The organism is Arthrobacter sp. 131MFCol6.1 (assembly GCF_000374925.1).
Lineage (GTDB): Bacteria > Actinomycetota > Actinomycetes > Actinomycetales > Micrococcaceae > Arthrobacter.
The window spans coordinates 114,661-171,150 of sequence record NZ_KB895543.1 but is presented as its reverse complement, the minus strand read 5'-3'; the positions used below and the strand labels follow the sequence as shown (position 1 = coordinate 171,150).

The 56,490-nt window shown below is 67.9% G+C and carries 51 protein-coding genes and 1 riboswitch (1 of these 52 only partly in view); of the genes, 30 read left to right on the top strand and 21 right to left on the bottom strand.

What is annotated here, in order from left to right:
- From C566_RS0109660 to C566_RS0109630, 7 genes are all read left to right on the top strand, one after another.
- Window positions 1-954: the 3' portion of a glycosyltransferase family 2 protein gene (locus tag C566_RS0109660; RefSeq protein WP_026266553.1), read on the top strand. The gene continues 45 nt to the left of window position 1, outside the view; 954 of the gene's 999 nt are visible here — the last part of the coding sequence; the start codon falls outside the window, past its left edge; its stop codon occupies window positions 952-954.
- Window positions 955-1,047: 93 nt separating this feature from the next.
- Window positions 1,048-2,148, top strand: a complete 1,101-nt coding sequence (locus tag C566_RS0109655) for a hypothetical protein (RefSeq protein ID WP_018774132.1) — start codon at window positions 1,048-1,050, stop codon at window positions 2,146-2,148.
- 11 nt (window positions 2,149-2,159) lie between these two features.
- Complete coding sequence (locus C566_RS0109650; RefSeq protein ID WP_018774131.1) at window positions 2,160-4,253, top strand: glycosyltransferase; 2,094 nt, start codon at window positions 2,160-2,162, stop codon at window positions 4,251-4,253.
- 8 nt (window positions 4,254-4,261) lie between these two features.
- The gene (locus tag C566_RS0109645; RefSeq protein WP_018774130.1) at window positions 4,262-6,145 is read left to right on the top strand and encodes a hypothetical protein; all 1,884 of its coding nucleotides are present in this window, start codon (window positions 4,262-4,264) and stop codon (window positions 6,143-6,145) included.
- Entirely contained in the window at window positions 6,135-6,512 is a 378-nt protein-coding gene (locus C566_RS0109640; protein ID WP_018774129.1) for a hypothetical protein, read from the top strand. The genes C566_RS0109645 and C566_RS0109640 overlap by 11 nt, the downstream gene beginning before the upstream one ends.
- On the top strand, window positions 6,509-6,688 hold the full coding sequence (locus C566_RS21270) for a hypothetical protein (protein WP_018774128.1): 180 nt from the start codon (window positions 6,509-6,511) through the stop codon (window positions 6,686-6,688). The genes C566_RS0109640 and C566_RS21270 overlap by 4 nt, the downstream gene beginning before the upstream one ends.
- 74 nt (window positions 6,689-6,762) lie before the next feature.
- On the top strand, window positions 6,763-7,491 hold the full coding sequence (locus C566_RS0109630) for a LamG-like jellyroll fold domain-containing protein (protein WP_026266552.1): 729 nt from the start codon (window positions 6,763-6,765) through the stop codon (window positions 7,489-7,491).
- Window positions 7,492-7,522: 31 nt separating this feature from the next.
- Here the strand turns inward: C566_RS0109630 and C566_RS0109625 are convergent, their stop codons facing one another.
- The gene (locus C566_RS0109625; RefSeq protein ID WP_018774126.1) at window positions 7,523-8,125 is read right to left on the bottom strand and encodes a phosphoribosylanthranilate isomerase; all 603 of its coding nucleotides are present in this window, start codon (window positions 8,123-8,125) and stop codon (window positions 7,523-7,525) included.
- Between the two features lie 179 nt (window positions 8,126-8,304).
- Between C566_RS0109625 and C566_RS0109620 the strand changes: the two genes are divergently transcribed.
- The gene (locus C566_RS0109620) at window positions 8,305-8,970 is read left to right on the top strand and encodes a HutD/Ves family protein (protein WP_018774125.1); all 666 of its coding nucleotides are present in this window, start codon (window positions 8,305-8,307) and stop codon (window positions 8,968-8,970) included.
- On the opposite strand, the gene C566_RS0109615 is transcribed toward C566_RS0109620, so the two are convergent.
- The 4 genes from C566_RS0109615 to C566_RS0109600 all read right to left on the bottom strand — a co-directional run bounded on the left by C566_RS0109615 (window position 8,967) and on the right by C566_RS0109600 (window position 13,153).
- A complete protein-coding gene (locus C566_RS0109615; protein WP_018774124.1) occupies window positions 8,967-9,794 on the bottom strand; it encodes an ABC transporter permease in 828 nt (275 codons plus the stop codon). The genes C566_RS0109620 and C566_RS0109615 overlap by 4 nt on opposite strands.
- Window positions 9,795-9,807: 13 nt before the next feature.
- The gene (locus C566_RS0109610; RefSeq protein WP_018774123.1) at window positions 9,808-10,737 is read right to left on the bottom strand and encodes an ABC transporter permease; all 930 of its coding nucleotides are present in this window, start codon (window positions 10,735-10,737) and stop codon (window positions 9,808-9,810) included.
- Window positions 10,738-10,805: 68 nt separating this feature from the next.
- The gene (locus C566_RS0109605; RefSeq protein ID WP_043466550.1) at window positions 10,806-11,990 is read right to left on the bottom strand and encodes an ABC transporter substrate-binding protein; all 1,185 of its coding nucleotides are present in this window, start codon (window positions 11,988-11,990) and stop codon (window positions 10,806-10,808) included.
- 89 nt (window positions 11,991-12,079) lie between these two features.
- Window positions 12,080-13,153 (bottom strand): ABC transporter ATP-binding protein, encoded by a 1,074-nt coding sequence (locus C566_RS0109600; protein WP_018774121.1) that lies wholly within the window; start codon window positions 13,151-13,153, stop codon window positions 12,080-12,082.
- A gap of 235 nt (window positions 13,154-13,388) precedes the next feature.
- On the opposite strand from C566_RS0109600, the gene C566_RS21265 reads away from it, so the two are divergent.
- The 6 genes from C566_RS21265 to C566_RS0109570 all read left to right on the top strand — a co-directional run bounded on the left by C566_RS21265 (window position 13,389) and on the right by C566_RS0109570 (window position 17,638).
- Window positions 13,389-14,129 (top strand): FadR/GntR family transcriptional regulator, encoded by a 741-nt coding sequence (locus C566_RS21265; protein ID WP_018774120.1) that lies wholly within the window; start codon window positions 13,389-13,391, stop codon window positions 14,127-14,129.
- A gap of 50 nt (window positions 14,130-14,179) precedes the next feature.
- Window positions 14,180-14,941, top strand: coding sequence for a cache domain-containing protein (locus C566_RS21260; RefSeq protein ID WP_018774119.1), 762 nt, complete (start codon window positions 14,180-14,182; stop codon window positions 14,939-14,941).
- A 22-nt stretch (window positions 14,942-14,963) separates the two neighbouring features.
- Window positions 14,964-15,031, top strand: a riboswitch (guanidine-III (ykkC-III) riboswitch).
- A 9-nt stretch (window positions 15,032-15,040) separates the two neighbouring features.
- Complete coding sequence (locus C566_RS0109585) at window positions 15,041-15,364, top strand: DMT family transporter (RefSeq protein WP_018774118.1); 324 nt, start codon at window positions 15,041-15,043, stop codon at window positions 15,362-15,364.
- Window positions 15,365-15,369: 5 nt separating this feature from the next.
- Entirely contained in the window at window positions 15,370-15,771 is a 402-nt protein-coding gene (locus C566_RS0109580; RefSeq protein WP_043466620.1) for a DMT family transporter, read from the top strand.
- Between the two features lie 184 nt (window positions 15,772-15,955).
- The gene (locus C566_RS0109575; RefSeq protein WP_155846836.1) at window positions 15,956-16,966 is read left to right on the top strand and encodes an aldo/keto reductase; all 1,011 of its coding nucleotides are present in this window, start codon (window positions 15,956-15,958) and stop codon (window positions 16,964-16,966) included.
- A 21-nt stretch (window positions 16,967-16,987) separates the two neighbouring features.
- Complete coding sequence (locus tag C566_RS0109570; protein WP_018774115.1) at window positions 16,988-17,638, top strand: MBL fold metallo-hydrolase; 651 nt, start codon at window positions 16,988-16,990, stop codon at window positions 17,636-17,638.
- Between the two features lie 122 nt (window positions 17,639-17,760).
- On the opposite strand, the gene C566_RS0109565 is transcribed toward C566_RS0109570, so the two are convergent.
- Together C566_RS0109565 and C566_RS23170 are read right to left on the bottom strand one after the other, a co-directional pair.
- Window positions 17,761-19,665 (bottom strand): DEAD/DEAH box helicase, encoded by a 1,905-nt coding sequence (locus C566_RS0109565; protein ID WP_018774114.1) that lies wholly within the window; start codon window positions 19,663-19,665, stop codon window positions 17,761-17,763.
- A gap of 344 nt (window positions 19,666-20,009) precedes the next feature.
- A complete protein-coding gene (locus C566_RS23170; protein WP_231386306.1) occupies window positions 20,010-20,315 on the bottom strand; it encodes a hypothetical protein in 306 nt (101 codons plus the stop codon).
- A gap of 257 nt (window positions 20,316-20,572) precedes the next feature.
- Here C566_RS23170 and C566_RS22110 point away from each other — a divergent pair, with 257 nt between their 5' ends.
- The 3 genes from C566_RS22110 to C566_RS0109545 all read left to right on the top strand — a co-directional run bounded on the left by C566_RS22110 (window position 20,573) and on the right by C566_RS0109545 (window position 24,224).
- Window positions 20,573-21,556: a class I SAM-dependent methyltransferase gene (locus C566_RS22110; RefSeq protein ID WP_196802358.1), complete on the top strand. Its 984-nt coding sequence runs from the start codon at window positions 20,573-20,575 to the stop codon at window positions 21,554-21,556.
- Window positions 21,553-22,245: an SAM-dependent methyltransferase gene (locus C566_RS0109550; RefSeq protein ID WP_018774112.1), complete on the top strand. Its 693-nt coding sequence runs from the start codon at window positions 21,553-21,555 to the stop codon at window positions 22,243-22,245. Before C566_RS22110 ends, C566_RS0109550 begins: the two co-directional genes overlap by 4 nt.
- Window positions 22,246-22,703: 458 nt before the next feature.
- Entirely contained in the window at window positions 22,704-24,224 is a 1,521-nt protein-coding gene (locus C566_RS0109545) for an amino acid permease (RefSeq protein ID WP_018774111.1), read from the top strand.
- A 95-nt stretch (window positions 24,225-24,319) separates the two neighbouring features.
- On the opposite strand, the gene C566_RS0109540 is transcribed toward C566_RS0109545, so the two are convergent.
- Together C566_RS0109540 and C566_RS0109535 are read right to left on the bottom strand one after the other, a co-directional pair.
- On the bottom strand, window positions 24,320-25,771 hold the full coding sequence (locus C566_RS0109540; RefSeq protein WP_018774110.1) for an MFS transporter: 1,452 nt from the start codon (window positions 25,769-25,771) through the stop codon (window positions 24,320-24,322).
- Window positions 25,772-25,843: 72 nt separating this feature from the next.
- A complete protein-coding gene (locus C566_RS0109535; RefSeq protein ID WP_231386305.1) occupies window positions 25,844-26,878 on the bottom strand; it encodes an Lrp/AsnC family transcriptional regulator in 1,035 nt (344 codons plus the stop codon).
- 186 nt (window positions 26,879-27,064) lie between these two features.
- On the opposite strand from C566_RS0109535, the gene C566_RS0109530 reads away from it, so the two are divergent.
- Window positions 27,065-28,333, top strand: a complete 1,269-nt coding sequence (locus C566_RS0109530) for a M20 metallopeptidase family protein (RefSeq protein WP_018774108.1) — start codon at window positions 27,065-27,067, stop codon at window positions 28,331-28,333.
- A gap of 24 nt (window positions 28,334-28,357) precedes the next feature.
- The gene (locus tag C566_RS0109525) at window positions 28,358-29,647 is read left to right on the top strand and encodes an MFS transporter (RefSeq protein WP_018774107.1); all 1,290 of its coding nucleotides are present in this window, start codon (window positions 28,358-28,360) and stop codon (window positions 29,645-29,647) included.
- Between the two features lie 87 nt (window positions 29,648-29,734).
- Here C566_RS0109525 and C566_RS0109520 read toward each other — a convergent pair whose 3' ends face one another.
- Window positions 29,735-31,003 (bottom strand): MFS transporter, encoded by a 1,269-nt coding sequence (locus C566_RS0109520; protein ID WP_043466544.1) that lies wholly within the window; start codon window positions 31,001-31,003, stop codon window positions 29,735-29,737.
- A 103-nt stretch (window positions 31,004-31,106) separates the two neighbouring features.
- On the opposite strand from C566_RS0109520, the gene trmB reads away from it, so the two are divergent.
- Complete coding sequence (gene trmB, locus C566_RS0109515; RefSeq protein ID WP_018774105.1) at window positions 31,107-32,063, top strand: tRNA (guanosine(46)-N7)-methyltransferase TrmB; 957 nt, start codon at window positions 31,107-31,109, stop codon at window positions 32,061-32,063.
- Window positions 32,064-32,166: 103 nt separating this feature from the next.
- Window positions 32,167-32,973 (top strand): DUF1206 domain-containing protein, encoded by an 807-nt coding sequence (locus C566_RS0109510; protein WP_018774104.1) that lies wholly within the window; start codon window positions 32,167-32,169, stop codon window positions 32,971-32,973.
- Between the two features lie 76 nt (window positions 32,974-33,049).
- On the opposite strand, the gene C566_RS0109505 is transcribed toward C566_RS0109510, so the two are convergent.
- Complete coding sequence (locus C566_RS0109505; protein WP_018774103.1) at window positions 33,050-33,733, bottom strand: anti-sigma factor family protein; 684 nt, start codon at window positions 33,731-33,733, stop codon at window positions 33,050-33,052.
- Window positions 33,730-34,239, bottom strand: a complete 510-nt coding sequence (locus tag C566_RS0109500; protein WP_018774102.1) for a sigma-70 family RNA polymerase sigma factor — start codon at window positions 34,237-34,239, stop codon at window positions 33,730-33,732. The genes C566_RS0109505 and C566_RS0109500 overlap by 4 nt, the downstream gene beginning before the upstream one ends.
- Before the next feature lie 184 nt (window positions 34,240-34,423).
- On the opposite strand from C566_RS0109500, the gene C566_RS0109495 reads away from it, so the two are divergent.
- A complete protein-coding gene (locus C566_RS0109495) occupies window positions 34,424-34,957 on the top strand; it encodes a COG4315 family predicted lipoprotein (RefSeq protein ID WP_018774101.1) in 534 nt (177 codons plus the stop codon).
- Between the two features lie 163 nt (window positions 34,958-35,120).
- Here the strand turns inward: C566_RS0109495 and C566_RS0109490 are convergent, their stop codons facing one another.
- The gene (locus C566_RS0109490; protein ID WP_018774100.1) at window positions 35,121-36,050 is read right to left on the bottom strand and encodes a DMP19 family protein; all 930 of its coding nucleotides are present in this window, start codon (window positions 36,048-36,050) and stop codon (window positions 35,121-35,123) included.
- A gap of 196 nt (window positions 36,051-36,246) precedes the next feature.
- Between C566_RS0109490 and C566_RS0109485 the strand changes: the two genes are divergently transcribed.
- A complete protein-coding gene (locus tag C566_RS0109485; RefSeq protein ID WP_018774099.1) occupies window positions 36,247-39,639 on the top strand; it encodes a DEAD/DEAH box helicase in 3,393 nt (1,130 codons plus the stop codon).
- 24 nt (window positions 39,640-39,663) lie between these two features.
- On the opposite strand, the gene C566_RS0109480 is transcribed toward C566_RS0109485, so the two are convergent.
- Window positions 39,664-40,116 (bottom strand): hypothetical protein, encoded by a 453-nt coding sequence (locus tag C566_RS0109480; RefSeq protein ID WP_018774098.1) that lies wholly within the window; start codon window positions 40,114-40,116, stop codon window positions 39,664-39,666.
- Window positions 40,117-40,125: 9 nt separating this feature from the next.
- Window positions 40,126-42,084 (bottom strand): primary-amine oxidase, encoded by a 1,959-nt coding sequence (locus tag C566_RS0109475; protein WP_018774097.1) that lies wholly within the window; start codon window positions 42,082-42,084, stop codon window positions 40,126-40,128.
- Window positions 42,085-42,204: 120 nt separating this feature from the next.
- Between C566_RS0109475 and C566_RS0109470 the strand changes: the two genes are divergently transcribed.
- Together C566_RS0109470 and C566_RS0109465 are read left to right on the top strand one after the other, a co-directional pair.
- Window positions 42,205-42,795, top strand: a complete 591-nt coding sequence (locus C566_RS0109470) for a TetR/AcrR family transcriptional regulator (RefSeq protein ID WP_018774096.1) — start codon at window positions 42,205-42,207, stop codon at window positions 42,793-42,795.
- 132 nt (window positions 42,796-42,927) lie between these two features.
- Window positions 42,928-43,899, top strand: coding sequence for a helix-turn-helix domain-containing protein (locus C566_RS0109465; protein ID WP_018774095.1), 972 nt, complete (start codon window positions 42,928-42,930; stop codon window positions 43,897-43,899).
- A gap of 148 nt (window positions 43,900-44,047) precedes the next feature.
- On the opposite strand, the gene C566_RS0109460 is transcribed toward C566_RS0109465, so the two are convergent.
- Together C566_RS0109460 and C566_RS0109455 are read right to left on the bottom strand one after the other, a co-directional pair.
- Complete coding sequence (locus tag C566_RS0109460; protein WP_026266545.1) at window positions 44,048-45,061, bottom strand: isopenicillin N synthase family dioxygenase; 1,014 nt, start codon at window positions 45,059-45,061, stop codon at window positions 44,048-44,050.
- 150 nt (window positions 45,062-45,211) lie between these two features.
- Window positions 45,212-46,681 carry an APC family permease gene (locus C566_RS0109455; protein WP_018774093.1) on the bottom strand — a complete coding sequence of 490 codons (1,470 nt, stop codon included), beginning with the start codon at window positions 46,679-46,681 and terminating at the stop codon, window positions 45,212-45,214.
- 326 nt (window positions 46,682-47,007) lie between these two features.
- Here C566_RS0109455 and C566_RS0109450 point away from each other — a divergent pair, with 326 nt between their 5' ends.
- Window positions 47,008-48,417 (top strand): aldehyde dehydrogenase family protein, encoded by a 1,410-nt coding sequence (locus tag C566_RS0109450; RefSeq protein ID WP_018774092.1) that lies wholly within the window; start codon window positions 47,008-47,010, stop codon window positions 48,415-48,417.
- A gap of 21 nt (window positions 48,418-48,438) precedes the next feature.
- Here C566_RS0109450 and C566_RS0109445 read toward each other — a convergent pair whose 3' ends face one another.
- Entirely contained in the window at window positions 48,439-50,601 is a 2,163-nt protein-coding gene (locus tag C566_RS0109445) for an elongation factor G-like protein EF-G2 (protein ID WP_018774091.1), read from the bottom strand.
- Window positions 50,602-50,692: 91 nt separating this feature from the next.
- The gene (locus C566_RS0109440; RefSeq protein ID WP_018774090.1) at window positions 50,693-51,091 is read right to left on the bottom strand and encodes a hypothetical protein; all 399 of its coding nucleotides are present in this window, start codon (window positions 51,089-51,091) and stop codon (window positions 50,693-50,695) included.
- Window positions 51,092-51,752: 661 nt separating this feature from the next.
- Here C566_RS0109440 and C566_RS0109435 point away from each other — a divergent pair.
- The 4 genes from C566_RS0109435 to C566_RS0109420 all read left to right on the top strand — a co-directional run bounded on the left by C566_RS0109435 (window position 51,753) and on the right by C566_RS0109420 (window position 54,970).
- Window positions 51,753-52,205 (top strand): hypothetical protein, encoded by a 453-nt coding sequence (locus C566_RS0109435; RefSeq protein ID WP_018774089.1) that lies wholly within the window; start codon window positions 51,753-51,755, stop codon window positions 52,203-52,205.
- Window positions 52,206-52,330: 125 nt separating this feature from the next.
- Window positions 52,331-53,164, top strand: coding sequence for a COG1470 family protein (locus C566_RS0109430; RefSeq protein ID WP_018774088.1), 834 nt, complete (start codon window positions 52,331-52,333; stop codon window positions 53,162-53,164).
- A 1-nt stretch (window position 53,165) separates the two neighbouring features.
- Window positions 53,166-53,675, top strand: a complete 510-nt coding sequence (locus C566_RS0109425) for a hypothetical protein (RefSeq protein ID WP_155846835.1) — start codon at window positions 53,166-53,168, stop codon at window positions 53,673-53,675.
- Window positions 53,672-54,970: a hypothetical protein gene (locus C566_RS0109420; protein ID WP_018774086.1), complete on the top strand. Its 1,299-nt coding sequence runs from the start codon at window positions 53,672-53,674 to the stop codon at window positions 54,968-54,970. The genes C566_RS0109425 and C566_RS0109420 overlap by 4 nt, the downstream gene beginning before the upstream one ends.
- Window positions 54,971-55,030: 60 nt before the next feature.
- Here C566_RS0109420 and C566_RS0109415 read toward each other — a convergent pair whose 3' ends face one another.
- Both C566_RS0109415 and C566_RS0109410 read right to left on the bottom strand, forming a co-directional pair.
- Window positions 55,031-55,453: a heat shock protein transcriptional repressor HspR gene (locus C566_RS0109415; RefSeq protein WP_018774085.1), complete on the bottom strand. Its 423-nt coding sequence runs from the start codon at window positions 55,451-55,453 to the stop codon at window positions 55,031-55,033.
- Window positions 55,454-55,468: 15 nt separating this feature from the next.
- Window positions 55,469-56,452 (bottom strand): DnaJ C-terminal domain-containing protein, encoded by a 984-nt coding sequence (locus tag C566_RS0109410; protein WP_018774084.1) that lies wholly within the window; start codon window positions 56,450-56,452, stop codon window positions 55,469-55,471.
- Window positions 56,453-56,490 lie beyond the last annotated feature (38 nt).

Below are 56,490 nucleotides of genomic sequence, written 5' to 3'. Positions count from 1 at the left end.
TCCTACTCGGAGGACCGGTGGGACCGACTGATCGGCGCCCTGGACTCGGTCCGCACCCAGACCTTCCCACCCATGCAGACGATCGTCGTCGTCGACTACAACGTGGACTTGTACAAGCGGCTGATCTTTACCGTCCCGGATGCCGTAATTGTCGAGAACACCGGGCCCAAGGGTCTCTCCGGCGCCCGCAACACCGGAGCGGGCATCGCCAAGGCAGAGATCGTGGCCTTCCTCGATGACGATGCCGAAGCCGAACCGGACTGGCTCGAACGGCTCGCGGCGATGTACGACGATCCCGACGTTCTGGCGGTCGGCGGCCGGGTGGAACCGCTCTGGGAAGCCGGACGGCCGGGCCACTTCGCCAACGAGCTCGACTGGATTGTCGGCTGCACCTACCGGGGAATGCCCAAAGTCGCTGCCGAGGTCCGAAACGTCATTGGCGCGAACATGTCCTTCCGCGCCAATGTCCTGGAACGGGTCGGCGGTTTCAACACAGCCTTGGGCCGCCAGGACGCCGTCCCGCTTGGCTGCGAAGAGACCGAACTGTGCATCCGCGCGGTGATCGGAGCTCCCGGATCCCGGGTGGTCTATGAGCCCGCGGCCCTGGTGCACCACCACGTCCCGGCCGTGCGCGGCACCCTGCGCTACATGCTTGCCCGTTCCTGGGGCGAAGGGATTTCCAAGGCGCAGGTCAGCAGGGTGGTCGGCCACAAACGGGCGCTTGGCCCCGAACGGCGCTATGTCCGGCAGGTCCTGCCACGTGCGGTGTTTGCCGGAATCCGCGGTTGGCTCGGCGGCGGGGACCGCGCCGGGCTCGGCCGGGCAGCGGCCATCATCGCCGTGCTCGCGGCCACCGCGACCGGCTACGTGCGCGGCCGCCGCCTGCCTGCGGCGCCGTCGCCGGCCAAAGCGGCCGCGGTATCGCCGGAAGAGCCGTGGCGGGAAGTCAAATGAACCGCGCAATGCCCTTCCCCGTACACCGCCCGGTGCAGGCCCTGCACCCGGAACCACCCGACCGCAGAAACCCGACCCCAGAAAGCTTGGATCATGAGCCAACCTGAGCGCGACGTGAAACAGCCCATTGGCGCCTCTGCCGGAGCCTCCTTCGATGTCCACGGGATCGTGGGCATCGACGTGGAGGCGGGAACGCCCGGGGAACCGCAACTGAGAGACATGCTCGCCCCGTTCCTGGGGACCTCCACCGCGCCGCGGCGGATCACCATCGGCGCCAGGATATCGCCGATTTCCAGCCAGTCGCACGCGGAGGACGCCTACCGGTTCACCGGGGAGTCCCTCTATATTCCGGCAGACCGCGTCCAGATCATCGAAACGAAGGACGGGTACCGGATCGAAGGCGCCGGCGAGCTCCTGACCTCCGTGATTCCGCTGCTGGACCGATTGTGTGTCCAGGAGGAGACGGCCATGATCCATGCCGCCGTGGTGGACTTCCGCGGCTCCGGGGTTCTCCTGCCGGCCTGGGGTGGGGTTGGAAAGACCAGTACGGTGGCGAAGCTGGTGGCCATGCCCGACGTGCGGTTCATGGCCGACGACTGGGCCTTCATGGGCGCCGGCGGAATGCTCATGGGCTACGCCAAACCGATGTTCATCAAGCCCCACCACCGTGCCATCTACCCGGACATGTTCCGGGGAACGCGCAAGCCCCTGGCCCCAGGATGGCTGACGACGCCGGTCGCCCATCTGGCCACGGCGGTCCATCCGGTCATTGTCCGCTATCCGAAAACAGCCGCGTTCACCCGGCGCTGGTCCCCCGAACACCGCATGGTGCAGCCGGAGCACGTTTTCGGGGCGCAGCGGATCTCGTCCGCGGCGCCGGCCCAGCTGGCCATCTTCCTCGAGCGCTTCGACGGCGCGGACGCGCGGCTGGAAGCACGCAGCGCCGAATGGATGACGTCCCGGGTAGTCGGCAACTTCCATTCGGAACTGCCCATGGTCTCGCGGCGCCTCGTCGAGGCCCTCGGCGCCACCAGCCTCGTCCCCCTGGAGGAACACTTTGGCCAGAAGGCGGCCGTGGTGCGCCGGGCCCTGGAGGACGTTCCCTGCTGGCTGCTCCGGCTGCCCGCCGCTTGGTCAGCGGACCAGGCCTCTGACTTCATCGCGAATCTGGTTCGTTCAAAACTGGATGAGTGAGGCGAGGCCACGTGAGCGATCTGAAGGTGTCGGTTGTTGTTCCGGCGCGCAATGCCGCAGCGTGGCTGGGCGAGTGCCTGGAATCGATCCGCAGCCAACACCCGTACGAAATGATCGTGGTCGATGGCTGCTCGACGGATGACACTGCAGAAATCGCCCGCGACTGCGGCGCGACTGTCATCTCCGATGAAGGGCGCGGCCTGCCTGCCGCACGGATGCTCGGCGCCCGGAGCGCCACCGGTGACGTTGTCGCCCTGATCGACGCCGACGTCGTCCTTCCGCCGAAGAGCCTGCCCCGGCTGCTGGCCGAATTCGAGGCCGGCGGTTACGACGGCCTGCAATTCGGGCTGGCCAGCGAAGCCGACGGCCCCGGCTATTGGGGGGCTGCGCTGGCCTGGCACCACAATCACAGCCGGGTGCGCAAGTGGTTTGGCGTCAGCGCCACGCTGATGCGCCGCGACGTGCTGCTCGACGTCGGGTTCGACGACGACTTCCGCTCCGGGGAAGATGTGGAGCTTAGGATCCGGCTGGAGCAGGCAGGGTACCGGCTCGGCGTCTCCGACTCCGTCGTGGTCAGGCACCGGTTCGACGACACGTTCGACTACGCCCGCGACCAATGGCTTCAGGATGGGGCCGGGACGGCCCGGACCGTCCGCAAGCACACGCGCCGCGCCGGCTGGCTGGTGATGCTGCCGCTGCTGGCCACCGTGCGCGGCGTCGGCATGTCCCTGGTCCGTGCACCCCGCTTCCTGCCGTACTGGATGGGTTTCCTGCTCTACAACTACCGCGCCATGGCCGGCGAGCTCCTGCGGCCGGCCCACAAACCGATCTCGGTCGGCGGGAACGCGGCCTGGCTGGCCGCCGCGAGGATCGCCCCCATGGTGACGGGCTTCCTGTTCTGGGCACTCGCGGCCCTCGTGCTTCCGCCGGAGGAAATAGGTCTTGGGTCTGCGGTGGTCGCCGCCGCGCTCCTGACCGTGCAGCTGGGGATGTTCGGCGTCGGGCCCGCCACGCTGACGCTCCTGCCCGCGGAATCGGACGGCGGCCGGCGCCTCATCGCCACCGGTCTGCTTACCGTTGCAACGTTCTCCCTGCTGGGGGCGGTCCTGTTGGTTGCCGTCACGTCCTGGCTCGGCACAGGCGTGGGCGAGGCCTGGGTGGAACCCCTGGTCATGGTTCTTTTCCTGGCCACGGCATTACTCGCCGCCAGCGCCTACCAGCTCGACCACGTGGGCGTAGCCCAGGAACGGGCCGACCGTACGCTGGTCAGGAGCCTCGCGCAGTCCCTCGTCCAGCTCCTCTTCCTGGCCGCCGCGTTGGCCGTCGGACTCCGTGATCTGGCGGTGATTGTGGGCGCCGTTGCCGCCGGCGCGCTGGCCAGCGTCCTCGTCGGGCTACGCCAGCTGGCCCGGGCTCACATGTCCCCCGACTGGAAGCACGGCTTCCGGCCTCGTCCGGCCCTGAATCTCCTGAAGCCGGGGCTTCCCAACCATGCCCTCACGCTCGCCGACCGCGCACCCGGCTACCTGCTCCCGCTCATCGTTGCAGCTACTCTGGGCCCGGCGTCGACTGCCGCGTGGTACGTGGTGTGGATGATGGCCTCGGCGGTGTTCTTCGTGCCGCAGTCGGCCGGGTTTACCCTGCAGACAGCCCTCGCGGGAACGCGGGCGCGGCCGGGCCTGGTGGCGTCCGCGCTCCGGGCCAGCTTCATGCTGACTCTCGTGGCCGGGCTGATACTGATGCTGGCCGGCCCCCTGCTTCTGGGCTTCCTCGGGCCGCAGTACGCGTCCGCGTGGATCCTCATTCCCATACTCGTCCCGGCGCTCCTCCTAAGTTGCGTGACCCAGGTCTACTACGGGCTGTGCCGGGCCCAAGGGCGGCTTTTCGAATCCACGATTGTCGCCACCCTGGCCGCCATCCTGGTCGTGGCACCCGCCGCGGCCGTGGCCCAGCAATATGGCCTCACCGGCGTCTCAGTCCTCTGGGCCGTTGCCCAAGCGGTTGCCTCGCTGATTGCCACTTGGCGTCTGATCACCCTGACCCGGATGAAGCCCGCCGCCACCGCAGGCGAGATTCCTTCAGCGGCGCGCCACCAGCCGACCTGAATCGAGAAATGATGACACACGAATCGACAACGAGCCTCCCGGTGCGCACCGCCCACCGGCATGAGGCGCATGCGCACCTAGGCGGTGCCAAGCCGCCCACCCACCGCAACCTCGGTCTCACGCCGTCGTGGCACATCGGTGCCCTGGCAGCCGCCGCCGCGGCCGCGCTCGCCCTCGGCGTGTGGAGCATGAACCAGGTCAATCCCTTCCAGATCGGCGGGACCGGGCTGATCGACGCCCTCCCGCCTGCCTATTTCGTTGCCCTCGCGCTCAGCCTCGCCGGATTTGTCGCCTCGCTGAGCCTCCGCCGCCTGGTGCCGGCTCTTCTGACCTGGCAGCTCCTGGTCACAGTGGTTCTCCTCCATGGCGCTGACTCCATCATCCATGGCCTGCCCCGGCTCGAGGCCAGCTTCCGGCATCTGGGCATTGCCGACACCATCAGCCAATCGGGCCAGCTGGATCCGACCCTGGACGCCTACTTCAACTGGCCAGGATTCTTCAACGTTCTGGGAACGCTCTCCGGGGCGACGGGCGCCAAGGACCTTTTCGGCATCGCAACCTGGGCGCCGGTGGGGATCAACATCCTCCTGCTCGCACCGGTGCTGGCCCTGGCCCGGCGGTTGACGGCAAATCCGCGCCAGGCGTGGGCGGCTGTCTGGATCTTCTACCTGGCCAGCTGGATTGGACAGGACTACCTGTCACCGCAGGCCTATTCGTTCTTCCTCCTGCTCACACTGGTTGCCTGCCTGCTCAGCGTCTTCGGCGGTTGGGCCTGGCCCACGGAGCGCACCAGGTTCTCCCGGTGGCTTGCCCGCAACGTCAGCAAACTCGACAGCTCGGTCCCGCGGTATGGCGCCGCGGAACCGCAGCGGGCCGACACCGCGATTCTCGTGGTCGTCTGCGCGCTGATCCTGCTTGCCATGACGACTTCACATCAGCTCAGCCCCTTCGCCGTGATCCCCATCCTGGCCGCGCTTCTGCTGACCGGACGTCTCCGGCTGCGCTTCCTGCCGGTCCTGGCCGTGGTCCTGCCGGTCGGCTGGCTGCTCTTTGCGGCTTCCACGTTCGTGGAGGGGCATTTCGGCCAGCTGCTCGGCTCGCTCGGTGACATCGGCGCGAACAGCCTCGGCGCGCTGAGCACCAGGGTCTCAGGCAGCGACGCCCACATGTTCGTGGTCTACACCCGCATGGCCGAGGTCGCACTGGTCTGGGTGCTCGCCGTTGCCGGCGCCATAGTGGGCTACCGGCGGAAGGCACCCTGGCTCGCGGCCGCCGCTGCGGCGCTGGCGCCGCTGGTCCTCGTTCCCCTCCAGCCCTATGGCGGTGAACTGCTCCTGCGCCTGTATCTCTTCAGCCTTCCTTTCGCAGTCTGCCTGGCGGTGCTGCCACTGATGTCAGACAGTGCCGCCGGACTGAGCCTGCGCCGAGCCCTTGCCCTGCTGCTGATGGGGGCGGTACTAGCTACAGCCACTGTCGTCACCCGTTACGGAAATGACGGCATGGAAAGCTTCAACGACGACGAAATCGCCTTAGTGAACCGCCTCTATGCGACTGCGCCCACCGGTGCAGTCCTCATTGAGGCAGTTCGCAACACCCCGTGGAGATACCAGCACTACGCGGACTACGACTACCGGGCGCTCGTTGCTGCCGAGCCCATTCCCAACGCCGCGCCGCTCAGCTGCGACGCGGCCAACCAGATCGCCCACAAAGCGGGCGCGTACCTCATCGTTACTGAAAGCCAGCAGGAGGCAGCCGAACTTCGCGGTTCGACTCCCACCGGCGACCTTCAACGTTTTACCGCCACATGCGCCACGAGTCCTGGCTGGACGAAGGTTTTTGAAAACGCAGGCGGCGTGATTTTTCACATCGAAGGAGTTAGTAATGGCAACTGAACGCAGCTACGTGAGCTATGCGACGGCAGCAGTCGCCGTAGCAGCCATACCGCTCTCGTTTGTCGGCCCTGAGGGCCTGCGCCTGGCGGTGATAGGCCTGCTGATGCTGGCCGGACCTGGAACAGCGCTGGTGCTGCTCCTCCGCTTCGACCCGCCGCGCTCAGCCCAGGCCACTGGAGCGCTTCCCCTCAGCATCGCCATCGCAATCGCCTTCAGCCTAGCGATGTCCACCCTCGTGGCGACGGCGATGATCTATGCACGTCTCTGGTCACCGCCGGCGGCCGTATGCCTGCTGTCGGCCCTGACCCTCGTCTTCCTGGGCCTTGAGCTCAAGAGGCCAAAGCGGGTTCTGGTGCACGCAAAATGATGATCTTCCTGACGGGACTGGCCACCATGACGGCCCTCGTGAGCTGCGATGTGCTCCGCGTGTTGCAGCCGGACAAGGCACTCCCGCGCGCCGTGGTGATCACCACCGCAGCCCTGCTGGCCATAGTCGGTGTCGCGGTGGTCATGCAATTGGTGCATCTGGCGCAGCTGGCATGACAGAAATCGCCCGCCCGGTGCCGCAGCACCGGGCGGGCATCAATAAGTCGAACCAATCACGGAAAGTATCTTCAATGAGAAAACTCAGAACACTCAGCATGGTTGGGACGCTCGGAATGCTCGTAGCCGGTTCCCTTGTCTTCGGTCCGGCCCAGGCCGCCACCGCCGCAACCTGCAGCCCGGCACCGACCAACTCCTATCCCGGCACCGTTGTGCTCGCCACCAGTTTTGAGGCGGGCGGCTTTTGCGGCCTCATCCCCAAGGTGTCCGGCACCGGCACCGCAACGATTTCCAGCTCGCGGGCACATACCGGCACGCATTCAACCAAGCTGCACGTGACCACGGATTCCGGCTCGCTGGCCAACCTCTCCTCCCCGACGTTTCCCTCGGGGACCAAGACCTCGTACGCAGACGGCTGGTTCAATATCACCGTTGCCGGCGTTTCCGGCAATGACGTCCCGTACTTCCGCTTCTTCTCCGGCTCCACCCGCGTCGCGGACATCTACCGCTACAACAGCAACGGGCAGTTGTGGCTCCGTGTCACCTCGCCGAGTGGCACCTTTGTCTATACGAAGCTGGTCGCCGGCAACATCCCCCTGAATGTTTGGCACCACGTGTCCATGCGGGTGACCGCCAACGGCAGCTCGTCAACAATCAAGGTATGGTTCAACGGCGTGGAGCGATACAGCAGCACGAGCGTCAAGATGCTCGGTACCAGCCTGAGCAAAGTTCAGCTCGGGGCCGAGCACAACCGGCAAAAGGGTGACGAATACATCGATGACGTCGTCATCAAACGCTCGTAGCTCCCTCTGATGGCCCGCGGGCGGCCCAGCCTCATTGAGGCGCCTTGGCCGCCCGCACGAAATTCCCGATCTTGGCCAAGTCCTTGATGCCGCGCGCCGACTCGACGCCGGAGGACACATCGACACCCCACGCCCCGGCCTCCGCCGCTGCCCGGGCAACGTTGGCGGGATCCAGACCGCCGGCGAGCAGCCACTTGCGCCCGGCAAGAGCTTTGGCCCGGACCGAACCGTAGTCCCAGGCCTCGCCGGAGCCTGGCACAGCGGCGTCAATCAGGAGCAGCTCCTCGCCCCAGTTTTCGAAGGCTTCCGCGGCGGCGGCCATGGTGACGGCCCTGATCAGCTTCATCCCGGCGTCGTGCACTGTCCGGACGTCGGCGGGTGAGCGGTCGCCGTGCAGCTGGACCCAGACCAGGCCCGCCTCACGGGCGACGGCGACGGCGTCGCCGGCCGGTTCGTGCCGGAACACTCCCACCGCGGGCAACCCGCTCGGGACGTGGTCGAGGAGGTTCCTGACCTGTTCCGGCGTGACCTCCCGGGGGCTGCGGGTCAGGACGAAGCCGACGGCGTCCGCGCCGGCGCCGGCCGCGATGCGGACCGCATCCGGGGTGCTCAGGCCGCACACTTTGACAAACATTCGGGCTCCTTCTGCGTGCTTCCTGCCTCCGACGTTAGCAAGGCCGGGCCTCCGCCGCCGACTTTGCGTCGGCGCCGGCACGAGCGTGCACAGTCCGGTCGGCGCCGGCAAGAACGTGCGCCGCCCGGCCGGGGCCCGGGAAGCCCGGCGTTCCGGAAACGGGCCGATAGGCTGAGGCCATGGAGATCATCCGCTACGCCGAGCTCAAAGCCCACCCCTGGCGCAACGGCGGCGGGGTGACCCGCGAAGTGGCGCGCCACCCACGGACCCGGTCCGTGGAAACCGCCCTGCAGACCGCCCCGCAAGATACTGCGCAGGACAACGCCTGGGACTGGCGCGTCAGCATAGCCGAAGTCTCCAAAGCCGGCCCCTTCTCCGCCTACGCCGGGATGGACCGCGTACTGACCGTGATTGACGGCGACTTGCTGCTCCTGAGCGTTGACGGGGCCGAGCACCCGCTGGAGAAGTACCGGCCGTTCCGGTTCTCCGGCGACGCGGACTCGGCGGGGGCACTGCCCACCGGCGACATCCGGGACCTGAACGTCATCACCCGCAACGGCGCCTTCAAGGGCTACACCTCCATCATCGAGCTGTCCAAGAAGCGCGCCCATCCGGTGTTCGCAGGCCAATTCGGCATCCTCCTGCAGGGGCAGGGGACCGTCAGCCCCGGGACTGCCGGCGGCCCTCCCACCGAGCCGACGGCCGCCGTCGCCCCGGAGCCGGAGCGCGTCGAGCTGAACCGTTATGACGCCGTCGTCGGCTCTGATACCGAGACGCCGGAAATCGTGGGCCGCGGATTCCTGGCTGTCATCTCGATCGACCCTGCGGAACCCGGCACCGTTTAGCGCCCGTCCGCCTTCACGCGGGCGCCGCTGACACGCACCGAGTCCCCGGACAATCGCTGCGCGAGCCAGATAGGTACGATCGAGACCACGATCAGCACGACCGCCACGACATTGACTACAGGTGCCTGGTTCGGACGGAAGAGGTTCTGCAGGATCCAGATCGGCAGCGTGGTCTCCCCGGCCCCGATCGTGAACGTGGTGACGATGATCTCGTCGAAGCTCAGCGCGAAGGCCAGCAGGCCGCCGGCCAGCAGGGCCGAGCGCAACTGGGGGAACGTCACCAGGCCGAAAGTGGTGAAGACACCGGCGCCGAGGTCGGCAGAGGCTTCCTCAAGGCCGGCGCTGGTGCGGCGGAGGCGTGCAATGGCGTTATTGAACACTGTCACCATGCAGAAGGTGGCGTGGGCGATCACCACCGTCCACAGGCTCAGCGGGACGCCCAGGATGGTGGTGAACATATTGTTCAGGGCGATGCCCGTGACAACCCCGGGCAACGCTATGGGCAAGATGACCAGGAGATTGATGACGTCGCGGCCGAAGAACTCATAGCGTTGCAATGAGATCGCCAGGAGCGTCCCCAGCACCAACGAGATGATGGTCGATACGACTGCCACCCACAGGGAGGACACGACGGCCTCCCGAACGCCGGGCGAGTCAAAGGCCTTGACCCACCAGTCCAGCGTGAAGCCCTTCGGCGGCCAGCCGAAAGTCCGGTCCGCGTTGAACGAGTTCACCACCACCAGCAGCAGCGGCGTGTAGATGAAGAGCAGCACCAGCGCCGTGATGATGCCCAGGACCACCTTGGCGCTGCGGGAAAGTCTCATGATGCTCCTCGCACTACAGGTTGTTCAGGGCGCCGGTGCGGCGGACGACGAAGAGGTAGAACATGATGATGGCGATCGGCACCAGCGATACCGCGGCGGCGAACGGCAGGTTGTTGGCCGCTCCGACGTTGGCGTAAATCACGGTGCCCAGCATCTGGGTGGTCCCGCCGACGATCTGCGCAGTGATGTAGTCGCCCAGGGACAGGGAGAACGTGAAGATCGTGCCCGCGATGATGGAGGGGACCAGCAGCGGAAGCATGACAAGACGCATGGTGGTCAGCGGCTTCGCACCCAGGTCCCCGGAGGCCTCCAGCAGGGAGTCGGGCACCCGGTCAAAGCCTGCGTAGATCGGCAGGATCATGTACGGCAGCCAGATGTAGGACAGGGTCAGGATGACGGCGGTTTCGCCGTAGCCCGGCGAGGACAGGCCGATCGGGGCCCCCAGCCACTCCAGCAGGCCACCCTCGGACAGGACATTCCGCCAGGCGTAGGCCTTAACCAGGTAGCTTGCCCACAGCGGCATCAGCACGGCCACCACGAGCAGTTTCTCCCAGCGGGCGGGAGCAACCTTGGCGATGAAGAACGCCATGGGCAGGGCCAGGATCATGTCAATCACGGTGACCGCCACGGCGATCCACAATGTCCGCAAAGTGATCCGCTGATACACCGGATCGGTCAGGACCGTGACAATGTTTTCCGTGGTCCAGACCGTGGATACCTCCCCGGTGAAGGTATCCACGGTCCAGAACGCGGTGATGAGCAGTGCCGCCAGGGCGGCGATGTAGACAAGCACCAGCCAGCCCGCCGGGGCGGTGAGCAGCGCTGCCAGCCTCAGCCGGGGCGAGCGGTGCAGCAACGCCGAGAAGGCGTTGGTTTTCGCCCGGGGCACAGCCCCGGCATCACGGGGCGGGCCGGGCGGCAGCTGTTGCGTTTGAAGTGCCATCTCGCCTTAGTCTCTGCCGGCCGCCGGGGCCGGCTTGTGCTTGCGGTTTTGGTGCGGCGGAGCCGGAATCAGCCCTTGATTTCCGTCCAGGCCTTGGTCCATTCCGAATAGTCGGTGCACTTGACGTCCTTGCGGCCGTCGAGGCACTCGGCCACCGGCGTGGTCCAGAACCAGATCTTGTCGGCGTAGGCCGCATCGCCTGAGTGGTACGTCTCGCAGTGCTTGGGATCCTTGGTCAGCTCGCAGGACTTCGCGTTGGCCGGGGATTCACCAAAGTACTCCGCCACCTGGGCGTTGGCATTGGGGCTGGCGATGTAATCGAGCCACTTGTAGGCGCAGTTCGGGTTCTTGGTCTTGGCGCCGATCATCCAGGTGTCCGACCAGCCGGTGGCACCCTCTTCAGGGACGAGGGTCGCGACCTTGGCGCCGTCGGTCGTCGCGATGTTGGCCCCCACCTGCCAGGTGGTGCCGACCACGGTGCTCCCGGACGTAAAGGCCTGGACTTCCTTGACGACGTCGCTCCAGTACTCGCCGATGTGCGCGCGCTGCTGCTTGAGCAGGTCGACGGCCGCGGCCAGCTGGTCCTTGTCGAGGGCATAGGGGTTCTTGATGCCCAGGTCCGGCTTATGGGCCATGAGGTACATGGCGGCATCGGCGATGTAGATGGGCGAATCGTAGGCCGTGACCTTGCCGGTGTGCTTGGCGGCGTCGTCAAACACCGCGCTCCACGAGGCGGGCGCCGGGGTGACCTTGTCGGTGGAGTACATCAGCAGGTTGGCGCCCCAGCCGTGGGGCATTCCGTAGTTGACGCCGTTGACGGTGTTCCAGGCTTTGTCCTTCAGGAACGGGTAGATGTCCGGGTAGTTCTTCAGCAGGCTCATGTTGACCGGTTGCACGTCCTGGCCGGCGATCAGGCGCAGCGACGCGTCCCCCGAGGCCGAGATAACGTCGTACTGTCCGGTGCGCATGAGTGTCACGGCCTCGTCCGAGGTGCCGAACGGCTTGAAGCTGACCTTGCACTGGGTCTCTTGTTCGAACGGGTGCACCCAGTCGACGGCCGGGTCGTTGCTGCCGTCCTCGACGTAGCCGGGCCATCCGAGGATGGACACCTGGCCTTCACCGGTGCCGATCTCGGTCTTGACCGGCTGCGCCGACTGTGAACCCGATCCGCCGCTGGTTCCGCAGGCCGACAGCGCGAGGGCTGCGGCCGCAACCACCCCGACTACGAGGGAGGCCTTTGTTCTTGGTGCCATGATCCGTACCTTTCGCTGTGGAGAAAAACTTTGGACTGGGGACGCTGCGCCGCGGCACGGACGGGAACCCCGCCCGGCCTGGCCCGGCGTCAGGTGCCGGGTGCCGGAAGCCAAACGACGGCGTCGTCGTCCCAGCTGACCGTGACGGGCCCGTTCACCAGATCGGCGTCGCTGCCGGGCAGCTTTTCCGGAACGAGCGCGACGACGGCGGGTCCGCCGTCGAGCTGCACCCGCACCTGGGTGGCGTGCCCGACGTAGACGAACGACGTCACCGTCCCGGGCCGGGAGGTGGTGCCGGAACGGCGCTCCGGCTCGCCGGTCCAGGCGACGCGCAGCCGCTCGGGACGGATGCACAGGGGATCTGGCCGGCCATAGATCGCCTGGGCCTGGCCGGCGTCGAAAATGTTGGAGGTGCCGACGAAGTTGGCCACGAAGATGCCTCCGGGGCGCTCGTAGATTTCGTGCGCGGTACCGATCTGTTCGATGCCGCCGTTGTTGAACACGCCGATCCTGTCGCTCATGGTCAGGGCCTCCTCCTGGTCGTGGGTGACGAAGATGAAGGTGATACCCAGCGAGCGCTGCAGCTCCTTGAGCTCGACCTGCATCTGCTGCCGGAGCTTGAGGTCCAGGGCACCGAGCGGCTCGTCCAGCAGGAGGACCTTGGGCTCGACCACGAGCGCCCGGGCCAAGGCAACCCGCTGCCGCTGGCCGCCGGAGAGCTGGGCGGGTTTGCGACCGAGGAACTTCCCGAGCTGGACGCGGTCCAAGGCCTCCCGGGCCCGCTCCCGCCGCTGTTTCCCGGGCATGCCGCGCACCCGCAGCCCGTAGGCGACGTTGTCCACGAGGGACATGTGCGGGAACAGCGCGTAGTCCTGAAACACGGTGTTGACGTCCCGCTGGAACGGCGCCATGGCCGTGACGTCCTTGCCCTCGAGTTCGATACTTCCGGACGTCGGCAGCTCGAAGCCGGCGATGAGGCGCAGGACCGTGGTCTTGCCGGAGCCGGACGGGCCAAGCATGGAGAAGAATTCCCCGTGGCGGATGTCCAGGTCCACGCCATTTACCGCGACAGTGTCCCCGAAGACCTTGGTGAGCTTGCGCAGGCGGATCGCCGGAACCGCTTCGCTTCCGGTCGAGGTGCCGGCGGCCAGTGTTTCGGTCATGGGGTGCGCCTTACTCCGTTGCCGGATCGTCCACAGGAGAGCCACGCAGCGGAATGTGATCCAGTCCACACTCGGCTGCTGGCCCAAATGCTATTACTCCATAGGTTTTGTGTATAGACCCTCCGGCAAAGCCCGGATTAGGATGTCATCAGCCCTGGGCGACGCGGGGCGGCGCCGCGGAAGCTGCAGGGATGCGCGGCCAGGGCGGGTACCACCGGAGGGAAGGGAGGCCCTGATGCTGTTGACGCCCAAGGGCGCCTCCCGCAGCCTCGCGGCCGTGTTCACGCCGATCAAATCACGCGGGCTTGTGGATGAAGTGTGCGCCCGGATCGAACAGGCGGTGGAGACGGGACTGCTGACCAGCGGCCAGCGCCTGCCGAACGAAACCGAGCTGGCCGCAGCCCTCGGAGTGTCCGCGGTAACCGCGCGGGAGGCCCTTTCCCAGCTGCGCGCCTCGGGAATTATCCGGACCGCGCGCGGCCGCAGCGGCGGAAGCTTCATCGCCGACGACGTGCTGCCCTCCCGGGAACGGGCCCTGGCGCAACTGCATGAGCTGAGCCGGCTGCAGATCAGGGACCTCGCGCTGCATTACCAGGCGATCGCCGCGGCCTGCGCGGGCGTGGCGGCACGCCGTTCCGACGCCGCAGACGTCGCCACGTTGCGTTCGTTCATCCCCGCAGCGGACGACGACTCCCTCAGCTGGCGCCTTGCCCTCTCAGAGTTCCTGCTGGAAGTCGCGGCCATTGCCCGCTCCGCCCGGCTCGCCCGGGAGCTCATCCGGCTGCAGGCAGATCTCGGCACCCTCACGCTGCTGCCCTGCGCCGACACCGGCTACCGCGGGCGCACCGCCGTGATCCTCGGGGACGTGGCAGCCGCCATCGAGGCCCACGATCCAGGGGCCGCCGAAACGGGGGTCAAGGCCCTCATCTCCGCAACCACCGACTGGCTGCTGACCGAGCAGGCCAAAAGCTATTGACCGCACCCGCGACCGCAAATGTCCGGCACCTTCGAGCTAAGGCAGCAACGATGTCCGATACCGCCTCCACCACTGGCCCCGCCACAGCGTCCGTGGCAGCGCCGGCCGAACCCGGCCCAGTTGAGAAGGCTGCCGGGCTGGCCGCCGCCGAACTCGACGCCACCATCGCTGCCATCGAGCACCGCCTGACGGCGTGGGCCGCTGACGCCGGGGCCGCGCTGGCCGCCCTGTCCGGCAAAGTCACGGGCACGGCCGTGGACAAACTCATCCGTCCGGTGGTCGAGGAACTGGTGCAGCTGCCCGGCGGCTACGCGGCCGGCGCCGGGTTCATCGCCAACGCCGGGCTGCTCGGCCCCGAGCGCAGCTATATCGCCTGGTGGCAGGGCCCGGACCTGGAACACGTCGACGCGCTGGCCAACTTCAGTCCCAACTCCATCAGCCGCTACGTCAAGGCCGAGTGGTTCCGGATCCCCGTGGAAACGGGCCGGGCCCACGTCACCGGGCCCTACGTGGATTTCCTCTGCACCGACGAGTACGTCCTGACCTTCACACACCCGGTGTTCACCCGCCCGGACGGCCCGGTCGCGGGAATCGTGGGCATCGACGTCACAGTTCAGCGCCTGGAACGCGGAGCCATGGCGGCCCTGCGGCGGATCGGCGGCCGGGCCACCCTGGCCAATGCCGACGGCCGGGCCGTGGTGTCGGCGGCGTCCGATATCGACGCCGGCGACCTTACGGCACCGAACGAGCCGTGCGCGCATTACCCCGTGGGGCGCACGTTCATTCTCTGGAGCGACGCCGTCGGGCGCTGACGCGGATTTGCTAGAATTGGAGGCCAAGGCCCCCTCTTCCGGGCCTCCGGACGACGGTTCAGTACCCGGCACGCGACAAGACTGGCCACAGGAGCTGTCATGTCGTGGCTAATACTCGTTCTTTCCGGGGCGCTGGAGGCCGTCTGGGCCGCGGCCCTGCACCGGACCGCCCAGGCCAGGGGCCGCCGCCGGCTGGTCCCGGCCCTCGTCTTCCTCGTTTCCGTCCTCGCCAGTACCGGCGGCCTGGCCGTCGCCATGCAGTCCATCCCTACCGGAACGGCGTACGCCGTGTGGGTGGGGGTCGGCGTCGTCCTGACGTCCGGCTACGCGATTGCCGCCAAAGTTGAGCGCCCGACCGCGGCACGGATCCTGCTTCTTGGCGGGATTGCCGCGAGCGTCGTCGGCCTGAAGCTGGCGGCGTGACCGTGATGAAATCAGCAGCAATGTCATGGCTCATCCTGCTCGCTTCCGCTGTGCTCGAGGCGGTTTGGGCCACAGCACTGGGCCTGTCCGACGGGTTCTCCCGCCCGCTGCCGACCCTCGTGTTCGCCGTGACGGCCACCCTCAGCATGGTGGGGCTCGGCCTGGCCGTGAAACGCATTCCGCTCGGCACCGCCTACGCCGTCTGGGTGGGGATCGGCGCCGCCCTGACGGTCGGCTGGGCGATGGCCACCGGCGTCGAACCTGCCAGTCCGCTCAAGCTGCTGTTCATCGCCGGAATCGTCGGCTGCGCGGCGGGCCTGAAGCTCCTCCCGCCAACGGCGGACTCAGATCCACCGGCAACGCACGCCGTCCAGCCGGCCTCCCCCGCGGAAACTCCCCACGTTTAGGGCGGTACGACGGCGTCGCCCTACCTTTGACTGCTGCGCCGTCGCGCCGGCCGCGCAGCAGTCAAAGGTGGGGAGAATCGTCGGCCCGGCCGATACCAGGGGCCGGAATAGCCGCGCGCAATCTGGGGTTCTTGGCAGGGACGGAAGTCCTACGAAACCACTCAGTGTGCGAATGGAGACCCAGATGACGGCAGCAACAGTCCAGCTCGGCGACGGCCTCAGGGTCAGCCCCCTGGGGTTCGGCGGCATGGCCCTGACCCCTGTATACGGCGAGGTGGACCCGGCCGAAGCCCTGCGGACCCTGCATCACGCGGTGGACGCCGGCGTCAGCTTCATCGACACGGCGGACATCTACGGCGGGGGCAGCAACGAGGAGCTGATTGGGCGGCTGCTCAGGGAACGCCGCGGCGAAGTCCAGCTGGCCACCAAGTTCGGCCTCGTGGGCACACCGTCGGCCGGCTACACGGACATCCGCGGCGACGCAGCCTACGTGCGGCAGGCGGTGGACCGCAGCCTGCAACGGCTGGGCACCGACACCATTGACCTGTACTACCTGCACCGCCGTGACCTCCGCGTTCCGATAGTGGAAACCGTGGAGGCCATGGCGGGGCTGGTACAGGCCGGCAAGGTGCGGCATCTGGGCCTGTCAGAGGTGACGGCCGAGGAGCTGCGCGAAGCCAGCCGCATCCACCCGATCGCCGCGGTCCAGAGCGAATGGTCCATCTGGAGCCGCGATGTGGAACGCAACGTGGTGCCCGCCGCCGCCGAACTCGGGGTGGGCTTTGTGCCGTATTCGCCGCTGGGCCGGGGATTCCTCACCGGCACCGTGGACGCCTCGACGCTGGGCAGCAACGACTTCCGCCGCAACATCCCGCGTTTCGCCGCGGACGCTGCCAGCGCCAACCAGGGTGTGGTGGCGGCCGTGCAGGCGGTCGCTGCGGAACTGAGAGTCGCCGGGCAGGCTGCAACTCCCGCCCAGGTGGCGCTGGCCTGGCTGCTCGCGCAGGGCCGCAAGCTGGGACTGCCCGTGGTCCCCATTCCCGGCACGCGCAAGGCGGACCGGATCGACGAAAACCTGGGCGCCCTGGCCCTCGACTTCACCGCCGCGCAACTGAAGAAGCTCGACGCCGCTGCGGACGCCGTCGTCGGCTCCCGCTCCGCAGACCCCAACTGGGTGTCCCAGGGCCGTGAATAGCGGCTCCGTAGACTGAAGCCCATGGACTCGCTCATTCACTCTTTACGTGACATCACCATCCGCCGGATTTCGGTCGGCGAGATGGACAACAATGTTTACCTGCTCACGGCCAAGGCCTCCGGCGCGCAGCTCCTGATCGATGCGGCCGATGATCTGGCCGCCATCCAAGGGCTGCTCGCGGACGCCGCCGCGGATACTTCCGCGACGCCGAAGCTGGCGCTGGTTGCCACCACCCACCAGCACTGGGACCATGTCCGGGCGCTGCCGGGCCTGGTGGAAGCCACCGGTGTGAAGACGGCGGCCGGGACGGAGGATGCCCCGGAGCTGCCGGTGCCGGTGGATGTACTGCTGGATCACGGGGACGTCGGCAACTTCGACGGCTTCGACGTGACGGCTGTACACCTGCGCGGCCACACACCGGGTTCGATCGCCCTTGTGTACCAGGACCCCGAGGGGCCGGCCCACATCTTTTCCGGCGATTCGCTGTTCCCCGGCGGGGTAGGCAACACGCAGAAGGATCCGGCGCGGTTTGCCCAGCTGATCACCGATGTCAGCGAGCGGCTGTTCGACGTGTATCCGGATGACACGGTGGTGCACCCGGGCCACGGCCAGCCCACGACCCTCGGTGCGGAACGCCCGCACCTGGAAGAGTGGCGCGCCCGCGGCTGGTAGGTTCAGCTTTTCGCGGCGTTTTTGGACAACCGCTACGCTTTCGGACGGCCGCTACGGGGATTCCCGTAGCGGCCGTCCGTTTGCGTAGCGTCAGCTATTTTGCGTAGCTGAAAACCGGAACCTTAGCGGCTGCGGCGTTCGTTCGAGGCCGGAGCCGACGCGCGGCGCGGGCCGGCCCCGCGGGCCGGACGTCCTTCACCGGAACGGCCGTTGCCGCCGCCGGCGTAGGATCCACCCGAAGTGCCACCGGTGTTGGAGGACCAGACAGCAGCGCTGCCTCCGGATTTGCTGCCGGCAGACTTGGCGCCGGCAGCAGCACGCTGGCCGGTTGCCGGACGTCCGCTGCGCTGGCCGCCTGCCGAAGCGCCGGTGCGGGGAGCGCCACCCGTGCGGGGTGCTCCGCTGCGGGGAGCCGAAGCGCCCCGGGCGTCGCTGCGTCCGTCTGCGGCGCGTCCGTCCGACCCGCGGCCGGCCGCGGCACGGCCGCCGGCGGCCGGAACATCGTTGTGGTGCGCATAGGCGGTGGTGCGGCCGCGGCCACGCGCATTCCGGCGCTCGGCGCGCTCGGCATCGGCGCGGTCCTGGTTCTGCTCGGCGACACGGTCGGCGGCGTTGCGGGCCGCAGCCTTGCCTTCGTAGGCGACGGCGCGGCGCTCGGCGCGCGGCAGGTCGGTCCGCGGCGCCTCAGCAGCGACCCGTCCACGTCCGCCACGGCCACCACGGCCACCCGCGGTGGGTGCAGCTTGGGTGGTGCGGCGGGCGCGCTTGCGCTCGGCGTTAGCGCCCGTGGAGGTGCCGCCACCGTGTTGCGCGGCCTTGGCTGCCAGCAGGGCGGCCCGGGTACGCGGATCGATCTTGTCGGCCATTTCGCCGACCAGTTCAGCAACCAGCGGGGAGTTGGCGGTGACGCGCTCGAAGTTGACCTCGACGCCGGCAGCCTTCATCAGCTTCTTGACGTCGGACTGCTGCTCGGGCAGGGTCAGCGTGACCACGGTGCCGTCGGAACCGGCGCGGGCCGTACGGCCTGAGCGGTGCAGGTACGCCTTGTGCTCCGTGGGCGGGTCCACGTGGATGACCAGTTCGACGTCGTCGACGTGGACGCCGCGGGCCGCGACGTCGGTGGCCACCAGGACGCGGACATCGCCGGAGGAGAACTCGGCCAGGTTGCGGTCACGGGCGTTCTGCGAGAGGTTGCCGTGCAGATCGACGGCGGGGATGCCGGCGTCGGTCAGGGTCTTGGCCAGCTTGCGGGCGTGGTGCTTGGTGCGCATGAAGAGCACGCGGCGGCCGGCGCCGGAGGCGAGCTCGACGATCAGCTGCTTCTTGACTGTCTGGTCGTTGACCACCAGCACATGGTGTTCCATGGTGGTCACCGCGGCCTGCGGGTCGTCCACGGAGTGGGTCAGCGGGTTGGACAGGTAGCGCTGGACGATCTTGTCCACGCCGTTGTCCAGGGTGGCGGAGAACAGCAGGCGCTGGCCCTGGGTGGGGGTCATGTCCATGAGCTTCTTGACCACCGGGAGGAAGCCAAGGTCGGCCATGTGGTCGGCCTCGTCCAGGACGGTGATCTCGACTGCTTCGAGGGTCAGGATGCGCTGGCGGATCAGGTCCTCCAGGCGGCCGGGGCAGGCGATGACGATGTCAACGCCGGCGCGCAGGGCCTTTTCCTGGCGGGCCTGGGAGATGCCGCCGTAGATCACGGTGGTGGTCAGGCCCATGGCCTTGGCCATCGGCTCGATGGTCGCGTTGATCTGCGTGGCCAGCTCGCGGGTGGGAGCCAGGACCAGGCCCATCGGGCGGCCGGGCTTGCGGAAGTGCTTGGCTTCCCGCTCGGCGAGTCGTGCCACCAGCGGGATGGCGAATGCGATGGTCTTGCCGGAGCCGGTGCGGCCGCGGCCCAGGACGTCGCGTCCGGACAGCGTGTCGGGGAGGGTCTTGACCTGGATCGGGAAGGGCTCCACGATCCCCTGTGCGGTCAGGGTGTCGGCAAGTGCTTTGGGCGTGCCGAGGGCAGCAAATGTAGTCATGTGTTTCAAAGTCTTTCAGGCGGTATCCGTGCGGATATCGGCCCCCGATGCCGGTTGGCTCAAGGGTTCGCCGAAGAAAAGTCAGGTGATCAACCGGGCTGTTGCCAAACTTCAGCAAGCGGCCGCCGGGACCAAATGGAACGCGTTCATCGACGCAGGATGTGCCTCTCACATGAAAAAATCCCACTGCCTGCGTGCGGATTCCCGAAGGAATCCGGCAGGGACCCGGCTGGCGGACCGAAGCCGGTCAACTGAATCAAAAGTGGGCATCACTGCACATCAAGTTCCACTAGCCTACCATCCGGCAGGGCCTGGTCCCGTACCCGAGGCCGCCGGCCCGGCCCCTAGCCCACCAGGACGGGGGCTTGGAACAGGGGCATGTGGGACGGCTGGGTGGATGTGTGGACGGGCGCTGGCGACGGCGTGTTGGCCGGCCCCGGCGCGGCCGGCCGCAGGATCACGAGCGCCTCGGCGTCGATGAGGCGGCGGGTTCCCGTCCGGGCATCCAGGATCCAGAACAGGTCCACGCCTGTGACGGTCTGGGTCACCGGGCCCCGGTGGAAGAGCTTACCGTTGTGCCACGCCTCGATCTCGTCGCCCACGTTCAACTCGGCCGAGCTGCGGATCTGCCGTGCTTCGTCAACGTCCATGGTCATTGCCCTTCCCCAGCGTTCAATGTCTTGTGCCCAGCATTCACGACACACGTTTCGGATTCGTTTCCGGAGCGTGATTTCCACGTGTCCGTCCGCCTGCGCGGCGTTTGAGGGGAAGCCCAGGCGGTGTATTGACCCTCGTTGCGTCCGGGAGGACCATGGTGGGCGGGAAGGGCCATACGACGGCGGGGCCATGAGGGGAGTCGGACGCAATGCCGGGAATAGTCTCCGCTGGCTTGTTTCGGGTCATCCAAGTGGCGTTGTTTCCCTTGAGCGCGGCCGGCTACTTCATGTCCGTCCCCGGGATGCTCGCCTACAGCCGGCGCACCGGCACGTCGGCCACGCTGCTCGCATCCCTCTACACACGGTGGATGCAGCACCGCCTGGGAACACGGCCGGACGTCCCCGCGGCCCGGCTCATGGCCGTTCTGCCGAACGTGTCCTCGACTGGCATCCAGATGGAGACCGCCCCCACGCTCGCTGCCCACCTGCTCACGGGGTACGTGCCCAGGGTCTACCGCTATCCATACCCGGGGCGGGCGCCGATGCGCCACCAGCCGACAGCCCGGACCAGCCTCTATGACGCGGCCGTTCAACGGCATCGCGGCGGCATCGACCAGCTCGTGATCCTCGGGGCGGGATTCGACACCCGGGCGTTCCGGCTTGTGCCCGAGGACCACGTGCGCTGCTTTGAACTCGACCTGCCCCGGACCCAGGCTTTCAAACTCACGATGCTCGAGAAGGCAGGCCTCTCCACCCGCCTGGCCAAGTACGTGCCCGCGGATTTCGAGACCGAGGACTGGATGGAGAAGCTGGTGGCGGCCGGTTTCGACCCGAGCCGGCCCGCACTGTTCCTCTGGGAAGCGGTGACCATGTACCTGGACCGCGCCTCGGTCGAGGCGACACTGCGCAGGATCGCCGGCACCGCCCCGGGCAGCATCGTGGCCTTTGACTATTTCTCCAGGGAAACCATCGCCTCGCGGTCTCCCTACATGCGATATGCCCGGGCTGCAGCGAGATTCGTCGGCGAGCCCCTGACCTTTGGCATCGACAACACTCCCCCGGCGAGGAAGAGCGCCGCGGACTTTGTTGGATGCTTCGGACTGGCCCTTGAGGAGCACAGGAATTTCGGCAGGGAGACCCGACGGCGGTCGGCGCCGGGCGGTTTCGCCACCGCCGTCGTTCCTGAAAACGGACAGCGAAACCCGGCGAACCGCCGGGATGAGGGGAAACCATGACACAACGCAGCCACAGCCACGAGCATGACGCCGCCGAACATGCGGCCGTCGAGGAGGCGGCGCCCGGTACCGCCGCCCGGATGTGGGATGAAAAGTACAGCAGCCGGTCCAGGATGTGGAGCGGGGAGCCGAATCCGCAACTCGTCGCCGAGGTGGCGGACCTTCCTGCTGGCGAGGCCCTGGACCTGGGGTGCGGCGAGGGCGCGGACGCGATTTGGCTCGCGGCCCGCGGTTGGAGCGTGACGGGCCTGGACGTTTCCGCCGTCGCCTTGGAGCGTGCGGCCGCCCACGCCCGGGAACGGGGCCAGGACGCCGCCATCGAGTGGGTGCAGCAGGATCTTGCCACCTGGGTCCCGGACCGGTTGTTCGACCTCGTCACGGCCCAGTTCCTGCATTCCACCCAGATGCCGTGGCAGCAGGCGTTGCAGCTCGCCGCGGCCGCGGTGCGGACCGGCGGGACGCTGCTGATCGTCGGCCATCACCCCGACGGGCTGCCTCCGTGGGGCGCGCACCATACGCCGGAGAAGTTCTTCACGGCCGAGGACCTTGCCCGGGAACTCCGGATCGAGGAGCCGCTGTGGCGCGCCGAGGTCCTGGACAGCCGGCGTCGCAGCGCCGTCGGACCCGACGGCGAGGCAGTGCCCCTCACGGATGCCGTGCTGCGGGCCACGCGCCTGGCCGCCCAGTAGGCGGCCCAGATTGGGCTCAACCTGAACGATTCGGGCGAGTGCGTCGCCCCCCGCCGGGTAAAAATGTGACAAAAGACAGCGGACGACAACTGAAGCTAAGATGATCGACAGTTGTCGAACCTGCCCGCGGGTGGGCGATCCGCGGAAAGGCCATTACGGCGGCCGCGCCGGGCGGCCGCGCCGGCGTCGCGTTCTCCCCCGGAGTCCGCGAAGAATGCGGGTTCCGGGGCCGCTCCGGCACCGCGCGGGGGGCGCCGGCGCCGCCGGCGAACGCGGCCCGCGACCGACCAGACGGTCCACCCACGCGGACCGACGCGACAACAGGGGCCGCGAAATACCGGCCTTAATCTTGATCTACCCGCCAAAACTGTTACCTCCGTCACATCCTGACGGAACTGTGCGGCCCGCATCGCGGAACCCCCGCCCGTTGCGGCCGCCCGTGACAAGGAAGAAGCCTCATGTCTGAACGCACCACCACGGCCGCTCCGGCCACTGCAGAATCTGACATTGCCCAATCTGGAACCGCCGCCTCCGCCAACAGTGGTTCCGGCGCCGGGAACCGCGAGCCGCACCTCGCCCGGGCCCTCGGCAACCGCCACATCCAGCTGCTCGCCATCGGCGGCGCCATTGGCACCGGCCTGTTCATGGGGTCCGGAAAGACCATCTCGCTCGCCGGCCCGTCCGTCATCTTCGTCTACATGATCATCGGCTTCATGCTGTTCTTCGTGATGCGTGCCATGGGCGAGATCCTGCTCTCAAACCTAAACTACAAATCCTTCAGCGACTTCGCCGGGGACCTCCTGGGCCCGTGGGCCAGCTTCTTCACCGGCTGGTCCTACTGGTTCTTCTGGGTGGTCACCGGGGTGGCGGACATCGTCGCCATTTCCGGTTACGTTGACAAGCTCGCTCCCGGCACGCCCCTGTGGATCCCGGCGCTGCTCACGCCGGTGGTCCTGATCCTCCTGAACCTGCCCACCGTGAAGGCGTTCGGTGAAGCGGAGTTCTGGTTCGCCATCATCAAGGTAGTGGCCATCGTGGCCCTGATCGTCACCGGCGCGGTCATGATCGCCACCCACTTCACGTCCCCCAACGGCGCTGAAGCCAACCTCGCCAACATGTGGAATGACGGCGGCATGTTCCCGCACGGCATGTTCGGCTTCGTCCTCGGCTTCCAGATCGCCATCTTCGCCTTCGCCGGGATCGAACTGGTAGGCACCGCCGCCGCCGAAACCAAGGACCCGGAGAAGAACCTGCCGCGCGCCATCAACTCCATCCCGGTCCGTGTCCTCCTCTTCTACGTGGGCGCCCTGGTGGTCATCATGGCCGTCAATCCTTGGCGGACCATCGACCCCGCCAGCAGCCCGTTCATCGGCATGTTCACCCTTGCCGGGCTGGGGATCGCCGCTGTGGTCATCAACCTTGTGGTCCTGACCTCCGCCGCCTCCAGCGCCAACTCCGGAATCTACTCAACCTCCCGGATGGTCTACGGCCTCGCCCAGGACGGGAACGCCCCCAAGGCGTTTGGAAAGCTCAGCATCCGCAAAGTACCGCAGAACGCACTGCTGTTCTCCTGCATCTTCCTGCTGGCCGGCCTGGTCCTGCTCTATTCCGGCGACTCCGTGATCGGCGCGTTCACGGTGGTCACGTCCGTGGCGTCCGTGCTGACCATGTTTGTGTGGTCCATGATCCTGGTCAGCTACATCGTCTTCCGCCGCCGCCGGCCGGCCCTGCACGCGGCCTCGTCCTTCAAGATGCCCGGCTCCGCCTTCATGCCGTACGTGGTGCTCGCGTTCTTCGTGTTTATGCTGGTGGCGCTGGGGCAGGCCGACGACACCCGCCTGGCACTCTTCGTGGCGCCGGTGTGGTTCCTGCTGCTCGGCGCGGCCTGGCACTTCAACCGCAAGTCCCCGCTGCAGCAGGCCCGGATTGTGGAATGGAAGGCCGTCCGCTCACAGGAGGAAGCCCGCGCGGCTGCCTGATCCGTAGATTGTGATGCACAGGAGCCCCGGCCGGATCATCCGGCCGGGGCTCCTGTGCTCTGCCATCATGTGCTCTGCCGTCATGTGCTGTGCCGTTACGCGCGTTTGCTGACGGCGGCCGGGACGACGGCGACGCGCGGCGCGACGGCCACGGCGGCGGTCCCGATCACCGCCGTCAGCGCGAACACTCCAGCAAACGACGCCGACGGAGCCGCCGTCGCGAATGCGGCGAACACGATTCCGGTGCCGGCGAGGGCCAGCGCGCCGCCCAAGGAATCCGAAATGGACATCGCCGAACTGTTGAAGCCCTCGGTCTCCTTGGTGGAGAGGGCCAGGGTCATGACGCTCAGCCGCGGATACATCAGACCCATGCCGCCCCCGGCGAAGATCCATCCCGCGATCGCGACGGCGGCCGGCCAGGCCAGCACCGTGGTCACGAGGGCCAGGACGACTGCGCCAAGGACGAGGGCCGAGCCGATCCGCACGGCTTTCCGGTGCTCCAGCCGGGTCCCCAGCCGGCCCTGGATGGCCGACGCCGCCGCCCAGGCGATGGCGCCGCCGGTGAGCGTGAGGCCCGCAAACGTCGGGGCGAAGGCGTAGCGTTCCACGAGCAGGTACGGCAGGTAGACCTCGGCGCCGAAGAATGCCGCGGACGCGAGCCCGCGGGTGAGGATCACGCTCGGCAGGCCGCGCCGGGCGGTCAGAGTTCCGCGCGGCATGAGGGGACGGACAGCCAGGAGTGCGACGGCGACGGCGGCGGCCGCCAGCACCCCGCCGGCGACCGGTACCGCGGCGGACAGGTTCAGGCCCAGCACGGCGAGCGCCGCCAGCGCCGCCAGCGCCAGCTTGGCAAGGCCGCCCGGCGGACGGCCGCCGGGCGCAGGCTCCGCGGCCGGGGAATCTCCGGCGGCGCCCGGGCTGCCGTTCAGGCCGCGCAGGGCCGGGGCCGTAAGGAGCAGGGCCGGAACCACGAGTCCGACCACGCCGAGAAAGACCCACTGCCAGCCGGCCAGTTGGGCCACGGCGCCGGCCGCGAACGGCCCCACGAGGGAGGGGATGACCCAGGCCGCGGAGAAGGCGGCGAAGATTTTCGGATGCAGGACCGGCGGATAGACCCGGGCAATGACCACATACAGGGCCACGGTAAGCCCGCCCCCGCCGAGTCCCTGCACCAGCCGGCCGGAGACGAGGACCGGCATGGTTCCGGCAGTACCGGCGATGAGAAGGCCGAGCACGAACATGCCCACCGCGGCCAGGAGCGGCGCCACCGGCCCCTTGCGGTCCGACCAGCTGCCCGCGGCCACCATGCCGATCACCCCGGTGGCGAGCGGCCCGGCGAAGGCCAAGGCGTAGAGTCCCGCACCGTCCAGTTCCCGGCTGACGAGCGGCATGATGGTGGTCACTGCCAGGGACTCGAAGGCCGCCAGGAACACCAGCGCGCAGGCGCCGAGTGTCACCAGCAGGTAGCTGCGGTGGAAGATGCCGGCCGATTCCGGGACGGACTTCGGACGGGATTCCTGATGAGGAGGCGGGTCGGTCTGTGGCACGTGCCACAGCTTACAACCGGGCGCGCCGCGCCCCGCCTGCCGGTTGGCTTGTCAGCTGCCGGCCGGCCGCCGTCAGTCCGCCTCGTCGAACCCCTGGGCAGGAACCACGACGGCGCCACTGGCCCTGGAGTCCGGGTTCAGCAGCCAGCCCACACGCTTGACCGTGCTCAGCATGACGACGCTTTCCACGAGCTCGATCCCGGGCACCTTTTGCTGCAGCGCCACCTCGATGTTCATGACGTCCGCCAGGGACTGCAGCCACATGATGATCACGAAATTCGTGGGCCCCGTGGTGGAGGCGCTGAGCCGGACGTTCCGCATGGTCCTCAGCTCGGCGGCGGCTGCCTCGTGCCGCCCGGCGGGGACGTTGACGAACCATTGGCAGGTCACGGGGAAAGCGGAGAGCTTCTGGGCCACCTCGCACCGGAATGACAGGATGCCGCTGGCGAGCACACGGTTGAGCTGGCGCTGGACGGTGGCAGGGTGCCTGCCCAGGCCGCGGGCAATGTCCGCCGCCGTGGCCCGCCCGTCCCTGGCCAGGAACGGCAGGAGCGCCAGGTGGCTCTCCGGCAACGCCTCACGGGCGGCGGCCTGGGCAACCCCGGTGGCCTCGGGGCCGGCCAGCGCCCGCACGGCGGCCTGCTGCGCCCGGCTCAACACGTTCAGCCGCCAGGAGCCGCCGCTCGCGTGCAGCCTGGTGCAGAGGGCGGTCTGATATTTGAGGAGACCGTCAATCTCCTTCAGCCGCGAGATGACTTTCAGACTGAAATCGTCCAGGGAGGGCGTAATGACGGTCAGCATAAGGTCCCGGTGGCTGGCCGCCTCCTCCACCGTGACGATCTCCGGCATCTCGGCGAGCCTGGCGGTGACTTCCTCGCGCCGGTGCATTTCACAATCCACGGCCACGAACGCCAGGCACATCTGCTGGGGATCGCCGATCAGGTGCGCGGTGATCCAGGACACCCCAGAGTCCAGCAACCGCTGCCACCGGGCGGCGAGGGTGGTGGCATGCACGCCCAGCACCTGGGCCGCATCCGCCCAGCTCAGGCGCGGGGCAATCTGCAGGACGTTGATCAGGGCAAGATCGTCCTCGCTGAGTTCCACCATTTTTCCCTTCATTAATGCACGAAACCTGCGGCAACAGTGTATTCCTGCATTTTTTCTGGCCTTTGCATGGGTGTGAACCATGTCACTTGAGAATAGACGCAGGACGTCCTCGCCGGACGCGAAGCAAGCCAATTCGCCAACCAGGCCACTCGCCAACCAGGCGATTTCGACAAACAAGGAGAACACGTGCCGATCACCGCAGACGCCCGGGAAATGCAGACGGACCTTGCCCGGCTCCGCCATGAACTGCACCAGGAACCCGAGATCGGCCTTGCGCTGCCCCGCACCCAGGAGAAGGTGCTCAAGGCCCTGGACGGGCTTCCCTACGAGATCACCCTGGGCCAGGACACGACGTCGGTCACCGCAGTACTGCGGGGCCAGGGGTCCGGGACCGAAGCGGGCTCCCGCCCGGCCGTGCTGCTGCGCGCGGATATGGACGGCCTGCCAGTGCAGGAGAAGACGGGCGTGGACTACACGTCCAGGACCGACGGCGCCATGCACGCCTGCGGTCACGACCTGCACACTGCCATGCTGGCAGGAGCCGCCACGCTCCTGGCCGAACGCCGGCACCAGCTGGCCGGCGACGTCGTCCTGATGTTCCAGCCGGGCGAGGAAGGCTTCGACGGCGCCAGCCACATGATCCGCGAAGGCGTGCTGGATGCCGCCGGCCGGCGTGTGGACGCCGCCTATGGCATGCACGTGTTTTCCGCCCTGGAACCGCACGGCACGTTCTGCACCAAGCCCGGCGTCATGCTGAGTTCCTCCGACGGCCTGGTGGTCACCGTGCTCGGCGCCGGCGGCCACGGGTCGGCCCCGCACTCCGCCAAGGACCCCGTGACGGCGGCCGCCGAGATGGTCACCGCCCTCCAGGTCATGATCACGCGCCAGTTCAACATGTTCGACCCCGTAGTCCTCTCCGTGGGGGTCCTCCAGGCCGGCACCAAACGCAACATCATCCCGGAAACCGCACGCATCGAGGCCACCATCAGGACCTTCTCCGAGGAAGCCCGGCAGAAAATGATGGACGCCGTGCCGCGCCTGCTGAAGGGAATCGCAGCGGCGCACGGCCTCGAGGTCGACGTCGACTACCAGCAGGAGTATCCGCTGACCATCACGGACGAGGACGAAACGCACACCGCGGAGAACGTCATTGCGGGCCTGTTCGGCGACACCCGGCTCTCCCGCTGGGCCACCCCGCTGAGCGGCTCCGAAGACTTCTCGAGGGTGCTGGCCGAGGTCCCCGGCACGTTCATCGGGCTGAGCGCCGTCCCCCGGGGCGCCGACCACGCCACCTCCGCGTTCAACCACTCCCCGTACGCCACGTTCGACGACGGCGTGCTGGCTGACGGCGCCGCACTCTACGCCGAGCTCGCCATCTCAAGGCTGGCCGCACTCGCGGCCGCCGACGCTCCCGCCGCGGCCAACGCTGTTGCCGCTGCCTCCGCCCTTTCCTAGCCCGCACCCCCGAGGGAGAAGACCATGACTGCAGCCACGATCACGCCGGCGGCAACCCGAACATCCACCCGCAAGACGCTCGTCGGCACCGGCATCGGCAATGCCGTCGAATGGTACGACTGGGCCATCTACGCCACGTTCACGCCGTTCATCGCCAGCCAGCTTTTCAGCAAGTCGGATCCTGCGTCCGCGGTGCTGTCCACGCTGGCGATTTTCGCCGTCGGCTTCGTCGCCCGGCCTTTCGGCGGCTTCCTCTTCGGTTGGATCGGTGACCGGATCGGCCGGAAGGCTTCGATGACCCTGGCCGTGGGGCTGGCGTCGGTGGGCAGCCTGATGATCGGCATCGCGCCGACGTTCGCGGCCGTCGGCGTCTGGGCATCGCTCACGCTCCTGGTGGCGCGCCTGATCCAGGGCCTGGCCCACGGCGGCGAGCTGCCGTCGTCGCAGACGTACCTGTCCGAAATGGCGCCGAAGGAACACCGCGGCTTCTGGGCCACCCTGATCTACACCTCCGGCACCGTGGGCATCCTGTTCGGAACCCTGCTCGGTGCCGTGCTGAACATGAGCCTGAGCACCGAAGTCATGAACGCGTGGGGCTGGCGCATCCCGTTCCTGATCGGCGCGGCCATGGGTCTGTACGCGCTGATCATGCGGTCCCGGCTGCACGAAACGGACGTCTTCGAAGGAGAGGCCTCAGCGGAGAAGCGCGCACCGATCTGGCCGCAGATCGTCCGCCACCGCAAGCAGGCCCTCCAGGTGATCGGCCTGACGGTCGGCCTGACCGTCATCTACTACATCTGGGGTGTCGTCGCTCCCAGCTACGCCACCACCGCCCTGAAGATCGACCGGGGCGAGGCCCTGTGGGCCGGCGTGATCGGCAACATCGTGTTCATCGCGGCGCTGCCCTTCTGGGGCAAGCTGGCGGACCGGATTGGGCGCAAGAAAGTGCTGTGGGCCGGTGCGATCGGCGCAGGCATCATGCACTTCCCGATGACCGCCCTGCTCAAGGATTCCGCCTGGCAGCTGGCCGGCAGCATGTCCGTCATGCTGATCTTCATCGCCGCCAGCGCGGCGATCGTCCCGGCCGTCTACGCCGAGCTGTTCCCCACGAGCATCCGCACCGTGGGCGTCGGAGTGCCCTACTCGATCTGTGTGGCCGTGTTCGGCGGAACCGCGCCTTATCTGCAGCAGTGGCTCGGCACCACCGTGCAGATGCCGCAGCTGTTCAATGTGTACGCCGTGCTGCTGCTCGCCATCTCCGCGGCCTTCGTCTTCACCATCCCGGAAACGAAAGGCAAGGACCTCACCCTCTGATCCGGTCCGGCCCGGTTGAGCTATCAGTTGTGGCTGTTCTGGAGGGTTCAGGACAGCCACAACTGATAGCTCATCGCATCTATAACCTCAGCCGATGAAGCGGTCCCGCCCTGCCCGGTACCCGAACACCGCGGCGAGCGAGCCCACCAGCATGAACAGCACACCCGCCGCGGCAAAGGACCCGGTGGACTGGTGCAGCTGGCCGACCAGGAGCGTGCCGCTGGAGCCAACCCCGTAGCCCACGCCCTGCATCATCCCGGAGAGGTGGGCCGCGGTGTGCCCGTCCCGGGTGCGGACCATGATCAGCGTCAGCGCGGCGGCGGTCAGGCTCCCCTGCCCCAGGCCGAGCAGCCCGGTCCACAGCCAAAGGAATTCCACAGGCCCGAAGATGCTCAGCGCGAAGCCTCCGCCGGTCATGAGCGCCACCGCCGTGTTGAGGGCGCGCTGGTCCCGGAACCGGGTGGCCAGCGCCGGCGCGAAAAGCGAGCCGAGCATCTGCAGCACAATCGAGGCCGAGACGATCAGGCCGGCCGTGCCGCCATCCACGCCGCGTTCGCGCAGGATCGGTGCCAGCCACGCGAAGACGCTGAAGGACATCATGGCCTGCAGGACCATGAACCCGGTCACCTGCCAGGCCACGGCGGAACGCCAGACGTTGACGCCGCCGGCCGGCCGCGCCGCCCCGCCGGGACGGGCCCGGAGCGCCGGCGGCAGGAACAGCAGAAGGACGACGCCGGCCGGCAGCGCCCAGAACCAGAGCGCCGCCGTCCACTCCCCGCTCGCGCGGAAGACCGGGAACGTGAAGCCGGCACCGAGCGCGGCCGAGGCGCAGATCGCCGTGGTGTAGAGGCCGCCCATGAGGCCCAGGCGATGTGGGAAGTCACGCTTGACCACGCCCGGCAGCAGCACGTTGCAGAGTGAAATTGCGGCGCCGCACGCGGCGGTTCCGGCGAGCAGAGCCGGAAGGTGGCCGGCCGTCGGCAGCTCCACGGGCCGCAGCAGCAGCCCGGCAGTGAGAACCGCCATGGCACCGAGCAGCACCCGTTCGGCACCGAACCGGCGTGCCAGCCCAGGAGCCAGCGGGGCGAACACGCCGAGCAGGGTCACCGGGACGGTGGTGAGCACCATGACCGCCCAGGCCGGCAGCCCGGCGTCGGCGGTCACCTCCGGCAGTACCGCAGCGAAGCTCGAAAAGACTGTGCGCAGGTTCAGCCCGATCAGGACCAGGCAGATCCCCAGATACGCGAGCTGCCGGCGGCCGGCGGCGTGCGGCGACCCGGCGGGGCCGTCCCGGAGGACGGCGCCGGCCGAATGGGCCAACTCGTCAGTTTTCCCAGCTGAGGTCACCCGCCCCATTCTTGCAGCCCCGCTTCTTTACCCCTATCCCGTCACCCCTCCTCCGCGGCCTACGGGATCCCCCGGGCGGCCCGGGCCGGCGAACTCAACTATTCTGGAAGGGATGAGCGAATCCCCAGAATCCCCCGGCATGCCGGCAAACCCGGAGTCCGGCGCCCCGGACGAGACCCAGCTGCCGCGCCCCGTGACCCCCGGCAGCCAAGCCTCGTTCGGCACGTACGGAGGCCGTCCGGTGAGCTTCGTGCGCCGCGGCACGCGCCTGCAGGGCCGCCGCCAGGCGGCCTGGGAGGAACACGCGGACCGTTGGGCGGTTGAGGTCCCCCGCCATGTCGCCAACACCTCCGTCCACCCTGACTATGTGTTCGACGCGGAGGCCGAATTCGGCCGCACGGCTCCGCTGGTGGTCGAGATCGGCTCCGGACTGGGCGATGCCGTGTGCCACGCCGCGGAGCAGAACCCGGACACCGACTTCCTGGCCGTGGAGGTGTACACCCCCGGCCTGGCCAACACTTTGATCAAAATCAACAGTCGCGGGCTGAGCAACGTGAGGGTGGTCGAGGCGAACGCGCCCGAGGTGCTGGCAACCATGCTCCCGGCCGGCTCTGTCACGGAACTCTGGGTGTTCTTCCCGGATCCGTGGCACAAGTCCCGGCACCACAAGCGCCGCCTCATTCAACCGGCCTTCGCTGATCTCGCCGCCCGGGCCATCAAACCTGGCGGCACCTTCCGGATCGCGACCGACTGGTCCAACTACGCCGTTCATGTCCGCGAGGTCATGGCGGGCTCGGCAGAGTTCGAGAACCTGCACGAGGGCGAGCGCGCCGGTGCGGACAGCCCCCTGACCCAGGTGTGGGAATCCGGCGTCGAGTCCCGCGTGGGCGGAGCCCCCGTCAAGGAAGGCCGGGCGCCCGTCAGCACCGAGCACACCGGGCCCAACGAGGGCGTCGACGGGACCGGCGGGTGGGCGCCGCGGTTTGAGGGCCGCATTCTGACCAGCTTCGAAAACAAGGCGCACGAAGCCGGCCGCCTGATCTTCGACCTCAGCTACCGCCGAATTTAGGCACGCCCGGTTCACGGGTATCTGTCGCTGAGCGGCTTCGCGTGGCACGATTACGGAACGAATCACGCTGGGTAGTACTAAGGAAACGATCATCAAACGAGAAATGAAGGACGCTGCTGACGTCGCCGAGGACGTCACCAATTCGAAGCCCCTCGAAATCGCAGCACGGGCCGGGTTCGCCGTGTCGGGGTTGCTGCACTTCCTCATCGGGCTGGTCGCGATCCGGCTCGCCATGGGCGGCCAGGGCCAGGCCGATGTCAGCGGCGCGGTGGAGGAGCTCGCCGGGCAGCCGGCGGGGCCGTTGCTGCTCTGGACTTCTTTTGCCGCCTGCGTTGCGCTGGCCATCTGGCAGACATCCGACGCCATTTTCGATTTCGGGCACCTGCCGACCAAGAAGAAGATCGGCAAGAAACTCAAAGCAGCCCTGCAGGCCGTGGTGTACGCCGCGTTTGCCCTGACGCTCGCGTCGGTCGCCACCGGGGCCGGCTCCGACAACCGCGAGTCGACTTCCGATATGACCGTAAACCTCATGAAGGCACCGGGCGGCGTTGCGCTCCTGGTGGTCATCGGCGCCGCGGTCGCCGTCACCGGGATCGTCTACGCGATCCGCGGCTTCAAGAAGTCCTTCATCAAGTACCTGCGCATGCCGTCCCAGCCGCAGGCCCGCACCGCGGTGACGGTGATCGGCATGGTGGGCTACGTTGCCAAGGGCTTTGCGCTGCTGCTGGTGGGCCTGCTCATCATCATCGCCACGGTGAAGGCACACCCCGAAGAGTCAACCGGGCTCGACGGCAGCCTGAAGGCCCTGCGGGAGCAGCCGTTCGGCGTGTACTTGCTGGCCGCAGTGGGTGTGGGGCTGATCTGCTACGGCATCTACATGGCGGTGCGGGCCAAGCTCGCGAAGATGTAGGCTCGCGCCGACTTCCGGATCCCGCGCCGACTTCCGGATCCCGGACCGGACCGGCCGCCGTGCCGCCAGGGGTGGGCTACCCCTGCGGCACGGCGATGACAGCCACGGTCTGCTGCTGCTCGTCGCGCATCTCGACACTGGCGATCCTGGCCAGCTGCACCGGCGTCGCCCCGGTGATCCGGACCCTGCCGGTGGGCGTGGCCGTCCACGCGCAGGCACGGTCCACGCCGCCGTCGCGGTCCTTCACCCAGAGCGAGAGGGTCCCGGCGACGGGCAGGCTGCGGCCGTCCACCGCCAGTTCGGTGCCCCAGGTTTTCTTGACGAGCCCCACCGTGACCTCCAGCCCGCTGCTGGCCGCAACGGAATAGCTCGCGTCCGGCTTGGCGGCCTGGTTCAGCAGCGGACCGGCCATGATCCCCAGCCCCAGGCAGGCGGCGGCCGCCGCGGCCACCGCCGACGTCCACCGGCGCCGCACCTTCCGGCGTCGGGCGGCGAGCTCGTCCAGGAGCCGGCGCGGGACAGGTTCGGGTTCCGGCGGAACCAGCGCGCGTTCCCGGGCGGCCGCAGCCGCGGCGGTGAGCGCGACGGCGTCGGAGACCGGGATCGCGTCCAGCAGCGCGGGGAGGCTGGCAAGGTCGTCCAGCTCCTGGCGGCAGTCCGCGCACCCGGCAAGATGCTGCTCGAAGGCCGCGGCTTCGGCCGGCTCCAGCCCGCCGAGCAGGTACGCGCCGAGGAGGTGATGCAGCTCGGTCCCGTTCATCGCTGCACCCCCATTTCGTCGAGGATCGTCCGCAGGGCCCGCACGGCGTAGAACGCCCGGGACTTCACCGTGCCGCTGGGGATCTTCAATTGGGCGGATGCCTCCTGGACTGTGTAGCGGCGGTAGTGGAGCGCGACAAGGACCTCGCGGTGTTCCGCGCTGAGCCGCAGCAACGCCTCTTCCATCAGCACCTTGTTGAGCAGCTCATCGATGCGCCCGGCGCCGACGCCGCCTTCCGGGAGGGCCTGGACATCGCGGTCGCCGGCTTCCTGCGGCCGCCGCTGGGCCTTGCGGTAGTTGTCGATCATGATGTTGCGGGCCGTCCGGAACAGGTAGCTGCGCAGGCTGCCGGTGATCTGCGGCGCCTGCTGCCAGACCCGCAGCACCGTCTCCTGGACGACGTCGTCGGCGAGCTGAGGATCCCGGGAGACGCTGAGGACAAAGCGCTTCAGGGCCGTTCCGTGGTCGCGGTAGATCGCAGCCACCACGTCTTCGTCCAGCGGCATTGCCCACCTCCCGGGAACCTTGTTCTGCCCCTGTAAGACGTACGGGCAGGCCCAATAGTTCAGTGTGCCCCAGGACGGCCCGACACGAACATGTCGGTTCCGCCTGAACCATTCCGCGCTCCATGGCGTCGTATCCGGTAGCGCCGGCCTCCGAGTTGGGCTGGCTCAAGTCTAGGAGCAGCAAATGAAGAAGCACCTCAGCATTGGCTTGTCCGCGTTCGCTCTGGCCGTGCTGCTGTCCGGCTGCGGCGGCGGAACGACCACGACGCCGACGTCGGCGGCACCGGCCACGTCCGCTCCCGCAGAGACCGCCACCAGCGCGCCGGCCAGTTCCGCTCCGGCGTCCACGTCTGCCGCGGAGCTCTCGGTGGCCGAGTCCAAGGCGGGCCAGATCGTGGTGGGCGCCCAGGGACTGAGCGTCTATTACTTCACCAAGAACACGAAGGATTCCGGGAACAGCGTCTGCACCGGCGCGTGCCTGACGTCGTGGCCCCCTGTCACGTCGACGACAGCCACTCCCACCGTCAACGGCGTCACCGGCAAGGTCGGAACCATCCCAACGGCTGACGGAAAGATGCAGGTGACCATCAACGGGATGCCGATCTACTACTACTCCAAAGACCAGACCGCGGGCGACATCACCGGCCAGGGCGTCGGCGGCGTCTGGTACCTCGTGTCACCCTCCGGGGAAATGATCACCGCACCGCCGGCCGGGTAGGCTCGCCCGCCGCGGATCCGCCCGGTCCGGTTCGCCGGGCAGGAAAACTAAGCGCGGCGGGGCCGGGCCAGGGACACTACCGTCACTAAGCACGGTACGGCCGGCGCCTGCATTTGGGGGGCAGACGCCGGCCGTACCGGAAAAAACTGTCGGGTAGGGCCGCCTACGCGCGGGCCTCTGCGAACTCCGCTGACCCTTCGAAGTCCTCGGCCTCCTCGAACTCCACAGCCGCGAGGATTTCCTGGGTCCGCGGATTGAGCATGAAGGCCTCGTCGTCGTCCTCCAGCATGAGGAATTCGCCCTGTTCCGTGGTGAAGTGCCAGGCCAGGGTGGTCTCCCCGTTGTGCTCGTAGTTGGGATCGCCCATGGTGATCCGCTCCAGGCTGTGGCCGGCAATCTCGCACAGCTCCCGGATGATCTGTTCGAACTCCGGCGCGTCCAGGAGCGCTTCCTCGGCGGCTGCCGCCTGGCGCTCGGCGAGGTCGGAAAGCCGGGCCACCCGCCCGGCAATGTGGGCGTCGAGGTCGTCGTCGGAAAGGACCAGCAAGTCCTCCTGGCCGCGCAGCCAGGCGGCGTTCAGCGCCGCGATGTCCTCCGTTGCGAGGATCGACTCGAATTCCCCGTCCAGTTCTTCAATGTGCCGAACGGCGTCGGAGACTCCGTCCCCGGGTTCACCTTCCTCTGTGCCGGCTCCGGCGGCCCAGCCGCTGCCGCCGTCGAGGTAGGCGTCGACGTCGGTGTCGGTCAGGGCGCCGAAGGCGGCCACCGTGCGGTTGAAGAGGTCCAGGTGCGCGCCGGCGCCCATGGCCGCCAGGCCTTCCCGGACATAGGGGTCGACTTCCTCGCGTTCGGGCGCGGTGAACACGTACTGCGCGAAGCCGCCGGCCAGCGCCTGCGTCAGGTAGAAGTCCACGTAGTAACTGCGCAGCGCGGCCGGGGAGATCTCTTCCGTGTCCAGCAACTCCTCGAACATGGCGTTGACCACGTTGACGTTCGCGTCGACGACGTCGTCGTTTCCGCCTTTGAGGCTTTCCGTGGTCAGTACGGTGGGATAGCTGTGGGCGGACTGGATGGTGGGCTCGCCGTTGGTCATGCGGGATCCTTACTGCTGGCACTGCTGGTTCTCCGGACCCCTCCACGGTAGGTCCGTCTTCACGGCGGGCGGCCGAGCCCCAGTTGAACGTCAGGCGAAGTTTGAGTGGCGGTTGCGCGGGCGGAGGCGAAGTTCCTGGGGCCCGGCAGGCTCGGTAAGATGGATCAGATGACCACCTGCCGAAAGTAGCGCGCACATGCCATCCCATCCGGACGAGAGTGCGGCACTGGCAATACAGACTCCCGCGATCAACGACCGCTCCCTCGCGGCCGGGCTCGCTTACGCCATGGGGAGCCGCGTTTCCGGGATCTCCTTCGACGCGGCCACAGGCCTGCTGCTGGGCAAGGTGCGGGGCGGTTCCGACGTGCCGTATTCCACGACGGCGAAGCTGGTCCGGAAGGCGGGCGGCTGGAGCTGCACGGTCGGCGTCTGCAGCTGCCCGGTCCGCAAGGACTGCAAGCACGTGGCGGCCCTGCTCTTCGCGGCCGAGGACAACCCGGCCACCCGGATGCAGCTGCTGGCCCCCGCCGAGGGCACCCGGCTCTCCCGCCAGAGCGCGCCGCCGGAAATGGCCGACTGGGAGCAGGCCCTCAGCCCCCTGATCGCCCATCCGGGGATCACGCCGTCCGCCAACGGCACCCCGCTGGCGCTCCAGTTCGACGTCGAGGACCCCGCCCCGCACTTTTCCTACACGGGCCGCCGTGATCCGCTCCGCAGCGTCCGCCAGCTCAAGGCACGCCCCGTCATCATGGGGGCCAAGGGCAAGTGGATCCGCGGCGACGTCTCCTGGAGCACGCTGAGCTACCTGAACTACCGGCGCGAATGCAACGAGGCGCATGTCGAGTGGATGCAGGAATTCCTCGCCTCGCACACCGCCGTGGCGAACCGCCAGCACTCCGGCACCGGGCTGTGGCTGGGACTGAACACTTACGCCGGCAAGAACCTGTGGAGCCTGCTGTCCCAGGCCCAGAAAATCGGCGTCGCCCTGGTGCACAGCCGCGGCACGGAGCCGGTGCGGCTGGTCGAGCAGCCTGCCGCCGTCGGGCTGAACCTGGCGCGGTTCGGCACCGGCGGAGACGACGGCGGTCTCGAGCTCGCGCCGACCATCACGGTCGAAGGCGAGGTGGTGGATCCGGCGTCGGTCGGGACCATCGGCCGCCCGGCGCACGGAATCTTCCTGGCTTCCGACGGCGACGCCCTGCCCGGTCTCGCCCCCACCGACCCCGTCATCACCCTTGCCCCGCTGGAGAGCGGTCTCAGCGAGGAACTGCTGACCTTCGTCACGGGCGGGACCACCCTGCACATCCCCGCCCGGGACGAAAGCCGGTTCCTGACCGGCTTTTACCCGAAGCTCAAGCAAACCGCCCGGGTTACCGCCTCCGACGAATCGGTGGAACTGCCCACGCTGGCCGTCCCCACCCTGTCCCTGCTGGCCAACTATGGGGCGGACCACCGGGTCCGGCTGCATTGGGAATGGCACTACACCTCCGGGAACCTCGTCACGGCGCAGCCGCTGTGGCGGCACCCGGGCGATCACGGCTATCGGGACGACCCTGCCGAGGCCCGCATCCTTGAGGCGGTCGGGCAGCCCTGGGACGTCGTGCCGGCTCTGGGCGAGTCTGCGACCGGAGGCTGGGGCACGCCGCGCCTGGCAGCCACGGCAGAACTGTCCGGGCTGGACACCCTCGCCTTCACCGAGGACGTGCTCCCCCGGCTCCGCGATCTCCGCGACGTCTCCGTGGATACCTCCGGCGAGATTGCGGACTACCGCGAAGCCGAAGAAGCCCCGGTGGTGGCGATCTCCACAAAGGCGACGGACAGCCGCGACTGGTTCGATCTGGGCATCGTCATCACCCTGGAGGGGCAGCCGGTTTCCTTCGCGGCACTGTTTTCCGCCCTCGCCGCCGGCCAGACCCGCATGCTGCTCCCCAGCGGGGCGTACTTCGCGCTGGACCTGCCGGAGCTGCACCAGCTGCGGGCGTTGATCGACGAGGCCCGCTCCCTGCAGGACAACCCCGGCGACAAAGATGCCCCGCTGCAGATCAGCCGCTTCCAGGCCGGGCTGTGGGACGAGCTCGCGCACCTGGGCATCGTGGATGAACAGGCCGCGGCGTGGCGCGAGTCCGTTGGCGGCCTGCTCGAAGGCGGCATCAAGGGCCTGCCCCTGCCCGGGTCGCTGAACGCCGAGCTGCGCCCGTACCAGCTGGAGGGCTTCAACTGGCTGAGCTTCCTGTACCGCCACGGCCTCGGCGGGGTGCTGGCCGACGACATGGGCCTGGGCAAGACCGTGCAGGCCCTGGCGCTGATCTGTGCCGCGAAGGACGCCGCCGCAGGCGATGAAGCCGGGACCGCCCCGTTCCTCGTCGTCGCCCCCACTTCAGTGGTGGGCAACTGGGAGGCGGAGACGGCACGGTTCGCGCCCGGGCTCAGCGTGCGCGCCATCGGCGAGACCTTCGCCAAGAGCGGCTCGCACCCGGCCGAGGCGATGGCCGGTGCGGACATCATCATCACCTCCTACGCCCTGTTCCGGATCGACTACGAGGCCTACGCCTCCCAGGCCTGGGCAGGGCTGGTCCTGGACGAGGCGCAGTTCGTCAAGAACCACCAGTCCAAGGCCTACCAGTGCGCCCGCAAACTGCCCGCCGCCTTCAAGCTCGCCATCACCGGCACGCCGCTGGAGAACAACCTGATGGAATTCTGGGCACTGACCTCGATCGTGGCGCCCGGGCTCTTTTCCAGCCCCAAACGGTTCGCCGAGTATTACCAGAAGCCGGTGGAGAAGAACGGCGACAAGGGGCAGCTGGACAAGCTCCGGCGGCGCGTCCGGCCGCTCATGATGCGGCGCACCAAGGAACAGGTCATCAGTGACCTGCCGCCCAAGCAGGAGCAGATCCTGGAAGTCGTGCTGAACCCGCGGCACCAGAAGGTCTACCAGACCCACCTGCAGCGGGAGCGCCAGAAAATCCTTGGCCTGATTGAGGACGTCAACAAGAACCGGTTCACCATCTTCCAGTCGCTGACCCTGCTCCGGCAGCTGAGCCTGGATCCCTCGCTGATCGATCCCTCCCTGTCCGGGGTGCGTTCCAGCAAGCTCGATGTCCTGTTCGAGCAGCTCGCGGACCTGGTGGCCGAAGGGCACCGGGCCCTGATCTTCAGCCAGTTCACCGGTTTCCTGGGCAAGGTCCGGGAGCGGCTGGTCGAGGAGAACATCGAGTTCTGCTACCTCGACGGCGGCACACGCAACCGCACCGACGTCGTGAACGAGTTCAAGAACGGCGCCGCGCCGGTGTTCCTCATCAGCCTCAAGGCCGGCGGCTTCGGCCTGAACCTGACCGAGGCCGACTACGTGTTCCTGCTGGACCCGTGGTGGAACCCGGCGTCGGAGGCCCAGGCCGTGGACCGGACCCACCGGATCGGCCAGGCCCGGAACGTCATGGTCTACCGGCTGGTCGCCAAGGACACGATCGAGGAGAAGGTAATGGCACTCAAGGCGAAGAAGTCCCAGCTTTTCGCCGACGTCATGGAGGGCGACGCGCTCTCCGGCGGCGCCCTGACGGCGGAGGACCTGGCGGGGCTGTTCAACGACTGACATTGTCCCGGCCGGACTGATGCGTCAGCCGCGGGGCTGCGCGCGGAGCCGGGCCAGGAGCGTCGCGGCGAGCAGCGCCGTCGTCATTTCCAGCGCCATGACCGCCAGCAGCGCCAAGGAGCCCGACGGCGACGTGCCGGCCGAAGCGGCGGCAGCGGTTCCATGGTGGCTGTGGCCCGCGCCGCCGGCCCCGGCTCCGAGAAGCAGGACCGCGTGCACGCCGGTCATCGCCAGTGCCGCGGCCATCACCTGGCGAAGGGCGCTGATGCGGCCGTGGCGCAGGACGTGCACGGCGCACGGCAGGCATACCGCCACCATGGCGAGCATGAGCAGGTTCAGCCACGTCCCGTGCTGGTTCCCGGCGACCAGCCACAGATGCGCGAGGCACGACGCCGCCGTCACGGCGGCGCAGGTCCGGGAATGGAAGACGATGCCGGTGATGCCGGCCCGGCGGCCCAAGCTGGCGGCGGCACTCACGGCGTCGGCCTAGCTGTGGCAGTGTGCGCCGGGGTCGCCATCGCCATGGCAACCAGAGGACTGTTGAGCGTTGGCCGGCACATCCAGCACGGGGCTGCGGTCGAAGAAGCCCTCGGGACGGAGCTTGAAGCCGACCGTGTCCACCGGCATGATGGGCCAGTCCTCGATCCGGGGGAAGTGCGTCAGCCCGAAGGTGTGCCACACCACGATGTCCTGGCCGTCGATGTCGCGGTCCTGGGCAACATAGGCCGGCAGGCCTGCTCCCCCGGCGTGCTGGTTGACGAAGTCCCCGGTGGGGTACCGCTCCTCCTCCGCGAACCGGGTGACCCACAGGTCCTTCGTGGCAAAGGCCGCGCGCCGGGCGATGGAGGACTCCGGGTCTGCCAACAGAGTGGGCTGGCCCTGGGCATGCAGCTTGTAGCCCACGGGTTCGCCCAAGCGGTTGCGTGATTCCGGATTGGAAATGATCCAGGTCCGGCCGCTGCGCGCGTCGGCTTCCCGGACGGCTTCCGACTCGCGCGCCAGGACAGTCCGCTTCCGCGAGAAGGCGTTGCCGCGTTCGTTGCCCTCGCCCATTCCCTGGCGGACCACGTCCTCCTCCTCCACCCGGTTGGTGAGGCCGTCGATCGCCATGTCCAGGCGGGCGCTGAACAGGTGCTGATGGAACGGAGCGCCCAGGCCCGGGGCGAGCTGGGAGATGTTGGCCGAGCCGCCCTCCGGGTAGGCGGAGGTGAAAACGACGCCGGTGGCCTTGGCCTCGAACTCGATGGTGCCGTCGAGGTAGAGGTACCAGTAGAAGCCGTAGTCGTAGTTGCCGATCGTGGTGAAGAAGGAGATCACCAGGCGGCGGTTGCGGCGGGTGTAGTTGATGCCCGTCCAGAGGTCGCTGTGCTTGGCCAGGATGCCCCAGTCTTCCTCGTGCATGCAGATGCCGTTGCGGATCTCCCGGGGGTTGCCGAAGGCATCGCTGATGACGGGGCTGAGGTAGGTGATCTCGCCGAGGCAGTCGCAGCCCAGTTCCAGGGAGTTGGCGTACTGGCCCACGAGGTATTCGCCGGTGTCGAAGTAGTTCTGCCACGACCGGATCGGCGACGGGTCCCCGTACGGGACCACCATTTCGGCGATGGATGCCCGGTTGATGATGGGACGCAAGCGGTCGCCGTCCTGGAAGGCAAGGTTGTGCAGCACCACCCCCTCGCGGACGTCGAAGCCGACGTCGACGCTCCACTTTTCCCATTCGACGTGGTTGCCGCCGGTGACCGTGAAGCTGGGTCCCTCGGGCTGGGTGATGGTGATGGGCTTCTGCGTGGTCCGCAGCGGGCCGGTGAGCTCCGGGTCGGTGTAGTTGCCGTGCTCCGCGGGAATCGGGACGACGCCGGTGTCCAGCACCTGCGTGACTTCCTTGCTGACGACGTCGACGTACGCCACGAGGCCGTCCACGGGGTGCGCCCAGGCGCTGTCCTCGGGGAAATTCTGCACGAAGGCCAGGCCGCGGAGGATCCGGCGGCCCTTTTCCTCCGGGTACTCGAACACCCCGGCAGACAGCGGGGCAACGCGGACCTTGCTCACGTCCAGGTCACGGTTGGCCAGCGCCTTAAGCCACCGCTCGTCCGTGGCCAGGAGCTCCTCGACGACCTCGAACTCCTCTTCCAGGACAGGAAGCTCGCCGGTCACCGCCGTGTCCAGTTCGACGACGGAAATCACCGTGCCGCTGGACACGGAGACGGTCACGTCGGCCGGTTTCCCCCCGGAGGCGTCGTGCACGAAGACCCGGAACCGGCGGTCCTCGGTTCCCGCCGGCGCGTTCCTGGCAGGGTCCACCAGGCCCAGGTACGCGATGCGCCTGGTCTCGCCCAGCAGGCCGGCCGCGCGCAGGATGCCCTGGACTGCGGTGATTTCGGCGTCCGCGGCCAGACTGTACGGGCTGTACGGACTCAACGAGGTGCGGGTCTCAGTGTGTGCGGTCATCAGACGGCCTTCGTTCGGGGACCCTGGCGGGTCAGAACTTTATTTTCTATAGTTGTAGAGAATACGGAAATGTAAGCTGTGCCACAAGAGTCCGACGCAAAATATTTGGGGAGCTGCCCGGTGCCAAAGATTGTCGACCACGACCAGCGGCGGCTTGAACTCGTCGACGCCACGTGGCGGATCATCGCCCGGCTCGGGATTGAAAGTGCCACCATGCGGGAAATCGCCCTCGAGGCAGGCTTTGCGAACGGCGCCCTCAAGCCCTACTTCCCCACCAAGGATGACCTGCTGACGTTCGCGTTCGGGCACGTCTTCAACCGCACCAACGAGCGCATCGCGGAAGTCACCGCCGGGCAGTCCGGCCTCGCGGCCCTGCGGTCATTTTGCGTCGAGGTGCTGCCGCTGGATGAGGAGCGGATCAACGAGGCCCGGATTGTCATCCCGTTCTGGCAGAAAGCCATCAACGACCCCGGCAAGGCCCGGATCCACCGGGATTCGATGGAGCAGTGGCTCGCGGCGATGCGGCAGTACCTTGCCGAGGCGCGGCGGGCCGGCGCCGTCACCACCGCCGTCGACGATGCCGCCCTGTCCGGGCAACTGCTCAATCTTCTCCTTGGCGCGCAGATCGCGGCGGCACTCGCCCCGGAGGGCCAGGTGGAACTCGGGCTGAACGAGCAGCTGGAGGGGTTCCTGACCCTGCTGGCCTGCTAGGCCCGCTGGGCTTCGGGCAATCTTTTTTCGCCGAGTGTCGAAAAAAGATGACATCGGCGGGCTGCGGCGCTACCCTGAGAGGACTGTGTCCCATGACACATTCCCAGAAGTACGACGGCGTCAGGATCTTCTATGACCGCAGTTGCAGCCCGCCCATCGCCCAGTCCCGCCGGACAGGATGTCCTCACCAGCACGGCAGAATCCTTCGACCACTGGCGGCACCTCGTCGCGGAGTCCTTCGTTCCCCTGGCCGCCTCGAGCGCCGATGCGGACAACTTCCGCGGCCGCATGCGGGCCCGCAGGCTGGACCGTGTGGCACTCGTCGAGGTCTCCTCAACGAGCCATGAGGTCCACCGCACGCCGGCGCTGATTGCACAGTCCAACCAGCGTTATTTCAAGCTCAATCTCCAGCTTCAGGGCACCGGGCTCCTCATCCAGGACAACCGCGAGGCAGTCCTGCATCCGGGTGATCTCTCCATCTATGACACCAGCCGCCCGTACACGCTTGCCTTCGAGGGCGACGCCCGGCTCATGGTGATGATGTTTCCATGGGACGCGCTGTCCCTGCCGCCGGACTGCATCGCGCAGCTTTCGGCCGTGCGGATGGCCTCCGACGGCGGCCTCGCCGCGATTGTCGGGCCGTTCATCGCCCACCTTGCGGAGAACCTGGATGCGCTGAGCGGCCCCAGTGGGTCCCGCCTCGCCACAAATGCCCTCGATCTCGTCTCCACGATGCTGCATTCGGAACTGGACATGTCCCCCGACCGCATGAGGCCGCAGGCCCTGCTGGCGGCCTCCGTCCGCGAGTATATCGACGCCCATCTGGCCGATCCGCTGCTCTCACCGGCGTCCATCGCGGCGGCCCATTTCATTTCCACACGGCACCTGCACAACGTCTTCCATGAATCCGGAACCACCGTGGCGAGCTGGATCCGGACCCAGCGGCTGGAGGGGGCGCGCCGCGAACTGCGGGATCCGCTCCTGGCCGGAATGCCGGTGGGAACCGTGGCCGCGCGCTGGGGCTTCCTGGATGCGGCCCATTTCAGCCGTACCTTCCGTGATGCCTTCGGCGAATCCCCCAGCGACTGGCGGCGCGGCGCTTGAAGATGACTTTGATCCGCGGCTGGAAGGCCCTGCTGTTGCCAGCACCTTCGATGGTTGCTCGCAGCAGCCCGGCAGGTTGCCGGGCTGCTGCGCTGGCTAGTTTCGCCGGCGGGACTCCGGGCTTCAGATTGCGGCTCCCGCGGGGACGTCAGTTCGTGATGAGATCCGCGTGGTGGGCTGCGGCGACGTTCGGGTGGGCCCGGAGCCGGTAGCGAAGGGCGTTGTCCCCGTAGGTCTCCAGGATCGGGCTGTTGGTCGGGTCAACCGACAGTCCGCGGGCCTTGGACTGAAACTCCTGGCTCACCGCGAGCTGGGGCATCGTCGCGTCCAGCGCCGGGTTGTAGAAGAAGGGAAGCGAGATCCTGTCAGTGCCGCGAAGGGGCGAGATCACGCGGTGCAGAGTCGCCTTGAGGTAGCCGTTCGTGGCCAGCTCGAGCATCTCGCCGATGTTGACCACGAATGTTCCGGGAACCTGGGGTGCGTCGATCCACCTCCCCTGGTACTCGACCTGGAGTCCGCCCTTTCCGGGTTCGACCAGGAGGAGCGTCAGGACGCCGCCGTCGCGGTGGGACCCGACACCCTGCTTCGGCTCCGGATTGGACTCCCCTGGATAACGCACAATCTTGAGCAGTGGGAAAGCCCGTGCGGCAAACGCCGCGTCGAAGGTGTCCTCTGGCGCTCCGAGGGACACGGCAAGCGCCCGCAGGAGAGCGAGGGAAATGGCGCTCAGCCGCTCGGTCCACTCAGAGACAATCGCCCGCATTTCGGGCAGTGCATCCGGCCACAGGTTGGTCCCCTCCAGGCGCCAGTAGTCAGCGACGCCGGCGCCCGGCTCCACAGCGTCACGCTCGACGCCAATGTCGATCTGCTCGCGCCAGTCGACCGCGCCGTCCGTGAGTTCGCCGCCGACGCGGGTGTAGCCGCGGAACTGCGGGCTGTGAACGTTCTCGACGGCGAGTTTCTGCTCGTCGGGCAATTCGAAGAAGCGGCGTGAGACGTCGAGCATGGCGTCTATGAGCTCCTGCGGGATGCCGTGGCCTGCCAGATAAAGGAACCCGACTTCATGCATGGCGTTACGCAGTTCGTCCCGAAACTGGGAGGCCTCCTCCGGCCCTGCAGTCAATCGAGAGAAGTCCAGGACGGGCAATGATTCGAGTGACAATGCGTCTAGTCCTTTACAGCGAATTTGGCAAGCCGAAGCCTCTATTGGCTCCAATGTTACGGACGGAACTGCCGCGATGAAGATAAACGTGTCGAAATAAGACATCCGGAGCAGGGCAGCGCCCTCAGGCAGGCCCCCGTCGCCCGACCGTCAGGCCGTGGCCCCTGCGCGCGCGGCCCTGCGTTCCACGGCAATTTCCACCAGCACACCGGCGGCAAACACAATGGGTACGGTCAGCAGCAGGCCCACGGCCGTTTCGGCACTGCCGCCTATCAGTGCGGTGAAGTTGCTGATGACGAGGGACAGGACCCAGCCGAGCAGCAGGGTGGCGAGCACCGGTGCCACCGCGGTCTGCCAGAGCTGGCCGGGCACCTTTTCCCGCCGGAAGTACGCGACGACGGCCAGCGAGCAGAGCATGTAGAGCACCAGGAGCGCCGCCACGGCCAGCCCGCTGAACCAGGAAAAGAGGGTCAGGACAGGATCCAGGGACAGCACCGCGAACGGCGCCACGAGCAGGAAGGCGACCACGGTCTGGATCCGCGCGGCGACGGCGGGTGCCTTGTGCCGGTTGGTCCGGGCCACTATGCGGGGCATCGACCCGCGCAGGGCCAGCGAATGGAGGTAGCGGTTGATGCCGTTGTGGAAGGCGATGATGCCGGCCAGCAGGGAGGTCACGAGCAGCATGCCGGTGACTGTTCCGGCCCACGGCCCGAACAGTTCCACCATCGGGGTCAGCACGAAGGAGGTGGAATCGCCCGATTCGAGGGCCGCGCCCGCCGCGTCGATGACGTGCGAGGGTCCGTAGTAGCTGACCAGCATCCAAGATATGAAGGAGAAGAAGACCGCGATGACGCCTACCGAAAGGTACGTGGCCCGGGCGACCGTGCGGTGGGCGTCCTTGGCCTCGGCCGAGTAGATGGCCGTTGATTCGAAGCCAAACATGGAGGCGACGGCGAACATGATGGCAACGCCCGGGGCGCCCGCGCCGATCGCCGCGGGAGAGAAGGACGCCGCCAGGCTGATCCCCTCCGGTCCGCCGCCCCGCAACAGCACGGCGAACCCGAACATGAGCAGGATGGCGACCTCCAGGCCCACGAGCACCGCCAGGACCCGGGCCCCGAGTTCGATATTGAGGGAGCCCAGCACCTGCACGCCCGCCATGGTGATGACGGCCAGAAGCCACCAGGGGACCACGATCCCGGCGGACCCGAGGAGCCCCGAGAACGCCGCGCCGTACAGCCCATACATCGCGGCCTGGACCGTGCTGTACGCGAGGAGCGCGAGCCACGCCGCTCCCGCGCCGACCCTCCGCCCGAAGGCGGCGGTGACATAGGCGTAGAAGGCGCCGTTGGCCTGGATCTTGCGGCTCATCGCGACGAACCCGACGGCAAAGATCACGATCACGATGCCCACCACCAGATACGCGCCGGGCGCACCGGGACCGTTGCCGAGGGCCGCCGCCAGCGGTGATGCCCCGACGATTCCGGTCAACGGCGCCTGGGCTGACAAAACAAAGAAGAGAATGCCCATGACGCCGACGCTGCCGGCACGCAGCGCGGTGGAGTGCTCCGTGCGGGGGCTGGATTCTGCGGTCCGGGAATCGGAATTTGAAATACTCATCGGATCCTTCTTAACGGTCATGAGTCTGGGAAATGGGGGTGCGTTGCACCGTGAAATCCAGCATGGCAGGTGGCGCTCGTCACGCTTTTGTCGATTAGCGACCGGTTGTTGTTCCTGAGCGTAGTCAGCTCGTGCGCCGCCTGCATGGCGGGGAGGACGTCCCCCGGTCCGCAGCCTTGGGAATGCTTCCGGCGTTCCGTTCGCTCCCGCACAACAGCTCTTCGCGGATAGACAAGCCCCTTGGACCCTCGCCGGAGCACGCTTGAAGCAGCACTCTCAGGCCGCACCGGCCGCGATCTCTGACCTACTCGATGTGGAGTACCCCTATGGAAACCTACGACGCCCTTCTCGCCGCGATCACGCCGGTGTCCGGTGAAACCCGCACGATCTTTGACCCGGCCACCGGCCAGCCGGTGGGCGAAGCACCGGTCCACACGGTCCAGGACCTCGAAGCCGCCATCGCCGCCGCAGCCGCCGCGCAGCCGGCGTGGGCCGCGCTGGGCCACGACGCCCGGTCCGCCGCGCTGCTCAAGGCCGCCGACGCCGTCGAACGCTCCGCCGAGGAACTCGCCCGCCTGCTCTCCCGCGAGCAGGGCAAGCCGCTGAACGGCCCGAACGCCCGCTTTGAGGTCGGCGCCTGCGCCGCCTGGCTCCGCGTCGCCGCCGGCACTCCGCTGGCCCCCGAAACCGTGGTGGATGACGGCGAAACCCGCGCCGAACTGCACTACCGGCCCATCGGCGTCGTCGGCGCGATCGGCCCCTGGAACTGGCCCATGATGATCACCGTCTGGCAGCTCGCCCCCGCCCTGCGCATGGGCAACGCCGTCGTCATCAAGCCCTCCGAATACACCCCGCTGTCCGTCCTGGCCCTCGTCGAAATCCTCAACGAGGAACTCCCCGAGGGCCTCCTCACGGCGGTAGCCGGCGGCCGCGACGTCGGCGAGGCCCTGGCCGGACACCCCGCGATCGGCAAGATCATGTTCACCGGCTCCACCGCCACCGGCAAGGCCATCATCAAATCCTCCGCCGACACCGTTAAACGCCTCACGCTGGAACTCGGCGGCAACGACGCCGGCATCGTCCTGCCCGACGCCGACCCGAAGGCGATCGCCGAGGGCCTGTTCTGGGGCGCCTTCATCAACACCGGCCAGACCTGCGCGGCACTCAAACGGCTCTACGTCCACGACGCCATCTACGATGCCGTCTGCGAGGAACTCACCAATGTCGCCGCCGCCATGCCCATGGGCAACGGCCTGGACGAGGCCAACGTGCTCGGCCCGCTGCAGAACCGACAGCAGTTCGACATTGTCGCGGCACTGGTCGACGCCGCCCGCGAATCCGGGGCCAGGATCCTCCTCGGCGGCAACCCGGAGAACGACCAGCCCGGGAACTTCTACCCCACCACGCTCGTCGCGGACATCGCCAACAGCAACCCGCTGGTCGCCGAGGAACAGTTCGGCCCCGCCCTGCCGATCATCCGGTACGGCACCGTGGACGAGGCAGTCGCCATGGCCAACGCCCTCGACGTCGGACTCGGCGCCTCGGTCTGGTCCTCCGACCCCGCCGAAGCCCGCAAGGTGGCGGCCCGGCTCGAGGCCGGCACCGTCTGGATCAACAAGCACGGGGCCGTAGACCCCCGCATCCCGTTCGGCGGCGCGAAGCAGTCCGGCTACGGACTCGAATTCGGCGTCGAAGGCCTCAAGGCCCTCGGCGTCCCGCAGGTCATCAACGGCTGACGCTGATCCCAGCAGGGACCATCAGTGCAGCGCCTGCGGCACGGGTTCGTGCCGCAGGTAGCTGCGCCGGAACCGGCCGCTGCCGGCGGTCAGGGCCCGCAACTCCACCGCGTACCGCAACAGTTCCTGGTCCGGAACCTCGGCGCTGATCTCGGTGCCGTCGGCGCCGGCGGAGTTGGTCCCGGTCAGGCGTGCCCGCCGGGAGGACAAGTCGCTCATCACAGCACCCACGTGGTCCTCCGAAACGGAGATGGTCACGGACGAGACCGGTTCCAGGAACTGGATGCGGGTTGCCCCGGCCGCCTCCCGGAGGGCCAGCGCGCCGGCAGCCTGGAAGGCCGCATCGGAGGAATCCACGCTGTGCGTCTTGCCGCCGATCAGCGTCACCTTGATATCCACGACCGGGAACCCGGCCGAGACGCCCTTCTGCATCTGCGCCCGCACGCCCTTTTCCACCGAGGTGATAAACGGCCCGGGAATCACCCCGCCCACGGTCTTGTCGACAAACTCGAACCCGGCGCCGCGGTCGAGCGGTTCCACCTCGATGTCGCACACCGCGTACTGGCCGTGGCCGCCGGATTGTTTGACATAGCGCCCGTGCCCGGCGGCCGGCGCGGCAAACGTCTCCCGCAGCGGCGTGATCACCGGGACGCTCTGCAGGTTCACGCCCTGGTCCCGCAGCCTGCCCAGGACGACGTCGGCGTGCGCCTCGCCCATGCACCAAAGGATGAGCTGGTGGGTTTCGGAGTTGCGTTCCACCCGCAGCGTCGGGTCCCCGGCCGTGACCTTCCCCAGGTTCCTGGCCAGGGCGTCCTCGTCGCCGTGCGTGGCGGCCTCGATGGCAACCGGCATGAGCGGGTCCGGCATGTCCCAGGCGGCTACCAGCAGCGGCAGCTCCTTGGCCGAAATCGTGTCGCCGGTCTCGGCGTTGCCCAGCTTGGTCAGCGCGCAGATATCCCCCGCAACGCAGAACGGCACCGGCCGAAGTCCTGATCCCAGCGGCGAGTACAGGTGGGTGACCCGCTCGTCGCTGTCGTGGTCCTCGTGGCCGCGGTCCGCCATTCCGCGGCCGCCCACATGGATCGCGGCGTCCTCCCGCACCGCGCCGGAGAAGACGCGCACCAGGCAGACGCGGCCAAGGAACGGGTCGATCGTCGTACGGACCACTTCACCGAGCAGCGGGCCGTCGGGGTCGCAGCCGAGCTCGCCGGCTGGCACCCCGTCGAGGTCCGTCGCTGCGGGGACGCCGCGCTCCGCCGGCGTCGGAAACGCGCGCACCAGGACCTCGAGCAGTTCCGCCAGGCCGAGCCCGGACTCCGCCGACGCCGGCAGCACCGGGTGGAACGACCCGCGGGCCACAGCCGTCTCAAGATCGGCGATCAGGACATCGGGGGCGATTTCCTCGCCTCCGAGGTAGCGGTCCATGAGTGACTCGTCTTCGCTCTCGGCAATGATCCCCTCGATCAGCGCGCCGCGTGCGGACTCCGCCGCGGCAAGCTCGACGCCGGTCGCGGCCCGGGTGGCCGGCACCGGTTCCCCCGTACCGTAGTCGGAGACCGTCCCGGTCAACAGTCCCAGCAGCCCGGTGACGGCACCGTCCGCGGGGACCGGCAAATACAGCGGAACAATGGCGTCGCCAAATGCCAGGCGGCAGCGGGCGACGGCGGAGTCAAAATCCGCGCGCGGATGGTCCAGACGGCTGATGACCACAGCCCGGGGCATCCCGAGCCGCTGGCACTCGCTCCAGAGCGCAGTGGTCGCTGCATCGACGTCGTCGGTGGCCGAGACGACAAACAGCACCGCATCCGCCGCACGGAGCCCTGCCCGCAGCTCGCCGATGAAATCCGTATAGCCCGGAGTGTCCAGCAGGTTCACCTTGATGTCCCCCACCATCACCGGCACGACCGCCAGCGCCACAGAGCGCTGCTGCGCGATGGCGGAAGGATCCGAGTCGCTCACCGTGGTGCCTTCGGCGATGGAGCCCTTGCGGGTGATGGCTCCGGTTGCGGCAAGCAGCGCCTCGGTGAGCATCGTTTTTCCGGAACCGGAATGCCCTACGAGCGCCACATTGCGGACCTTGTCCGGCTGCTCCGGCGGCGCGACGCCGTTGGCGTCCGCCCGCCGGAGGTCAGATGTACCCCGGACCGGTCCCCTTGACGGCGTCTTGGCGCCTTTCGACGGCATGAGAACCTCCCGGCGTCGCATCCACTCGTGCCCCGCAGGGCCTTGTGTTAAGGATTGGACACCCTGGGACGCCCGGACAGCAAGGGCTTTTTCAGGCCGTGGCCGGAACAACCAGGGACCCGGAGGCTGCCCGGTTCCGGAGCCATCGGCCCAGGGCCTTGCCTTTGCCCTTCCACCAGCTGTCTTCGTCGCTGCCATGGTGCCACCGGAAGATCACAGCCACCAAGATGAACATCCCGGCGGCGACCTCGGGCCAAGAGCCGGAGGCGGCATCGAGGAGCACGCTGAACGCCATGACCAGGATGGAAGGCAGCGCAAGTGTCCGGAACCAGGTGTTGGCGACGTACCGGCTGCGGGACCGCGGCACGGAGACTGCGCGGACGAAGTCGAAGCACAGGCAGACGACCACGAGGGCCTGTCCCAGGGACATCAGGATGTGCCCCGGCAGGGAGCCGGCAAACAGGACGGCCGCCTGGAGCCCCGGGCTCACGGCGCGCCCGTCAACGGAGCCGACCGCGAAGAATCGGCAGTGGACGGATCAAGCTCGGCTGAATCATGCATGCGATGCCCCCCGGCGTCTACGCTGCTCCCTGCGCTGGCTCCGCGCCCGGGCTTCCCGTAGGAGCTGTGAGCGTGTCACGCCAGCCTTCTCTGACATTCCAATTCAACGCGCGACCCGGGCATGAAGTCACGCAAATCAGGTACCCGACTATCGGATGGCCGGTTACCTGTTTGCGTTCCGGTGTACTCAGTTCGCTCCTGTGGCTACTTGCCCGGGTGGATTCGCCCGACAGCCTGCCGGCCGGCTGTTCGCGCAAAAAGCAGACTACTTGCCCCATTGCGCCTGGCGGGGCCCAACAGCCCGGCACCAGCCGCAGGCAGGTAGTTTCGCACCAATAACTACTCCCAAGTGCTTCCGGGCGGGTGTTTTCCGGCCGGATTCCAGAGGCTCTCCGCGCCGGAACACGAGTACTTTCCTCGGAGGCACGTAGTTCGGGAGCCAAAAGACGAGTACAACTACGCGTTGTCCCGTCCGCAGTTCGCCGCAACGATTGGGCCATCGATTCAGCGCGGCAACCGCAGGATTGGGGGAATGCGGCTCCGGCCTGATGACTCCTGTCCGGGTGCCACCCACACAAGGAGTCTCACAAATGCGCAAGCTCACCAAGAAGAGCAAGGTCATCGCCGTTGCAGCCTCGGTCGCCCTCGTGGCCGTCGGTGGAGGCACTGCCTACGCCTACTGGACCACCACAGGCAGCGGCACCGGTACGGCTGCCAACTCCGTCGGTGGCGGCACGGTGACCCTGCATGCCAGCTTCGCGGCCGGCCTGGCCCCGGGCAACTCGGTGCCCGTGACGTACACGGCCGACAACAGCACCAACACCGGCACGGTCGTCGGCGCCCTCACCGCAAACGTGACCACGAGCGTGCCCGCATGCCTGCCGGCCTGGTTCACGGTCAGCGCCGTAACAACGAACACGCCCGTGGCACCGAACAGCACGGCCACCGAGGTGGGGTCGGGAACATTGGAGTTCCTCAACAGCACCGCCAACCAGGATGCCTGCAAGTCGGCCGTCGTCACGGTCACCGTCGGCAGCGAGTAGCTGGCGCCCCCGGGGGCCGGACGCACGGCCCCCGGGGCGGCCTTCGGGCCACCGCGCAACAACGCATCAGCAACCGTCGACACCCACCACCCGGGCAAGGCTGCCGGGTCCAAGGAGGATAGGGAATGCAGCATCCACTGCGGTTCGTCCGGCTCGCCAGGGAGAATGCGGGCCTCGCCGGCCGCGTCCTCATCATTGGCCTGCTGGCCATCTTCCTGCCCGCGGGCACGCTCTACGCGGCGGGGCAGCAGTCGGCCCCGCAAAAGCCAGGAATCCTGGTGCAGATCACACCGTCCAGCAGGAATGTGGACCAGGGACTGGCCACGAGTTATTCCGCCACCGTCAGCTCCAGCGGCGGGTTTGCCGGCACGGTCGTGCTGGCTGTCACCGGCCTCCCCTCGGGGGCAGCGCCAAACTTCTCGCCGTCGTCCGTCAAGCTGACGGCCGGGAGCACCGCCCAGCTCAGCATGAACGTATCCACGGCATCCAGCACCGCCGCCGGAGACTACGAGCTGACCCTGACGGGCCAGAGCGGGGCGGTCCAGTCGGCCGCCGTAAAGACCCAGTTGCGGGTCAAGGCGCCCCTGCGCGTGTTCGGACTCTCGGGCGATGTGTCCGGCTTGCTGGCGCCTGGTACGAGCCGGTCCATGGACTTGGGATTCACCAACCCGGACAAGGGCATCGACGTCGGCAACCTGACGGTCTCGATCACGGGTGTGGTCCGCACGGCGAAGGCGATCGCGGCCAACCTGCCCTGCACGGCGCAGGACTATTCCGTGGTGCAGTACAGCGGGCGCTATCCGTTGACGGTTCCGTCCGGCAGCAGCTCGCTCTCACAACTCGGTGTCCCGTCCGCCCAATGGCCCCGGATCGCCATGCTCGACACTCCTCGCCTGCAGGACGGCTGCAAGGGCGCAGTCCTCCAGTTGGCCTACTCGGGATCAGGGCAGGGAAACTGACATGCACTCCACACGATCCATGCTGCGCGGCACCAGAGTCGCCGGAACCGCCTCCGCCGCTGCCGCCGCGCTCTGCCTGCTGGCCGGCGGGGGCACGGCCTACGCCTATTGGGCCACCGCCGGCGCAGGTTCCGGCGCCGCAGCCGCCGCAACGATGAATGCTGTCACTGTCGATGCGTTTGTAACGGGCGACTCGAACCGGACCAGCCTGGTCCCGGGCGGCACGGCGGACGTGATCCTCCGGACCAGCAACCCCAACGCATTCGCGGTCAGGATCCACGCGGTGGTCTCCGCCGGGCCGGTCACGGCCGATGCCGCCCATGCCGGATGCACCACCACCGGGGTTTCCTTCACGGCCCCCGCTGCCCCGCTGGCACCAGCCGTCACCATTCCGGCGAACTCTTCCCTGCTGGTGACCCTGCCCGGCGCGGCAGGCATGTCTATCCAGTCCCAGTCCGCCTGCCAGGGCGCGACCTTCAGGGTTCCCGTCACTGTGGAGGCACGACGATGAGTCAGCGCAACAACCGCCAGGCTGGCACCCGCATCCGGAGCCGCGTTGCCGTCATCGTTGCCGGCGCCGCCCTCCTCTCGTGGGCCGGTCCGGGAGCCAACGCCTTCTGGACTGCTTCCTCCAATGGGGGCACCGCGGCGGCCGCCGCAGACGCCGTGGCCGCCGGCGCAACGCCGTCGACGTCGGTGTCCGCGGGCAATGTCACGCTGGCGTGGAATGCGAGCACCACCCTGGCCGGCCGTCCCGTCACCGGTTACACGGTGGCTCGTTATTCCTCGGCCTCGGGAGGCACGAAGGTCCCCGCCGGGGGAACCTGCGCGGCCCAACCTATCGCCGGGCTGGGCTGCACGGACCAGGGCGTCCCGACCGGCACTTGGTACTACACGGTCACCCCGGTGCTCGCACAGTGGACCGGAACCGAGAGCGCCCGGAGCGCCGGAGCCGCCGTAGACACCACCCCGCCGGGCGCCCCTGGGATCAGCGTCCCTCCATTCGTCAACACGGGCAACGCGTCTGCGGTGCCGGTCAGCGGCACCACCGAGGCTGGGGCATCCATTGCCCTGACGGTAACGGACGTCGGCACCCCGGCGCACACCGTTACCGCGACTGTGCCCGCGAACGGAACCGGTGCCTGGAACGCCGCAGTCGACCTCTCGTCCTTCAACGCCGGAACGATCACCTACAGCGCCATCGCCACCGACACCGCGGGCAACAAGGGCACAGCGGCGGGCACGACGACCTCAACCAAGGACGTCATCGCACCCACGGTGACAGCGGTAGCGCTGGCTGACGCCAATATCCAAGGCAAAAGCAATAGTGGCAAACTCGATCCCAAGGACAGGGTCACCATCACTTTCTCTGACCCCGTGTTGAACCCCTTGGATGCCTCAACAATTTGTAGCAACTGGGCTGCTGCTGCCAATGGGATGCTGAACGGGGACAATCAGGTAACGGTCAACATCAGTTCCACCAACATCCTCAGCGTCGTGGTGGCAGGCTCGGCCTGCCCGACGTCGAGAATCGGCACTGTGGCGCTGGGGGGCCTCTACTACGGCTCAGGAACACTCAGCTACGGAGGCATCGGCGCGAACGCCTCGACGCTGAGCTGGAGCGCAAGCACGCAGACACTGACAGTCACGCTCGGAGGCCTAGTGACGGGCGGGAGCCCGAACAACCCGAACCAAGGACCTGCCACGCCATCATTCACACCCGATTCCGGGATCAAGGACAGCGCCGGCAACTCCCTCTCCACGGCAACCTTTACAAGCCCCAGCAACAGCCCTTCACGCTTCTAACGCCCAGAGTGCCCGGGACCCCCAGGTCCCGGGCACTCTGTACGTACTAGCCGATGAGTTTTAGTCCATGCCCCGCGGCCGCCACACCACCAGCGCCTGCGACCGCGCCTGCGGACGCTTGCCGCGGGCCAGGCTGACGACGTCGCCGGCCGTTCCTGCGGCGAAGATCCGCGAATCGGCCCCCTGGCGACGCCGGCCCAGTTCCTCGGTCAGTTCGCTGACCCGGCGCTGCAGGGCGGCCACCTGGTTCTCCAGCTGCAGGATCCGCTTGATGCCCTCCAGCGAGACCCCCTCCTGGGAGAGCCGCTGAACCTCGCGGAGCATGTTCACATCCCGCTGCGAGTAACGCCTCGACTTGCCCGGGGCACGGCTGGGCGAGACGATGCCCAGCCGGTCGTACTGGCGCAGTGTCTGGGGGTGCATGTCCGCCAGTTCCGCGGCAACGGAGATGACGAAGATCGGCTGGTCGAAGTCGATGGCCATGGCTGGATCCCGTTCCTAGAGCCGGGCCTTGGCTGCCAGGCCCGCGCGGACGTCCTCATTGGCGGTGGCCGCGGCGAAGGCCTTCACGGCCTCCTCCGCGTCCTTGTTCAGCTTCCGCGGAACAGCGACGTCGATTGTCACCAGCAGATCGCCGGTGGCCTTGGCGTGTTTGACGCCGCGGCCCTTGACGCGCAGCGTCCTGCCCGAGGGCGTCCCCGCGGGGACCCTGACCTTGACGTTGTCACCGTCGATCGTCGGAACCTCGATGTCCGCGCCCAGTGCCGCCTCGGGGAAGGAGACCGGAACGTGGATCCGGAGGTTGTCGCCGTCGCGGATGTAGAACTCGTGCGGCTTCACGGATACGGTGACCATGAGGTCGCCGTTGCCGGCGGGAGCGTGTTGGCCCTTGCCGCGGACGCGCACCTTCTGTCCGTCCTTGATGCCGGCCGGGATACGGACGTCGATGACCTCGCCGTCCGGTTCGCGCAGGCCGATCGTGGTGCCGCGGATTGACCCGGCGAATGAGATCGAGGTGGACGCGGTCCGGTCGGCCCCCTTCTGCGGAGCCCGCTGGAAGGACTGGCCGCCGCCACCGAATCCGCCGCCGCCGAAAAGATCAGCGAACTCGGGCGGAATGCCGCCGGCCGTGCTGTAGCCGCCGGAATGGCGACCCCCGCCGCCGGTAAAGAGTCCGCCGAAGAGGTCCTCGAAGCCTGCTCCGCCGGCAGCTCCGCCGCTTCCGCCGGGGGCAAAGCGTGCGCCGCCGCCCATGGCCCGGATGGCGTCGTACTGCTGGCGCTCATCGGGGTCCGAGAGCACGGAATAGGCCTCAGAGATGTCCTTGAACTTCTTCTCCGAGGCGACATTCCCCGCGTTGGTGTCCGGGTGGTGCTGCCGGGCAAGTTTGCGGTAGGCCTTCTTGATGTCGGCGTCGGAAGCGTCCTTGGCGACACCAAGGATCTTATAGAAGTCCTTGTCCACCCAGTCCTGGCTAGCCAATGGCGTTTCCTTTCAAAAGTCGTGCAGAGTGCGCTTCG

Excerpts from the sequence above, each read along its gene's own strand:
- C566_RS0109655 (WP_018774132.1), top strand. The coding sequence starts at position 1,048 with ATGAGCCAACCTGAGCGCGACGTGAAACAGCCCATTGGCGCCTCTGCC.
- C566_RS0109580 (WP_043466620.1), top strand. The coding sequence starts at position 15,370 with ATGAAATCAGCAGCAATGTCATGGCTCATCCTGCTCGCTTCCGCTGTG.
- C566_RS0109420 (WP_018774086.1), top strand. The coding sequence starts at position 53,672 with ATGAGTCAGCGCAACAACCGCCAGGCTGGCACCCGCATCCGGAGCCGC.
- C566_RS0109600 (WP_018774121.1), bottom strand. The coding sequence starts at position 13,153 with ATGACCGAAACACTGGCCGCCGGCACCTCGACCGGAAGCGAAGCGGTT.
- C566_RS0109575 (WP_155846836.1), top strand. The coding sequence starts at position 15,956 with ATGACGGCAGCAACAGTCCAGCTCGGCGACGGCCTCAGGGTCAGCCCC.
- C566_RS21265 (WP_018774120.1), top strand. The coding sequence starts at position 13,389 with ATGCTGTTGACGCCCAAGGGCGCCTCCCGCAGCCTCGCGGCCGTGTTC.
- C566_RS0109610 (WP_018774123.1), bottom strand. The coding sequence starts at position 10,737 with ATGGCACTTCAAACGCAACAGCTGCCGCCCGGCCCGCCCCGTGATGCC.
- C566_RS0109615 (WP_018774124.1), bottom strand. The coding sequence starts at position 9,794 with ATGAGACTTTCCCGCAGCGCCAAGGTGGTCCTGGGCATCATCACGGCG.
- C566_RS0109620 (WP_018774125.1), top strand. The coding sequence starts at position 8,305 with ATGGAGATCATCCGCTACGCCGAGCTCAAAGCCCACCCCTGGCGCAAC.
- C566_RS0109545 (WP_018774111.1), top strand. The coding sequence starts at position 22,704 with ATGTCTGAACGCACCACCACGGCCGCTCCGGCCACTGCAGAATCTGAC.
- C566_RS0109505 (WP_018774103.1), bottom strand. The coding sequence starts at position 33,733 with ATGAACGGGACCGAGCTGCATCACCTCCTCGGCGCGTACCTGCTCGGC.
- C566_RS0109495 (WP_018774101.1), top strand. The coding sequence starts at position 34,424 with ATGAAGAAGCACCTCAGCATTGGCTTGTCCGCGTTCGCTCTGGCCGTG.
- C566_RS0109450 (WP_018774092.1), top strand. The coding sequence starts at position 47,008 with ATGGAAACCTACGACGCCCTTCTCGCCGCGATCACGCCGGTGTCCGGT.
- C566_RS0109625 (WP_018774126.1), bottom strand. The coding sequence starts at position 8,125 with ATGTTTGTCAAAGTGTGCGGCCTGAGCACCCCGGATGCGGTCCGCATC.
- C566_RS0109640 (WP_018774129.1), top strand. The coding sequence starts at position 6,135 with ATGGCAACTGAACGCAGCTACGTGAGCTATGCGACGGCAGCAGTCGCC.
- C566_RS0109425 (WP_155846835.1), top strand. The coding sequence starts at position 53,166 with ATGCACTCCACACGATCCATGCTGCGCGGCACCAGAGTCGCCGGAACC.
- C566_RS23170 (WP_231386306.1), bottom strand. The coding sequence starts at position 20,315 with ATGGACGTTGACGAAGCACGGCAGATCCGCAGCTCGGCCGAGTTGAAC.
- C566_RS0109490 (WP_018774100.1), bottom strand. The coding sequence starts at position 36,050 with ATGACCAACGGCGAGCCCACCATCCAGTCCGCCCACAGCTATCCCACC.
- C566_RS0109500 (WP_018774102.1), bottom strand. The coding sequence starts at position 34,239 with ATGCCGCTGGACGAAGACGTGGTGGCTGCGATCTACCGCGACCACGGA.
- C566_RS21260 (WP_018774119.1), top strand. The coding sequence starts at position 14,180 with ATGTCCGATACCGCCTCCACCACTGGCCCCGCCACAGCGTCCGTGGCA.
- C566_RS0109520 (WP_043466544.1), bottom strand. The coding sequence starts at position 31,003 with ATGGGGCGGGTGACCTCAGCTGGGAAAACTGACGAGTTGGCCCATTCG.
- C566_RS0109535 (WP_231386305.1), bottom strand. The coding sequence starts at position 26,878 with ATGGTGGAACTCAGCGAGGACGATCTTGCCCTGATCAACGTCCTGCAG.
- C566_RS0109445 (WP_018774091.1), bottom strand. The coding sequence starts at position 50,601 with ATGCCGTCGAAAGGCGCCAAGACGCCGTCAAGGGGACCGGTCCGGGGT.
- C566_RS0109475 (WP_018774097.1), bottom strand. The coding sequence starts at position 42,084 with ATGACCGCACACACTGAGACCCGCACCTCGTTGAGTCCGTACAGCCCG.
- C566_RS0109630 (WP_026266552.1), top strand. The coding sequence starts at position 6,763 with ATGAGAAAACTCAGAACACTCAGCATGGTTGGGACGCTCGGAATGCTC.
- C566_RS0109455 (WP_018774093.1), bottom strand. The coding sequence starts at position 46,681 with ATGAGTATTTCAAATTCCGATTCCCGGACCGCAGAATCCAGCCCCCGC.
- C566_RS0109525 (WP_018774107.1), top strand. The coding sequence starts at position 28,358 with ATGACTGCAGCCACGATCACGCCGGCGGCAACCCGAACATCCACCCGC.
- C566_RS0109570 (WP_018774115.1), top strand. The coding sequence starts at position 16,988 with ATGGACTCGCTCATTCACTCTTTACGTGACATCACCATCCGCCGGATT.
- C566_RS0109585 (WP_018774118.1), top strand. The coding sequence starts at position 15,041 with ATGTCGTGGCTAATACTCGTTCTTTCCGGGGCGCTGGAGGCCGTCTGG.
- C566_RS0109645 (WP_018774130.1), top strand. The coding sequence starts at position 4,262 with ATGATGACACACGAATCGACAACGAGCCTCCCGGTGCGCACCGCCCAC.
- C566_RS0109465 (WP_018774095.1), top strand. The coding sequence starts at position 42,928 with ATGACCGCAGTTGCAGCCCGCCCATCGCCCAGTCCCGCCGGACAGGAT.
- C566_RS0109550 (WP_018774112.1), top strand. The coding sequence starts at position 21,553 with ATGACACAACGCAGCCACAGCCACGAGCATGACGCCGCCGAACATGCG.
- trmB (WP_018774105.1), top strand. The coding sequence starts at position 31,107 with ATGAGCGAATCCCCAGAATCCCCCGGCATGCCGGCAAACCCGGAGTCC.
- C566_RS0109435 (WP_018774089.1), top strand. The coding sequence starts at position 51,753 with ATGCGCAAGCTCACCAAGAAGAGCAAGGTCATCGCCGTTGCAGCCTCG.
- C566_RS21270 (WP_018774128.1), top strand. The coding sequence starts at position 6,509 with ATGATGATCTTCCTGACGGGACTGGCCACCATGACGGCCCTCGTGAGC.
- C566_RS0109605 (WP_043466550.1), bottom strand. The coding sequence starts at position 11,990 with ATGGCACCAAGAACAAAGGCCTCCCTCGTAGTCGGGGTGGTTGCGGCC.
- C566_RS0109430 (WP_018774088.1), top strand. The coding sequence starts at position 52,331 with ATGCAGCATCCACTGCGGTTCGTCCGGCTCGCCAGGGAGAATGCGGGC.
- C566_RS0109565 (WP_018774114.1), bottom strand. The coding sequence starts at position 19,665 with ATGACTACATTTGCTGCCCTCGGCACGCCCAAAGCACTTGCCGACACC.
- C566_RS0109485 (WP_018774099.1), top strand. The coding sequence starts at position 36,247 with ATGCCATCCCATCCGGACGAGAGTGCGGCACTGGCAATACAGACTCCC.
- C566_RS0109415 (WP_018774085.1), bottom strand. The coding sequence starts at position 55,453 with ATGGCCATCGACTTCGACCAGCCGATCTTCGTCATCTCCGTTGCCGCG.
- C566_RS0109510 (WP_018774104.1), top strand. The coding sequence starts at position 32,167 with ATGAAGGACGCTGCTGACGTCGCCGAGGACGTCACCAATTCGAAGCCC.